Origin of the sequence: Streptomyces sp. NPDC127068 (assembly GCF_042724695.1) — a bacterium.
GTDB lineage: Bacteria > Actinomycetota > Actinomycetes > Streptomycetales > Streptomycetaceae > Streptomyces.
Genome location: NZ_JBHXEN010000047.1, coordinates 1 through 57,671 on the forward strand (window position 1 = coordinate 1; position 57,671 = coordinate 57,671).

Annotated in this window: 43 protein-coding genes and 1 pseudogene (1 of these 44 running past the window's edge); 14 read left to right on the plus strand and 30 right to left on the minus strand. The window is 73.8% G+C overall.

Annotation, left to right across the window (positions count from 1 at the left end; translation table 11 throughout):
* Positions 1–189 precede the first annotated feature (189 nt).
* Positions 190–819 carry a class I SAM-dependent methyltransferase gene (locus ACFWIA_RS26065; protein ID WP_387009088.1) on the minus strand — a complete coding sequence of 210 codons (630 nt, stop codon included), beginning with the start codon at positions 817–819 and terminating at the stop codon, positions 190–192.
* A gap of 36 nt (positions 820–855) precedes the next feature.
* On the opposite strand from ACFWIA_RS26065, the pseudogene ACFWIA_RS26070 reads away from it, so the two are divergent.
* A pseudogene (locus ACFWIA_RS26070) lies at positions 856–1,767 on the plus strand (IS5 family transposase).
* Here ACFWIA_RS26070 and ACFWIA_RS26075 read toward each other — a convergent pair.
* Positions 1,764–2,999: a GNAT family N-acetyltransferase gene (locus tag ACFWIA_RS26075; RefSeq protein WP_387009089.1), complete on the minus strand. Its 1,236-nt coding sequence runs from the start codon at positions 2,997–2,999 to the stop codon at positions 1,764–1,766. The pseudogene ACFWIA_RS26070 and the gene ACFWIA_RS26075 overlap by 4 nt on opposite strands.
* Before the next feature lie 254 nt (positions 3,000–3,253).
* On the opposite strand from ACFWIA_RS26075, the gene ACFWIA_RS26080 reads away from it, so the two are divergent.
* Positions 3,254–3,847, plus strand: coding sequence for a GNAT family N-acetyltransferase (locus tag ACFWIA_RS26080; protein WP_387009091.1), 594 nt, complete (start codon positions 3,254–3,256; stop codon positions 3,845–3,847).
* 57 nt (positions 3,848–3,904) lie between these two features.
* Here the strand turns inward: ACFWIA_RS26080 and ACFWIA_RS26085 are convergent, their stop codons facing one another.
* The 6 genes from ACFWIA_RS26085 to ACFWIA_RS26110 all read right to left on the minus strand — a co-directional run bounded on the left by ACFWIA_RS26085 (position 3,905) and on the right by ACFWIA_RS26110 (position 13,040).
* The gene (locus ACFWIA_RS26085) at positions 3,905–4,672 is read right to left on the minus strand and encodes a thioesterase II family protein (RefSeq protein ID WP_387009093.1); all 768 of its coding nucleotides are present in this window, start codon (positions 4,670–4,672) and stop codon (positions 3,905–3,907) included.
* 217 nt (positions 4,673–4,889) lie between these two features.
* Positions 4,890–5,639: an alpha/beta fold hydrolase gene (locus ACFWIA_RS26090; protein ID WP_387009095.1), complete on the minus strand. Its 750-nt coding sequence runs from the start codon at positions 5,637–5,639 to the stop codon at positions 4,890–4,892.
* An 87-nt stretch (positions 5,640–5,726) separates the two neighbouring features.
* The gene (locus tag ACFWIA_RS26095) at positions 5,727–7,877 is read right to left on the minus strand and encodes a permease (protein WP_387009097.1); all 2,151 of its coding nucleotides are present in this window, start codon (positions 7,875–7,877) and stop codon (positions 5,727–5,729) included.
* Complete coding sequence (locus ACFWIA_RS26100) at positions 7,874–8,560, minus strand: ABC transporter ATP-binding protein (protein WP_387009098.1); 687 nt, start codon at positions 8,558–8,560, stop codon at positions 7,874–7,876. The genes ACFWIA_RS26095 and ACFWIA_RS26100 overlap by 4 nt, the downstream gene beginning before the upstream one ends.
* A 93-nt stretch (positions 8,561–8,653) precedes the next feature.
* Positions 8,654–8,998, minus strand: a complete 345-nt coding sequence (locus tag ACFWIA_RS26105) for a hypothetical protein (protein WP_387009100.1) — start codon at positions 8,996–8,998, stop codon at positions 8,654–8,656.
* Between the two features lie 142 nt (positions 8,999–9,140).
* Positions 9,141–13,040, minus strand: coding sequence for a CHAT domain-containing protein (locus ACFWIA_RS26110; protein ID WP_387009102.1), 3,900 nt, complete (start codon positions 13,038–13,040; stop codon positions 9,141–9,143).
* Between the two features lie 89 nt (positions 13,041–13,129).
* On the opposite strand from ACFWIA_RS26110, the gene ACFWIA_RS26115 reads away from it, so the two are divergent.
* Positions 13,130–13,546 (plus strand): hypothetical protein, encoded by a 417-nt coding sequence (locus ACFWIA_RS26115; RefSeq protein WP_387009103.1) that lies wholly within the window; start codon positions 13,130–13,132, stop codon positions 13,544–13,546.
* A gap of 18 nt (positions 13,547–13,564) precedes the next feature.
* The gene (locus ACFWIA_RS26120; protein WP_387009105.1) at positions 13,565–14,458 is read left to right on the plus strand and encodes a hypothetical protein; all 894 of its coding nucleotides are present in this window, start codon (positions 13,565–13,567) and stop codon (positions 14,456–14,458) included.
* Positions 14,459–14,539: 81 nt separating this feature from the next.
* On the opposite strand, the gene ACFWIA_RS26125 is transcribed toward ACFWIA_RS26120, so the two are convergent.
* Together ACFWIA_RS26125 and ACFWIA_RS26130 are read right to left on the minus strand one after the other, a co-directional pair.
* Positions 14,540–15,754: a S8 family peptidase gene (locus ACFWIA_RS26125; protein WP_387009107.1), complete on the minus strand. Its 1,215-nt coding sequence runs from the start codon at positions 15,752–15,754 to the stop codon at positions 14,540–14,542.
* A gap of 111 nt (positions 15,755–15,865) precedes the next feature.
* Entirely contained in the window at positions 15,866–16,492 is a 627-nt protein-coding gene (locus tag ACFWIA_RS26130; protein ID WP_387009109.1) for a TetR/AcrR family transcriptional regulator, read from the minus strand.
* Positions 16,493–16,611: 119 nt separating this feature from the next.
* Between ACFWIA_RS26130 and ACFWIA_RS26135 the strand changes: the two genes are divergently transcribed.
* Together ACFWIA_RS26135 and ACFWIA_RS26140 are read left to right on the plus strand one after the other, a co-directional pair.
* Complete coding sequence (locus ACFWIA_RS26135; protein ID WP_387009111.1) at positions 16,612–17,652, plus strand: saccharopine dehydrogenase family protein; 1,041 nt, start codon at positions 16,612–16,614, stop codon at positions 17,650–17,652.
* A complete protein-coding gene (locus ACFWIA_RS26140; protein WP_387009113.1) occupies positions 17,649–18,485 on the plus strand; it encodes a class I SAM-dependent methyltransferase in 837 nt (278 codons plus the stop codon). Before ACFWIA_RS26135 ends, ACFWIA_RS26140 begins: the two co-directional genes overlap by 4 nt.
* Before the next feature lie 78 nt (positions 18,486–18,563).
* Here ACFWIA_RS26140 and ACFWIA_RS26145 read toward each other — a convergent pair whose 3' ends face one another.
* Positions 18,564–20,498 carry an ABC transporter ATP-binding protein gene (locus ACFWIA_RS26145; protein ID WP_387009115.1) on the minus strand — a complete coding sequence of 645 codons (1,935 nt, stop codon included), beginning with the start codon at positions 20,496–20,498 and terminating at the stop codon, positions 18,564–18,566.
* A 242-nt stretch (positions 20,499–20,740) separates the two neighbouring features.
* Between ACFWIA_RS26145 and ACFWIA_RS26150 the strand changes: the two genes are divergently transcribed.
* The gene (locus ACFWIA_RS26150) at positions 20,741–21,796 is read left to right on the plus strand and encodes a Gfo/Idh/MocA family protein (RefSeq protein ID WP_387009116.1); all 1,056 of its coding nucleotides are present in this window, start codon (positions 20,741–20,743) and stop codon (positions 21,794–21,796) included.
* A gap of 59 nt (positions 21,797–21,855) precedes the next feature.
* Here the strand turns inward: ACFWIA_RS26150 and ACFWIA_RS26155 are convergent, their stop codons facing one another.
* Together ACFWIA_RS26155 and ACFWIA_RS26160 are read right to left on the minus strand one after the other, a co-directional pair.
* Positions 21,856–22,176, minus strand: coding sequence for a DUF3040 domain-containing protein (locus ACFWIA_RS26155; RefSeq protein ID WP_387009118.1), 321 nt, complete (start codon positions 22,174–22,176; stop codon positions 21,856–21,858).
* Between the two features lie 202 nt (positions 22,177–22,378).
* Complete coding sequence (locus tag ACFWIA_RS26160) at positions 22,379–24,898, minus strand: SpaA isopeptide-forming pilin-related protein (RefSeq protein WP_387009120.1); 2,520 nt, start codon at positions 24,896–24,898, stop codon at positions 22,379–22,381.
* Positions 24,899–25,145: 247 nt separating this feature from the next.
* Here ACFWIA_RS26160 and ACFWIA_RS26165 point away from each other — a divergent pair, with 247 nt between their 5' ends.
* Positions 25,146–26,222 carry an alpha/beta fold hydrolase gene (locus ACFWIA_RS26165; RefSeq protein WP_387009122.1) on the plus strand — a complete coding sequence of 359 codons (1,077 nt, stop codon included), beginning with the start codon at positions 25,146–25,148 and terminating at the stop codon, positions 26,220–26,222.
* A gap of 30 nt (positions 26,223–26,252) precedes the next feature.
* Here ACFWIA_RS26165 and ACFWIA_RS26170 read toward each other — a convergent pair whose 3' ends face one another.
* The gene (locus ACFWIA_RS26170) at positions 26,253–27,173 is read right to left on the minus strand and encodes a hypothetical protein (protein WP_387009124.1); all 921 of its coding nucleotides are present in this window, start codon (positions 27,171–27,173) and stop codon (positions 26,253–26,255) included.
* 186 nt (positions 27,174–27,359) lie between these two features.
* Here ACFWIA_RS26170 and ACFWIA_RS26175 point away from each other — a divergent pair, with 186 nt between their 5' ends.
* Positions 27,360–28,142, plus strand: coding sequence for a TSUP family transporter (locus ACFWIA_RS26175; RefSeq protein ID WP_387009126.1), 783 nt, complete (start codon positions 27,360–27,362; stop codon positions 28,140–28,142).
* A gap of 108 nt (positions 28,143–28,250) precedes the next feature.
* Positions 28,251–29,768: an immunity 49 family protein gene (locus ACFWIA_RS26180; protein WP_387009128.1), complete on the plus strand. Its 1,518-nt coding sequence runs from the start codon at positions 28,251–28,253 to the stop codon at positions 29,766–29,768.
* A gap of 45 nt (positions 29,769–29,813) precedes the next feature.
* On the opposite strand, the gene ACFWIA_RS26185 is transcribed toward ACFWIA_RS26180, so the two are convergent.
* A complete protein-coding gene (locus ACFWIA_RS26185) occupies positions 29,814–30,035 on the minus strand; it encodes a DUF6059 family protein (protein ID WP_387009130.1) in 222 nt (73 codons plus the stop codon).
* A 192-nt stretch (positions 30,036–30,227) separates the two neighbouring features.
* Between ACFWIA_RS26185 and ACFWIA_RS26190 the strand changes: the two genes are divergently transcribed.
* Positions 30,228–31,001: a BTAD domain-containing putative transcriptional regulator gene (locus ACFWIA_RS26190; RefSeq protein ID WP_387009132.1), complete on the plus strand. Its 774-nt coding sequence runs from the start codon at positions 30,228–30,230 to the stop codon at positions 30,999–31,001.
* 30 nt (positions 31,002–31,031) lie between these two features.
* Here ACFWIA_RS26190 and ACFWIA_RS26195 read toward each other — a convergent pair whose 3' ends face one another.
* Positions 31,032–33,842 (minus strand): AAA family ATPase, encoded by a 2,811-nt coding sequence (locus ACFWIA_RS26195; RefSeq protein WP_387009134.1) that lies wholly within the window; start codon positions 33,840–33,842, stop codon positions 31,032–31,034.
* A 255-nt stretch (positions 33,843–34,097) separates the two neighbouring features.
* Positions 34,098–35,528, minus strand: coding sequence for an MFS transporter (locus tag ACFWIA_RS26200; RefSeq protein ID WP_387009136.1), 1,431 nt, complete (start codon positions 35,526–35,528; stop codon positions 34,098–34,100).
* Positions 35,529–35,629: 101 nt separating this feature from the next.
* Here ACFWIA_RS26200 and ACFWIA_RS26205 point away from each other — a divergent pair, with 101 nt between their 5' ends.
* The 3 genes from ACFWIA_RS26205 to ACFWIA_RS26215 all read left to right on the plus strand — a co-directional run bounded on the left by ACFWIA_RS26205 (position 35,630) and on the right by ACFWIA_RS26215 (position 37,864).
* Positions 35,630–36,244, plus strand: coding sequence for a TetR/AcrR family transcriptional regulator (locus ACFWIA_RS26205; protein ID WP_387009138.1), 615 nt, complete (start codon positions 35,630–35,632; stop codon positions 36,242–36,244).
* An 81-nt stretch (positions 36,245–36,325) separates the two neighbouring features.
* Positions 36,326–36,841, plus strand: a complete 516-nt coding sequence (locus ACFWIA_RS26210; RefSeq protein ID WP_387009140.1) for a hypothetical protein — start codon at positions 36,326–36,328, stop codon at positions 36,839–36,841.
* A gap of 12 nt (positions 36,842–36,853) precedes the next feature.
* A complete protein-coding gene (locus tag ACFWIA_RS26215) occupies positions 36,854–37,864 on the plus strand; it encodes an aldo/keto reductase (protein ID WP_387009142.1) in 1,011 nt (336 codons plus the stop codon).
* Positions 37,865–37,934: 70 nt separating this feature from the next.
* Here ACFWIA_RS26215 and ACFWIA_RS26220 read toward each other — a convergent pair whose 3' ends face one another.
* From ACFWIA_RS26220 to ACFWIA_RS26280, 13 genes are all read right to left on the minus strand, one after another.
* Complete coding sequence (locus tag ACFWIA_RS26220; RefSeq protein ID WP_387009144.1) at positions 37,935–38,129, minus strand: ferredoxin; 195 nt, start codon at positions 38,127–38,129, stop codon at positions 37,935–37,937.
* Positions 38,126–39,355 (minus strand): cytochrome P450, encoded by a 1,230-nt coding sequence (locus ACFWIA_RS26225; protein WP_387009146.1) that lies wholly within the window; start codon positions 39,353–39,355, stop codon positions 38,126–38,128. The genes ACFWIA_RS26220 and ACFWIA_RS26225 overlap by 4 nt, the downstream gene beginning before the upstream one ends.
* A 32-nt stretch (positions 39,356–39,387) precedes the next feature.
* On the minus strand, positions 39,388–40,578 hold the full coding sequence (locus ACFWIA_RS26230) for an acyltransferase family protein (protein ID WP_387009148.1): 1,191 nt from the start codon (positions 40,576–40,578) through the stop codon (positions 39,388–39,390).
* Positions 40,579–40,631: 53 nt separating this feature from the next.
* The gene (locus ACFWIA_RS26235) at positions 40,632–40,838 is read right to left on the minus strand and encodes a ferredoxin (RefSeq protein WP_387009149.1); all 207 of its coding nucleotides are present in this window, start codon (positions 40,836–40,838) and stop codon (positions 40,632–40,634) included.
* Positions 40,839–40,845: 7 nt separating this feature from the next.
* Positions 40,846–42,033 carry a cytochrome P450 gene (locus tag ACFWIA_RS26240; protein ID WP_387009151.1) on the minus strand — a complete coding sequence of 396 codons (1,188 nt, stop codon included), beginning with the start codon at positions 42,031–42,033 and terminating at the stop codon, positions 40,846–40,848.
* Positions 42,034–42,219: 186 nt separating this feature from the next.
* Positions 42,220–43,860: a dipeptide ABC transporter ATP-binding protein gene (locus tag ACFWIA_RS26245; RefSeq protein WP_387009153.1), complete on the minus strand. Its 1,641-nt coding sequence runs from the start codon at positions 43,858–43,860 to the stop codon at positions 42,220–42,222.
* Entirely contained in the window at positions 43,857–44,666 is an 810-nt protein-coding gene (locus ACFWIA_RS26250) for an ABC transporter permease (protein ID WP_387009155.1), read from the minus strand. Before ACFWIA_RS26250 ends, ACFWIA_RS26245 begins: the two co-directional genes overlap by 4 nt.
* Positions 44,663–45,664, minus strand: a complete 1,002-nt coding sequence (locus tag ACFWIA_RS26255) for an ABC transporter permease (RefSeq protein ID WP_387009157.1) — start codon at positions 45,662–45,664, stop codon at positions 44,663–44,665. Before ACFWIA_RS26255 ends, ACFWIA_RS26250 begins: the two co-directional genes overlap by 4 nt.
* A complete protein-coding gene (locus ACFWIA_RS26260; RefSeq protein WP_387009158.1) occupies positions 45,649–47,301 on the minus strand; it encodes an ABC transporter substrate-binding protein in 1,653 nt (550 codons plus the stop codon). Before ACFWIA_RS26260 ends, ACFWIA_RS26255 begins: the two co-directional genes overlap by 16 nt.
* Before the next feature lie 109 nt (positions 47,302–47,410).
* Positions 47,411–48,397, minus strand: coding sequence for an LLM class flavin-dependent oxidoreductase (locus tag ACFWIA_RS26265; protein WP_387009159.1), 987 nt, complete (start codon positions 48,395–48,397; stop codon positions 47,411–47,413).
* Positions 48,398–48,504: 107 nt separating this feature from the next.
* A complete protein-coding gene (locus ACFWIA_RS26270) occupies positions 48,505–50,433 on the minus strand; it encodes an HAD-IIIC family phosphatase (RefSeq protein ID WP_387009161.1) in 1,929 nt (642 codons plus the stop codon).
* Positions 50,430–53,576, minus strand: a complete 3,147-nt coding sequence (locus tag ACFWIA_RS26275) for a type I polyketide synthase (protein WP_387009162.1) — start codon at positions 53,574–53,576, stop codon at positions 50,430–50,432. Before ACFWIA_RS26275 ends, ACFWIA_RS26270 begins: the two co-directional genes overlap by 4 nt.
* 25 nt (positions 53,577–53,601) lie before the next feature.
* On the minus strand, positions 53,602–57,671 hold the end of the coding sequence (locus ACFWIA_RS26280) for an SDR family NAD(P)-dependent oxidoreductase (RefSeq protein ID WP_387009164.1). 6,256 nt of this gene lie beyond the right edge of the window; 4,070 of the gene's 10,326 nt are visible here — the last part of the coding sequence; its start codon lies beyond the right edge, outside the window — the gene reads right to left on this strand; it ends in the stop codon at positions 53,602–53,604.

A 57,671-nucleotide genomic window follows, 5' to 3' on the forward strand; every position in this document is an offset into this window, starting at 1 on the left:
GAAAGCTACGAGGCAGGACTCCACCTCCGAGGATCGATCATGTGGCTGAAGCACCTCGCCTCAGCCACATGATCCGAACTTCGAACAGCCCCTAGGGCCTGTCTGACAATTCCCGTCGGACCAGCGAGCGTCCGTCGAGCTGGCAGCCCGGATATGCGCCGACATCTGGCGGGTGTTGCCGGGCAGGACCTACGAGCGGCGGGCCAGCAGGTGGGCGTCGAGGAAACCCCGTTCAGAGGCCGGATCGTGGAGCAGCCGGGCGAAGGGATCGAGACCGGCATCGGCCAGCAGTTCGGCGAGGCTATCTGCCGGCCAGCTGTAGGCGGGCGCCACTTTGTGGTTGAAGCGAACCGGTTCTTGTCCGTCGGTCCCGAAGAAGGAGACCAGGAGCAGGCCATCCGGCGCCAGGACGCGTACCTGTTCGGAGAGTAGCTCCGGCAGCTCCCCCGGAGGGGTGTGGATCATCGAGTAGTGGGCCAGCACGCCGCCGAGCGCGCCGTCCTCGATCGGCAGGGATTCCATCCGCGCCTCTTGGAAGCGCAGCGCCGGATGGGCCTGCCGGGCGTGGTCGACCATGCCGGGGGCAAGGTCGAGTCCGAAGGCGTCCAGGCCCAGTTCGTGCAGCATGGCTGTCATATGTCCGGGCCCGCACCCGACGTCCGCTGCCCGCGGGTTGCCCGTCGCGCGCACCAGTTCGGCGAAGGTGCCGATCATGGCCCGGGAGAAAGGTTGTGTCTCCAGCCGGTTTGCGAACAGCGATGCGTACAGCTCGACGACACCGTCGTAGGCCGTCCTGGTGTCGTCCTGATGATTTGCCACGGGCAGGACTCTATAGCCGGTCTGATAATTGATCTTGTGGCGGGTCGAGGTGAGTTGACGGATGAGGCATGGGGGCGAATAGAGCCCCTGTTGCCGCAGGTGGACGGACGCGGCCGTCCGTGGCGTGATCACCGGCAGGTGGTCAACGGGGTGCTGTGGCGGCTGCGGACCGGGGCCCCGTGGCGCGACCTACCCGAGCGGTATGGGCCGTGGCAGACCGTCTACGAGCGGTTCGCCCGCTGGGAGGCCGATGGCACATGGGCGAAGCTGCTGGAGCACGTCCAGGTCCGTGACGATGCGGCGGGCCGGGTGGAGTGGACCGTCGCCGTCGACTCCACGGTCAACCGGGCCCATCAGCATGCCGCAGGCGCCCGTAAAAGGGGGACGTGGACGGGGACGAACTGGAAGATCCGGGCCGCTCGCAGGCGTGCCAGGCACTCGGTCGGTCTCGGGGCGGGTTGACCACCAAGGTCCATCTCGCCGTCGACGGCCGGGGGCTGCCGCTGTCGATTGTGCTCACACCCGGAAACGTCAACGACGCCACAGCGTTCGCCGATGTCCTCAATGGGGTGCGCACTCCTCGGGCCGGCACGGGCCGTCCGCGCACGACACCGGACCGTGTGCTGGGTGATAAGGCGTGTTCCAGCAGGGTTATCCGTCATCTGCTGAGGCGTCGGGGTATCGCTGCCACGATCCCCGAGCGCCGCGACCAGGTGGCCAACCGTCGGCGCCGGGGGCGCCGCGGTGGTCGGCCACCCGTCTTCGACACGGAGATCTATCGCGACCGCAACGTGGTCGAACGATGCTTCGCTCGCCTCAAACAGTTCCGCGCGATCGCAACCAGGTTCGACAAGCTCGCGAACCGGTACCGCGCGGGAGTCGTCCTGGCCTCCCTGATCCTCTGGCTCCGTGAAGCGGCCAGGTGATCATTTGTCAGACAGGCCCTAGTACGGCAGGTAGTAGCTGAGGAGGTCGGCGGTGAGGGGCGGGAAGAGCGCTCGGAACCGTTCCTCGTCGGCGGAGTAGACATCGGGTCGGATCCGGGTCAGGCCCTCCATTCCCCGCGGGCCGAACAGCAGTGCGGGCAGGTGGTCGGGGGCCACTCCGGCGCCCCGCACGGCCCGGGGGCCCTGCATCGCCCCTCCGGTGACGACCTCGCCGAGGCCGTCGGCCCGGACGGGAATCCGGTAGTGGGCCCCGAAGGTGGAGAGGACGATGTCCCGGCCGCCGCGCTCCAGCCCGACCGCGGTGAGGCGCTGCCAGAGCAACGGGCGCAACCGGTCGAGCAGCAGGGCGACGTCCGGGATGCGGACGTAGTACTGCTCCGCTGCGGCCGGCGGCTCGTGGACCAGCAGGTCCTGCCAGGCGCGCGCGGTGACCGTGCCGGCCCGGTGGACGACGCGGAGCGGCTCCTCGGGGAACCGTGCCGCGACCGTCCGGAGCAGGTCCAGCGCCGCCGCCGCGTCCACCGCGGCGGCCTCGGCCAACAGCACCCCGCCGTCGGGGGGCGTGGTGCGTCCGGTGGCGACCGCGGTGCCGTCGCGCTCCAGGACCCACAGGGTGCTCGCCCCGTGCTCCAGTAGCCACCGCCAGCGCTCGGTCGAGTGCCCCATGGCCACGTCGAACCCTGCCTGGGCCGACTGCTGGAGGGCTGCCAGGGCAGGAACGTCGGCGGGCCGGGCCGGGCGGAGCACGGCGTCGCTCCCGCCGGACGGTGGGGTGTGCACACGCAGCGCCGGGGGGATGTCGATGGCGTATTCGTAGCCGAACAACCGGTAGAAGTACGGGATTCCGATCATCGTCTGGAGGACGTGGCCCCGGGCGGCGGAGCACTGGTGAGCCCATCGCATGAGCGCCCGCACCAGTCCGCGCCCCTCGTACGCCCGGTCGGTGGCGACCAGCTCTACCTGGCCGGCGGGGAGGCGGAGGTCACCGAGGCGCACCTCCTCGTCCAGGAGCGTCGCGGTGGACACCACCCGATCGCCGTCCACGACCACGGCGCAGGCGGACCAGCCGGCCTCGGGGTCCGTGACGACCAGCCGGTGATCCAGGGCGTCGTTCGGATCACCGCGCTCGGACAGGAGGGCGCCGATCTGGTCGAGGTCCGCGGGGGTCGCCGTGCGCAGGGTGAGCCCGTCGGCCAGGGCGAGGGGCTCCGGGGATGCTGGATGTGTGGCCATGACGGGACCATCGCACCGCTCTGACCTGGGTGTCCACCGAAATATCCGGAGTATCGGCCGCTCGCCTCCGGTTCCGCTACGGCTCGGGGGCGACGGCACCGGTGTCGAACCCGACGGGAACGACTCGCCACGACTGATCGTTACGGGATCGTCCGGCTGTTCGGGGGGCGAACCTCCGGCCGGACTTCCGACATGAGCGGCCGGTTCGGCCGGCCGCGGCAGCCCGGGGAAACCCGGCGAGGAAGGGAGCGACGATGGACACCGGGGCGCAGGTACGGCCGGCAGGGGTCGCAGACGTACCGGGTGCGGTGGGAACCCTCGCCCAAGCCTTCTCCGACTACCCGTACATCCGGCACGTGGTCGCCGAGAACGACCACGAGGAGCGGGTCCGCCGCTTCCAGGAACTGTTCCTGACCGAGGTGGGCATGGCGTACGGGCGGGTCTGGGTCACGGAGGACCGTCTGGCCGTCGCCGCCTGGACGACCCCCGACCGCGATCCGTCCCCCGGGTTCGCCGCGGTGGGTCCCCACATCGCGGAGTTGGCCGGAGACCGCATCGACGCCTTCACGGCCGCCGAGGCCGCGGTGGAGCCGTACCGGCCGACGGAGCCGGTCTGGTTCCTGGCGACGGTAGGCGTCGCGCCGAGCGCACAGGGCCGTGGACTCGGCAGCGCGGTGCTCCGCCCGGGCATCGAGGCCGCCGAACGGGCCGGGTACCCGGCGTTCCTGGAAACGGCGACGGAGCGGAACGTACGCCTGTACGAGCGTCTGGGGTTCCACGTCACGGCCAAGGTCGAACTGCCTGACGGCGGACCGCAGTTGTGGTGCATGCGACGCGACCCCTCTTGAGTCCGGCCGTCGTGTGCCGCCCCGGGCATCTCCTCGGGGCGGCACCGCGGGCGGGCACTAGACCCGTACGAGTTCCCTCAGCCGGTCGGCCATGGTCCGGATGACGTCCTTCTGCTGGGCGGCCAGGTAGAAGTGTCCGCCGGGGAAGACCTTCAACTCGAAGGGGCCGCCGGCGTGCCGCTCCCAGGCGGCGGCCTCGTCCAGCGTCACCTTCGGGTCGCTGTCGCCGACCATGGCGAGCATCGGGGCGCGCACCGACTCGCCGGCCGCGCAGGTGTAGGTCTCGGCCGCGCGGTAGTCGGCGCGCATCGCCGGCAGCACCATGCGCAACACTTCCTCGTCCCCGAGGAGTTGACTGCTGGTGCCGTCGAGGCTGCGCACCTCGGCGAGGATGCCCTCGTCGTCGAGGAGGTGCACCGTCTCGTGGCGGTGGGTGGACGGGGCGCGGCGACCGGACGCGAACAGGGCGGTGGCGACCACGTCCTTGTCGCGCTCCAGACGTCGGGCGACCTCGAAGGCCACCGAGGCGCCCATGCTGTGCCCGAAGAAGGCCAACGGCCGGTCCACCCAGGGCAGCAGGGCGTTGTACACCCGGTCGGCGAGGCCGGCGACGTTGTCGATGAGGGGTTCCGTGCGACGGTCCTGGCGGCCGGGGTACTGGATGCACAGCACGTCGGCGAAGTCCGGCATGTCGCGGGAGAGGGGGAAGTAGAAGCTCGCGGAGCCTCCCGCGTGCGGCAGGCAGACCAGCCGGACGGCGGCGTCGGGGCGGGGGTGGAACCTACGGACCCAGAGGCTGCTTTCCTCGGTGGGCTGGGTGTTCACGGTGATCGTTCCTTTCGGAGGTGCCGGACGTGTCGGGGGCCGCCGGGCCAGGGGCCACAGCTACGCGAGGACCCGTCCTGGTGACGCCCCCTGCGGCGAGCCCCCGTACCGTTACCCCAACTATGCCCTGGTGACACGGCATTGGGGTGCAGCGTCCGAGCCTAGCCGGGCGCCCGCGGTCAGGGCCTCGGCGGCGCGGTCGGGCGTCGACTCGCCCTCATGGACGGCCGGTGCGGATGTGTCGCGCCGTGGGGGTCGGCCGGTCTTCGGCGGCCCCGACGGCATCCACCGTGAGGAACCGGTCCACCGCCTCCGTGAACTCCGCGGGTGCCCCGCGGTGGATCAGGTGTCCCACGGGGATCGTCACCAGGCGCCCGCCGGGAATGCGCCGCGCCAACTCCGCCACGCCGTCCTGGGGTACGTGGCTGCGCGGGCCGCCGGCGATGACGAGGGTCTCGGCGGTGATCCGGTCGAGCCGTCGCCCCCAGCGGGGGTCGGGCCCGTCGAGTTGCCGTCTGACGTCGAGGACCATCTGCCAGTCGAAGGACAGGTCGCCGTCCGGTCGGGTCGGAGGGGTCGGCTCGCGGGGCCGGGGAACCGGGACGTCCTCCAGGACCAGTCGGTGCACCCGCGCCGGGCGGTCGGCGGCGACCAGGTACGCCACGATCCCGCCGAGGGAGTGCCCGAGCAGGTCCACCCGGTGCAGACCCAACGCGTCCAGGAATCCGCTGACATCGGCTCGCATGCGATCGACCGCGTACGCCCCGGGCCAGTCGCTCCGGCCGTGCCCGCGCAGGTCGAGCGCGTACACCCGGCGGTGGAGCGCCAGCAGGGACGCCACCGGTTCCCAGTCGCCCGCGGTCTCCCCCAAGGCGTGCAGGAGGACCAGCGGCGGAGCGTCCTCGGGACCCGCCACCCGGTAGGCCAGCCGGACCCCGTCCACGTACGCCGAGCAGTGATCGACCATGTCCCGGAGGGTACGCGGCGGTTCCCCGCGACGCGCCCCGCGTTCACCAGCGGCGGAACCCGTGGCCCTCGACCCGCAGCAGGCGACCTAGTCGGCGGTGGGGCGCCACGAGCGGGTCGCGCGGATCGCGGAGCGCGCCCCCAAGGCACCGACGAGGAACGCGACCAGGACACAGCCCAGCGCCCCCGCCCCGAGGACCGTCCAGGAGACGCTGCCCTCCCCCGCGGCGGCGATGAAGAACAGGGAGTGCCACGCGGTGACGGCCGTCGCGACGACGGTGGCCACCAACAGCGGCAGGGTCAGGTGCCAGAACGCGACGGACCGGAAGACGGACCGGGTGCCGGTGAGCACCGTGAGGGGGGCGAGGACACCGCGGATCCGCACGAACTCGGCCGCCGCGCCCAGGCCCCCCGTGAGGGCGAGGACGGCCAGGCCCGTCACCCCGTACAGCAGGACCCAGTTGTTGGCGCGGGCCTTACTCGCCGCCCCGCTCGCCCAGGTGTCGCCCAGTGGCTCGGCGGTCGCCAGCACCGCGAAGGCGGCCCGTTTCACCTCGGACAGTCGCCCGCGTTCGGCGACGACGAGGGCGGAGTCCCGTGCCGTCAACCCGAAGGGTGCCGCCACCGCCCGGACCCGGATGTCCGGGGTCGACCAGCGTCGGATCTCCTCGATCCGCCGGTCGCCGCCGGTCGCCGGGCTCAGTTGCGCGGGGCATCCCAGGTCCAGGGAGCGCAGCGCCCGGCAGGAGCCCTGCAACGAGGTGCTGCCCCGGCCCCGGTCGTCGTACGTGGTGTTCCGCTTCAGGAGGAAGGCACCGTCGGGGAGGGTGCGGGCGAACGCGTCCACCGCCCGCGGTGCCATGGGCCTCACCTGTACGGCGAGCACGCCGTCCCCGATGCGGGCCTGGGTGAGTCGGGCCAGCTCCGCCTGTTCGCCGAGTCGGCTGTTCCACACCTGGAGTTGTGCCACGATGCCCAGGCCGATGACCATGGCCAGGGCCAAGCGTACGACCACGCCGGGGTGGGCGGCGGTCCATCGGCCGCCGATGAGTTGGCCGGCCCGTCCGGTGCGCGCGCCGCGCGCGGCGAGCCCGGCTCCGACCCGGCGGGTGACCAGTGCCGCGACCGAGGGCAGGAACCCCCACATGAGGACGGTGCCGAGGGCGAAGGGGGCGAGGGCGTTGCGCTCCGGGAGGTACTGGCTGGTGACCACCAGGGCCACGCCGAGGCCGCAGCACGCCGGTCGCCAGTGGGGAACGGAGGACGAGCCCCCGCCGGGTCGGGTGGAGCGGCGGTCGCCCGGCGCGCGGTGGGTGAGGACCACGACGGCGAGCAGGAACAGGACGGACAGCAGCAGGCCGGCGGACGCGGTCGGCCATGCCGCGCGGATGTCGCGGCTGTCCAGGACGTAGCCGGTCGGGGGCAGCCGCAGGTCCCAGCGGGACGCGGCGAGTTGGGGCAGCAGCATGAGGAGGGTACCGAGGGCCAGGGGGGCCGCGGCCTCGCCCACCTGGACCAGGGCGCGGTGCCGCCGCCCGGCGCCCAGGGCGTGCAGCAGACCGCTGCGCCGGTCCCGGGTGCGTGAACCCACGCGGGCCGCGATCACGGACAGTGCCAGGGCCGGGACTCCGGTGAGGGTCCAGAAGGTGAGCAGCGGATCGGTGACGGGCCGTTGGTCCACCATCTCGCCGATCGGGAGGGCCTTGCCGAAGCCCTCGGCGTACCACCAGCCCTCGGCTCCCCGCCCGGGGGCGCGTGCGGGGCGCACGTAGGCCAGCCGCTCCGAGGGCGCGGCCAGGCCGTCCTTGCCGATGGTTCCGGTGGACTCGCCGTACCGGTCGTGGATGCCCAGGTGTCGTCCCCGTGCGGCGAGTTCGGGGGAGAGCACCGCCTGTCCGGGTTCGGGCCAGGCGCGCAGCCCGGGGGGCAGCGGGGCGTCGTCGGTGAGCGGGACCAGGTAGAGGACGCTGTGCTGCACCTCGTCGACGGTGTCGAGGACTTCGCGGTACATCAGCGCGGCGTCGTGCCGTGCTTCGGTGAGGATCGGTCCCCGTGCCTCGTTGCGTTGTTCGCGTCCCTGGTGGGTGGCGACCGCGGCGACGGTGCCGAGGACGACGAGGGCGACCGTGGCCGCGGCGGCGAACAGGGCCCACCAGCGCAGCCGGTCGCCGGGGGTGCCCCGTCCTGCGGCGAGCCCGATGTGCAGGAGGCGGGTCCACAGCCGCCGGTCCCGCGTCACGCGGACGCCCCTGTTCCGGTCAGGGCTCCGTGGTCCAGGCGTCGGCGGTGGTCGGCGCGGGCGGCGACGGCGGGGTCGTGGGTGACGACCAGCAGGGCGCAGTCGCGCCGGCGGGCGGCGGTGAAGAGCAGGTCGGCGACACCGTCCTTGGTGTCGGGGTCCAGGGCGCCGGTGGGTTCGTCGGCGAGCAGTACGGCGGGGTCGGTGATCAGTGCCCGGGCGACGGCGGTGCGTTGGCGTTCGCCGCCGGACAGCGCGCCGGTCGGGGTGGTGCCGTGCGGGACGCCCAGGTCGTCGAGGAGTCGGGCGGCCCGTCGGTAGGCGGTGTGGTGGTCGCCGCCGTCGAGGAGTACGGGGAGCGCGACGTTCTCCACGGGGGTCAGTTCGGGGAGCAGTTCACCGAACTGGAAGACCATGCCCATGGTGTCGCGTCGGATGCGTGCCAGCCGGGCGGACCGCTGCCCGGTGATCTCCCGTCCGGCCACGGTGACCCGGCCGGCGTCCGGTGTGATGAGCCCGAGGATGCACATGAGGAGGGTGGACTTCCCCGATCCGCTCGGTCCGGTGATCGCCGTCGACTCCCCGGGGCGGACGGTCAGTTCGAGGTCGTCGAGGAGTACGCGGCCCGCGACCTCGTAGCGGAGGCCGCTGATGCGGAGGCCGGACGCGTCTGCCTGGGTCACCGGGGTGCTCTTCCTCTGGGATGCGGGGTTCCGCCGTGCGGGCGCGGGCCGGCACGGCGGAGTGCGCCCGTGCGTGACGGTGTGGTGGATCGGTCAGTTGTACGCCCAACCGGAGCAGTCGTCCCTGCTTCCGAAGTTCTCGTCGCACGCCTTGAACTTGAAGATCTTGGAGCCGTCACCCGAGTAGACGGTCGTGTGGGTGCCGTTGTGGTTCCACAGCGTGCGCTTGCGGTCCGAGCTGGCGGCGCGGAAGTACTCGGCCTTCGCCGGGTCGCTGTCCCGGCTGCCGTCCTTGACCGCGATCCTCCCGGAGTCCCCCCGTGCGGGGGACCAGGCGGTGGCGCCGCCGCCGGTCACGCTGGTCGCCGTCGCGGTGACGGTGGGCAGGGCGAGACCGACGGCGAGGAGCAGCCCGGCCAGGGTCGTCGATGTGCGCATGGCGGATTCCCTCCCTGGTGCAGGTAGGCGTCCTGGAGCACGGGCAGCACGCTGCCAGCACCGTGGAGGCGGTGCAATCGAAGGGCCGGATGACGCTCAACTTCGGCTGGTTCCCGGTTCACCGGTGGGCGGCCCCGGGGCTTCAGGGTCCCGCGTGGACCTGGCAGGCCCAGAGGCTGGGCGTGCGCGGGTAGTCCGCGCGCAGGGCGCACACCGCCTGGTGGAGGGCGTGTGCCGTGCCCGCCACGGCGGGTGGTCCGCCGTCGGCGACGAGCCGTTCGTAGACCGCGTGGGCGACGCGCGCGCCGATGGTGTCGTCCACGTTCCACAGCGAGCCGACGACGTGCGGGAAGCCCGCCATCTGGAGGGCGCTGACGATGTGGACCGACTCGTCGGCGAGTGCGGGGCTGGTGCGCAGGGTGTCGCAGGCCGACAGGTAGGCGAGCCGGGCGTGGGGGAGCCGCCAGCGGGCCAGGTCGCGGACCGTGGGTGAGTCGCGGGCCGGTCCGTGGAGGGCCAGTCGGGTGTGTGAGGGCCGCTGCGGGTCGCTCACCGCGTGGCAGGCGAAGTGTGCGTACGGGTGGTCCGGCAGGTGTGCGCGGACGGCGGCCCCGGTCGCCGCTTCGCCGTCCAGGACCGTCGCGTCCCGCAGCAGGGCGGCCAGTCGCTGCGTTTCCCCGCGTGCTCCGGGCAGCGGGGGCAGGCCCTCGGCTTCGGGCACGGACACGAGCAGCGGGCGGCCCGGGGCCGTGCGGCGTCCCCGTTCCCGGGTGCGGGCGTGGTGCAGGGCGCGCAGGGTGGGGACGTACGACGAGACCGCCCGGTCGAGGGCTCCGGGGCCGGTGCCGTCCGGGGCGGCGGCGTGCAGCGGGAGTGCGGCGAGGGCGCCGCCCGGCGACCACCAGATCCGGGGCGGGAGCTGCCCGGGTCCCGTCGGGTGGGTCCGGTCCAGCTGGCGCAGGACGGGACCGGTGACGGCCGACCACAGCCAGTCGAGGGTGTCCCGTACGGCCGCCTGGGCGCTCAGCGCCCGGTCCCGCGGGCAGTTGGGGTCGGCCAGCAGGCTCAGCGCCTCCTGGAAGTGTCGGGTGCGTCCTTCGGCCTCCCGTGCGGTGAGGCCGGGCAGGGGTACCGCCTCGATGCGCTCCGTGGTGACGATCAGTGCGCCGCCGTCGGGGGCGGTGGGCACCGGGCCGGGGAGTTCCGGGGCCGGGGGGACGTACAGCAGCACCACGGGGCCTTCGGCGGCGGTGGCACGCAGTTCGCTCTCGTCCCACTCGCGCACCGGTCGGAACAGCCGTAGTGCGGGGTGTTCGGCGCGGATGCGTCCGATGAGTTCGTTCCACTCGGCCGCGGCCCGCCCGCGCAGTTCGGCGCCGCCGGGTGCGGTGTCCGTGATCGTGCCGCTGGCCGTGTCGGTGGGCGTGTCCCAGGCGTCGGGGTCCGTGCGGCGCTCGTCGGTGGTGGCGTCGACGTGGTCGCGCAGCCGGGCGAAGCGCGCGGCCAGGTCCGGTGCCCGAGCGGCCAGTTCGGTGAGATCGCTGTCCGCGTCGAACGCCTGGGCGAGCAGCACCCCGCGGGCCTGCTCCAACAGCCGCACCGCGAGCCCGGGGTCACCGTGGTGCACGGCGCAGGCCGCGGCCTCGGCGCCGAGCCCGACGGCCTGGCTCAACCTGAACTCCTGGTCCTCGCGCACCAGGTGGCGGGGGGACACCGCGGGCAGCAGGTCCACCGCTGCCGTGAAGCCCTCCACGGCCCGGTCGGGTCGGCCCAGCGCCAGCCAGGCGCGGCCCCAGCCGCGGGCGGCCTCCAACCGGGTCGCGGGGGCGCCGTGCGGGTCGAGGGCGGCGGCGCGCAGGGCGTCCGCGGCCTCCCGCAGGTCGGGGCGGGCCCGGGTGTGGACGTACAGCACGGTGAGCGCCGCCCCGAGGCTCGCCAGTCTGCCCGCCCGTCGGGGGTTGCCTTCCGGGGTGGCGCGCACCGCCTGCCGCATCAGTGCGACCGCGTCCCGCCGCACGGTGGAGGACCAGGCCACCCGCTCCCCCGCGAGCCGGAGCGTCGCCGCCGCCATCAGGGCGTTGCTCCGGTCGGGGGCGCCTTCGGGCAGGGCCGCGAGCACCGCGTCGATGAGGGTGCGGGCTTCCTTCAGTCGGGTGCGACGGCCCGTCAGGTGGAAGGCGGTGAGCAGGGCGAGCGCCAGGTTCATCCGTCGTCGGTGCCACTTCGGGTCGGTGGGCGGGGTCAGGGCGATGCCTGCCCTGATCTGTTCAATCGCCTGCTCCACGGTGTGCGGGTCCTGGGTGCGCTCCACGGCGTGCAGCGCACCCGTGCCGGACGCCACCAAGACCGCGGCCCGTTGTTCCCCGGGCAGGCCGGGCAGTTCGGCGGCCCGGCGGCGGCACTCCATGGCTTCCCGCAGGTCCCCCGAGTCGTCGGAGGTCGCGTGCCTCAGGCCCAGCGCGGTGCCCAGGGTCATCAACCGCCCGCCGAGTTCGGCGTGTCCCCGGGGGGTGCGGCGCACCGACTCCCGGAGGGCGGCGACGGCTTCCGGGAGCGCCGTGGTGTCCGTGCCCGACTGGTGGGCGGTGATCAGGACGCTGCCCAGGTCGTGCAGCGCCGCCGGACGTCGTACGTGCTCGGCGGGGAACAGCGCCACCGCGTCGCGGAGCTGCTGGACCGCTTCCCGCAGCACCTCGGGGCCGCTGGTTCCGGCGGTGTAGCGGGCCCGTAGCTCCAGTGCGGTGTTGATGAGGCGCCCGGCGGTGCGGGGAGCGGGTTCCGGGCCGGTCGCCCGGGCGGCGTCCATCAGGTGCCGGGCGGTGGCCAGGTCTTCCGGGCGACCGGTGTGGGCGTGGTGGGCCCTCAGGACCGAGGCGAGCACTTCGCCCACCTGGGACCGGAGCGCCGGGTGTCCGCCGCTCTCCTCGCGGGCCTCGGTCAGCACGGTGACGGCTTCCTCCAGGTCGGCCGGCCGGCCCGCCCTGCGGGATCTGCGCAGCAGGGCGACCCCCAGGTTCAGCAGTGCCGCGCCGCGGCCGTTCGGGTCGCCGGGGACCGCCCGGCGCAGCAGGTCCACGATCTCGTCGTGCTGGTCCGGTGTCCCGCCGTCGCGTTCGGTGCACAGGGAGAGCGCGCGGGCCAGGCTGCTGGCGTACCGGGCGCGGTCGGCGTGGTCGGGTGGGGTCCCGTCCAGTACGTCACGGGCGATGCCGGTCGCCTCGTACAGGTCCTCGGGGTCGGAGGTCATCTCGTAGCGCTGGACCAGGACGAGTCCGTGGTTGTTCAGTCGGACCGGGCGGTCGGGGTCGTCGGTCCGACTGGCCTTCACCGCCCGGTGTCCGAGGTCCGCCGCTTCGTCCAGGGGCGCCGCCTCGCCGGTGACCCGGCTCAGGGTGGACAGGGCCGCCGCCAGGGTGTCCATCCGGAGCGCGTGCTCCGGGGCGCCCCGCTGGGTGGCGAGCACGGCGAGCGTTCCGGAGGCGACGCCCGTCCACAGCAGTTGCTCCAGGTCGATGCCCACCAGTGCGCGCACCTGCTCGGCCAGGTCCTTCAGCCGGTCGACGTACGAGGGGCCATCGTCCGGTCGGGGCCCCTGCGGCGGCAGTTGCTCCTGGGCGGCGGCCACCGAGGACTCGCAGACCACGTGCCACTGCACGGGGCCGTCCGCCGGGCCCGGTCCCGGTCGCTGGTCGGGCGGGAGGTCGGCGAACGCCGTCGCCAACTCCTCCGGTACGGCCCCGGGGTCGACGGCCCACACCGGGAACAGCAGGGTTCCCGCGCAACTGCCCTCCCGGGTTCCCCGGCCCGCGCCGAGCTCCGCGCACCGGGCCCAGTAGAACCAGCCGACGGCCCAGCGGACCTCCAGGTCGGTGGTGAGGTCGCACACCCGCAGCAGCGCGGCCACGTCCGCGTCGGCCGCCGGGCCGAACAGGCCGTGGACGTCGTCGTCCGCGTCGGTGGGCCGCTCCTCCCTGCCCGTGCTCCGGGCCTCGGCGTGCACGAGTCGTTCCCGCACCGCCCGCAGTCGGTGACTCCGTTCCATCTGCTGCGCCTCCGCCCCACTGGTCCCGCACGGCGCCCGGTTCTTCGGGCGTGCGCCGCTCGTCCGTCGCGTACGGCACAATCGGGATCATGACGGCAACGGACAGGGAGCGCCAACGCGCCGACTCCGTGGGAGCGTTGTGCGCACTCCTGGGGGAATCGGGCGGCGGTGGCGATCCGCAGGTGGCCGAAACCGCGGCTCGGGCCGGGGCGTTGATCGCCGCGGACGGTGACCGCCAGCAGGTGGACGAGGCGCTGCACGCGGTGGACGAGGCGCTGCGCAGGGCGGGCGATCCGCGGGGACTGCTCGGCCGGTCCCGGGGTGCGGCGGACCTCCGGCCGTCCGGTTCCGTCGTGCCGGGCGTCCGGGCGCAGATCAAGGTGGCGCTCTGTCCCGGCGAGCCGCGGTGCCCCCGCCGGGAACCGGCGAGGGACCTGTGGCCGGCGCCGATGTGCACGGTCACGGGCGTCCGGATGCGCAAGGAGCGGCTCCGCCGGGAGCCCTGACGTGAGGGGCCTGCGACGGTGAACCCGCTCCTCGCGACGCTCAGCGGCAAGCTGACCGAGCGTTGGCTGAATCTGTTGGTGTTGCCCGGGGCACTGTTCCTGGGCGTCCTGGCCACGGGCGTGACGCTCGGCCACGGCCACTGGCAGGACCTGGGCCGGTTGCGCGCCGCACTCGACGGACTCGCCGGGCGGCCCGCGCTGGAGCGCACCGGCACGGCCGCCCTGGTGGTGGCGATCCTGCTGTTGCTGTCCTCGGCCCTGTCGTTGGGCGCCCAGTTCCTGGGCGCGGGCGTGGAACGGTACTGGCTCCGGGAGGCGCGCTTCGCGCCCTCGCGCGTCCTGGTGCGACGGCGGGCGGCCCGGTACCGCCGTGCGGACCGGGCACGCACCGCGGCCATCCGCGACCCGGCGACGGCGGAGCCGGAGATCGCGCGGCTCACCCTGGTCCGGGACCGGATCGGGCTGGTTCCGCCGAGCCGTCCGACCTGGTACGGCGATCGGCTCCAGGCCGCCGCGGAACGGGTGGACGCGGCCTACGGCGTCGATCTGGCCGCGTGGTGGCCGCGGCTGTGGCTGGTCCTCCAGGAGCCCGCCCAGCGGCAGATCGAGTCCGCGCGTGCTTCGGTCGCGGCGGCTGCGCGCCTGGCGGCCTGGGCCGTCGGCTACCTCGTGGTGGGTCTGTGGTGGTGGCCGGCCGTGGTGATCGCCGCCGGCTGCGCCCTGGTCGCCCGTACCCGGGCCCGCGATGCGGTGGAGGCGCTCGCTTCGCTGGTGGAGGCGGCGGTGGACGTGCACGGGCGCGAGCTGGCCGTCCGGGTGGGCGTGGCGGTCGCGGAACCGGAGCGGGCCCCGGGTCTCCTCGGGCACGAGTCCGGTGACCTGATGTCCGAGGCGTTCCGCAAGGGCGGCTAAACCCCCTTGTCAGGGGTCGGGGGTCGGGTGCGGGATGGTGGCCCCGGGCTCCGTTCGGGCGGCGTCCGGGGCACGGTCGGTTCAGAGGCCGGCGGTGTACAGCAGGCGGTTGGGGGACGACTTGCTGACGGTGAGGGCGTCCCTGGTCGCCTGGCTGATGATCCAGTTGCCGACCTCCTGCGCGGTCGCCGTCGGGTTCACGGCCTTGTAGAGCGCCGCGACGCCCGCGACGTGCGGGCTGGCCATCGAGGTCCCGTCGAGGGCGGTGCTGCCGCCGCCCACGCGGGCCGAAACGATCGCCCGGCCGGGTGCGTAGAGGGCCAGACAGGGGCCGAAGTTGCTGAAGTCGGTCTCGATGTCGTAGTGGTCGGTGGCGCCGACGGTGAGGGCCCAGTTGGCGCTGGCCGGGGAGACGTCGCAGGCGTCCTTGCCGTCGTTGCCCGCCGCGACCACCGGCAGCACGTTGCGCGTGGTGAGGTTGTTGATCGCCTGGTTGACGGCCTCGTTGCGGTCACCTCCGAGGGAACCGTTCAGCACGGCGGGTTGCCGGGCGTTGCGGGCGACCCAGTCGAAGCCCGCGATGATCCCGGACCACTCGCCCCGCCCCGCGCAGTTGAGGACCCGTACGCTCACCAACGAGGTCTGGCGGGCCACCCCGAAGGTGGCGCCGCCGACCGTGCCCGCGACATGGGTGCCGTGTCCGTTGCAGTCGGCCCCGTTGCGGCCGTCACCGATCGCGTCGAAGCCGGGCACGGCCCGTCCGCCGAACTCGGCGTGCTGGTAGTCGATGCCCGTGTCGACCACGTAGGCCGTCACTCCGGAACCGGTGCCGTGGACGTTGAACTCCTGGTTCAGCGGCAGATAGGGCTGGTCGATCCGGTCCAGGCCCCAGCTCGGGGCCGCGGCCCGCGCGGCGCGGGTCGGGGTGGGGGTCGCCGTGACGGTGCCGTCCTCGTCCACGGCGTCGACCGCGGGCAGTGCGCGCACCGCGGTGAGTTGCGCGGGGGTCAGCTTCGCGGCGAACCCGTTGAGGACCGAGGTGTAGGTGAAGAGGGCGGTCGCCGACGGTGCCGCCTTCTTCAGCACGGACGCCGGCGAGACGCCCTTCGCGACGGTGACGATGTACTGGCCCGCGACGGGCACGGGTGTGGGCCGCAGCGGCGCGGGCTCGGCTCGGGCTCCGGTGAGGGCGGCGGTCGGGTCGGGGGCGGTCGAGGTGGCGAGGGCGGGCGCCGTCGTGGAGAGCAGGGCGGTGACGGCTGCGGCGAGCGCGAACAGTCTGGGGTGCGTGGGCATGCCCGTGACCCAACCAAATCGCCTCTCACAAATCCATCACCCTGAGTAGCCCTGCGCTACTTTTCGTACGCACGGGGGGAGGGTGCGCGGCCGGTCGGTCGCAGGACGCGTTCAGGGCAGGAGTTGACGGACCAGCGTGTCGGTGGCCCAGCGTTCCCAGCGGGCCGGGGACCAGCCGCGGACGGCGACCAGGAGACCGTACGTCTCGGGGCCGAGGACGGTGAACGCGATGTCGGCGGCGGACGCGGCGTCGTGCCCGTCCCGGAGCGTGCCCCCCGTCTTGACCAGCAGGGCGCGGGCGAAGTGCAGCTGCACGGTGTGCCGTTGCTCCATGCTCGTCCGCCACAGCGCGGCGAGTTCGGGATCGGAGGCCGCGGCCGTACGGACCACTTCCAGGACGGGTGTCGCCCGGTGCAACACGCCGCGGGCCCCCGCGGCCTGCCGGGCGAGTTGCCGGGCGGGGTCGGGGGTGGCGAGGACGGCGCGGGCCCAGGGGCGGTCGAGGGTGGCCGCCGAGTCGGTGTCGCCGGCGATCGCGGTGTCCAGGACCTCCTTCAGCAGGGCGCGCTTGGTGCCGAAGGTGAAGTAGACGGTCTGCACGCCGACCTCGGCGGCCCGGGCGATGTCCTCGACGGTGGTGCCGGTCCAGCCGCGCTCGACGAAGAGCCCCGCGGCGGCGGCGAGCATCCGGTGCCGGGTGCGACGGGTCTTCTCGGCACGGGTGAGGGGTGGGGTCACGGGCGGACTCCTCGACGGGCGCGGACTGCGGGCCTGGGTGCCGCCGGCTCCACGACCTCCACGGGTGAATGCCACCGACCCTTTGACTGTAGTGAGACTACAGCGTGTTTCACTGGAGTATGACTACAGCGAATTCTCCTACCGCCGACGGACGCATCCTGGTTCCCGGTGGCTACGGAGCCGTCGGCACGGCGGTGACCGCGACCCTCGGGCAGTGGTTCCCCGGGCGGGTGGTGCCCGGCGGTCGGAGCGCGGAGCGGGCCCGACAGCACGGCGGGGTCCGGGTGGACGTGAACGATCCGCAGGGCTTCGGCGCGGTCCTCGACCGGCTCGGCGACGTGAGCGCCGTGGTGCTGTGCGTGGAGCCGCCGGACGAGTCGGTGGCACGTGTATGTCTGGAGCGGGGCGTCCACCTGGTCGACATCGGGGCGGACGCGCGCCTGCTCCGCGCGGTCACCGCGCTCCACGACACGGCGCTCGACACGGGCGCATCGGCGGTGCTCAGCGTCGGAGTCGCGCCGGGGCTGAGCAACCTGCTCGCCCGGCGCGCCCACGAGGAGGTCGGGGGCGCGCAGCGGATCGACCTGACCGTGCTGCTCGGATCGGGCGAACGGCACGGCGCCGACGCGGTGCGCTGGACCGTGGCGGGGCTCGCCGCGCCCACGGCGGCCCGTCCCCGGCGCGTCGAACTGCCCGGTCACGGGTTCAGAACCGCGCACCCCTTCCCGTTCTCCGACCAGCACACGCTGACCGGCACCCTCGGCGTGCCCCGGGTGACCACCCGGCTGTGTCTGGACTCACGGGCGGCCACGGCGCTGCTGTTCGGGCTGCGCCGCACCGGACTGCTGCGGGCCGCCGACCGTCCGGTGCCCCGGCGGCTGCTCACCGGCGCCCTGGGTCGGGTGCACCTCGGCGGTGATGCCTTCGTGGTGCGCGCCGACGCGTACCGGGACGGACTGCACGTCGCCCGGGTCGCCCGGGGACTGCGGCAGAGCCGGTTCACCGCCCTGGTGGCCGCGCACGTCGCACGGCACCTGCTGACCGGCGGCCCGGCGCCCGGGGTCCGGCACGTCGAGGAGGTGCCCGCACTGGCGGACCTGCCCGAGCGGCTGGCCGGTGACGGACTGACCGTGCTGCGACTGACGGACGGACCGGCGTGAGGGACGACTGGTCGGGCGGCGGGCGGAACGGGTACGCGCAGGCCGGGGACGCCTGGGCGCACGCGGCGGACGACGTGGTGGCGCTGGCCCTCGCCCGGGCCGACCGGGAACACCGCGGGCCGGTCCCCGAAGTGCTGGACGTGGGCACCGGATCGGGTCCCGCGCTGCTCGCGGCGGCCCGGGCGGGTGCCCTCGCGGTGGGTGTGGACCGGGCGGCCGACCTGGTGCGGGTGGCGGCGGCCCGGGCCGCCGCGGCGGGGCTCGGCGGTCGGACCCGGTTGCTCGTGGGGGACGCGGGGGCGCTGCCGTTCCCCACCGGACGCTTCGACGTGGCCCTGTCCACGTTCGGGGTGATGTTCGCGCCCGATCCGTGGCGCTCGGCCGCCGAACTCGTACGGGTCTGTCGTCCGGGCGGGTGGCTGGCCGTCGCGTCCTGGACCCCGGACGGGGTGTTCGGCCGGATCGCCCCGACCGTCGCCCGGGCACTCCCCCGCCCTCCGGGTTCCGTCGACGCCCCCACCCGCTGGGGCGAGCCCGGTCACGTACGGCGGTGGTTCGCCCCGCTGCCGGTGACCGTGGAGACCCTGGTGTGCGAGGTCCGCGTCACGTACCCGTCCGTCGAGCGGGCGGTGCGGGTGTTCGCCGACAAGCCCGGCCCGTTGCGGCAGTACCGGACGGCCCTGGAGGCGGCCGGGCGCTGGGAGGTCGCGCGGGACGCCTTGAGCGAGCTGTTCACGGCACACGGCCGGGCCACTGACGGAAGCCTCCAGATGCACGTTCCGTACCTCGTGGCGCTCGGCCGGGTCGATCGGGGAACCGGAAAGTCCCGGTAGCGGAGTGGCGGCGGCCCGGGGTGCCGTCCCCGAGCCGCCGTCCGTTCCCGGCCCTTCCGTCGGCGCGGGCAGCGACCGTCACCGCAGTTCCTTCGCCCGCTCGCCGAGGATCCGCGCCGCGGGCAACACCCGCTGGAGTGCACCGCCCTCGTCGGCGCCGTCGAACTGGGTCCGGTGCAGTTCCGCGTACCGTCCGTCACGGGCGAGCAGGGTGTCGTGGGTGCCGCGCTCGACGATTCGACCGTCTTCCACCACCAGGATCTGGTCGGCGGCCCGGACGGTGGACAGCCGGTGGGCGATCACGACGGCGGTCCGGTCCGCCAGTGCCTCGGTGAGCGCCTCCTGCACGGCGGCCTCGGAGGTGTTGTCGAGGTGGGCGGTGGCCTCGTCCAGGATCACCACGCGCTGCCGGGCGAGCAGCAGCCGGGCGATGGTCATCCGCTGGCGCTCCCCGCCGGACAGCCGGTAGCCGCGTTCGCCGACGACCGTGTCGAGGTCGTCGGGCAGGGAGCGGACCAGGCCGTCGAGGCGGGCGCGGCGCAGGGCGTCCCACAGTTCCTCGTCGGTGGCGTCGGGACGGGCGAGCAGCAGGTTGGCGCGGACCGACTCGTGGAAGAGGTGGCCGTCCTGGGTGACCATGCCGACGGTGGCGCGCAGCGAGTCGGTCGACAGGTCGCGCACGTCGACGCCGCCCACGCTGACCGTCCCGGAGTCGGTGTCGTACAGCCGGGGCAGCAGGGAGGCGATGGTGGACTTGCCCGCCCCGGAGGATCCGACGAGGGCGACCGTCTGGCCGGGTTCGGCGCGGAACGACAGGCCCTTGAGCACCTCGCCGCCCTCGCGGGTGTCGAGTGAGGCGACCTCCTCCAGCGAGGCGAGGGAGACCCGGTCGGCCGCGGGGTAGCCGAAGCGCACGTCGGTGAACTCCACGGCCACCGGGCCCTCGGGGACCTCGCGGGCGTCCGGCCGCTCGGCGATCAGCGGCTTCAGGTCCAGCACCTCGAAGACGCGCTCGAAGCTGACCAGGGCGCTCATCACCTCCACGCGGGCCCCGGCGAGTGCGGTGAGCGGGGCGTACAGCCGGGTCAGCAGGAGGGCCAGGGCGACGACGGCACCGGGCTCCAGGGTGCCGCGCAGGGCGAACCAGCCGCCGAGTCCGTACACGAGGGCGAGGGCGAGGGCGGAGACCAGGGTCAGTGCGGTCATGAACGTGTACTGGGACATCGCCGTGCGGACCCCGATGTCCCGGACCCGGGTGGCGCGGACGGCGAACTCGGCGGACTCCTCGGCGGGCCGCCCGAAGAGCTTGACGAGGGTCGCCCCGGGTGCGGAGAAGCGTTCGGTCATCCGGGTGCCCATGGCGGCGTTGAGTTGTGTGGCCTCGCGTTGGAGTCCGGCCATCCGGGTGCCCATCCGGCGGGCGGGCACGACGAAGACGGGCAGCAGCGCCAGCGCGAGGAGGGTGATCTCCCAGGACAGGGTGAGCATCACGGCAAGGGTGAGCAGCAGGGTGACCACATGGCCGACGACTCCGGACAGGGTGGTGCTGAAGGCGCGTTGGGCACCGATGACGTCATTGTTGAGGCGGCTGACCAGGGCACCGGTGCGGGTGCGGGTGAAGAAGGCGACGGGCATCTGCTGGACGTGGTCGAAGACGGCGCGCCGCAGGTCCAGGATCAGGTTCTCGCCGAGCCGGGACGACAGACCGCGTTCGATCAGGCCGAGGCCGGCCTCGACGACGGCGATCACGGCGATCAGCAGGGCGATCCGGACCACCGTCCCCGGCGGGCCGCCGCTCACGATGGCGTCCACCACCCGTCCGGCGAGCAGGGGGGTGGCGACGGCGAGGAGCGAGGTGACGATGCTGAGCAGGAGGAAGCGGACGATCGGCTTGCGGTGGGGGCGGGCGAAGGCGGCGATGCGGCGCAGGGTCGCGCGGCGGAAGGGGCGGCGGTCCTGTTGGGCGTGGATGAGGCCGTTGAGCTGCGTCCATGCCGTGGTCTCCATGTTCATGCCGCTGACGGTAGAACCTCAATCATCCTTGAGGTCAAGTGTGTCGTGCGGGAGGTTCTGAGGAGCCGTCACGGGCACGGGCGGGGAGCCGCCACCTCGGCTTCTTCCCGGCTGCCGGAGGTTCTCAGGAGGCGGGAGGTGTGCGAGAGTCCTCGGCATCCCCGTCAGCCGGGGAGAGGGAAGGCCGGGCATCCGGGCGGGAGTCGGTGCCGGTCCGGGCGGCCGGGGACGGGAAGGGCACGATGAAGGTGACGGGGAAGCCGCAGCCGGTGGGAGTTGCCGGGTCGGGGCCGCGGGGGCTCGCCGTGGGGCTGGTCGGGGCGGGCACCATGGCCCGCGCCCATCTACCGGCCTGGCTCGCCCTCGGCGCCCGGGTCGCCGTGTGGTCCGCCGGCGGTGGCGCCGCCCGACTGGCCGAGGAGTACCGGGCCGAGGGGGTCACGGTGGCGCCGGACCTGGACGGTCTGATCGGTCGCAGCACGGTCGTCGACATCTGCACCCCGACCCCGAGTCACCCGGCCCTCGCGCTGGCCGCGATCGCCGAGGGCCGGTCCGTGGTGTGCGAGAAGCCGTTGGCGCTCACCCCGCGGGACGCGGCGGAGATCGCAGGGGCTGCGGAGGCGGCCGGAGTGCTGCTCTTCCCGGCGCACGTCGTGCGCTACTTCCCCGCGTACGAGGCCGCCGCCGCATCGGTCGCCCGGGGCGAACTCGGGGAGCCCACCGAGCTGCGGTTCACCCGGGGCGGGGCCTATCCGGTGTGGTCACCGTGGTTCGCCGACCCGGCACTGTCGGGCGGCATCCTGATGGACCTGATGATCCACGACATGGACTACGCCCGGCTGTTGGCGGGCGAGGTGGTGAGCGTCCGGGCCGAGGCGCAGACCACCCCGAACACCGCGCCGGGCGGCGCGCGGGCCGAGGGCACCGCCGTGCTCACCCATGCGTCGGGCGCGGTCAGCCGGTTGTCCGCCACCTGGGGCCCGGCCGACGTGCCGTTCCGCACGACCTTCCGGGTCACGGGGACCCGCGGGATCGTGGCGCACGACTCCACCGCCCCGACGGGCCTACGGGCTGGCTCCGGCACCGGGGACGCGCCGGATGCGGCGACGCCCGCCGGACCTGCGGCGGAGAGTCCCTACCTCACTCAACTACGCGAGTTCACCGCCGCGTTCGCGGGCGGTCCGTCCCCCAGGGTCAGCGCCCGGGACGCAGTGGCCGCGGTCCGGATCGCGGCAGCCGCCGTGCTGTCCGCCCGCACCGGAGAGGCCGTGGACCTCACCGGTGACGCGGAGGTCTGACAACCGCGTCGACCAGGGCGCTGCGGGCCTCGCGGGGCCCGCCAGGTCGACGGCGGCCCTCACACGAACGGCCGGGGCGGACCGGGGTGGTCGCGCACGGCCCGGCGCAGGATCAGGACGGCCACGGCGACCGTGAGCGGCCAGCACACCACGAACGCCCAGATCGCGACCGGGTTGGCGGTGACACCGCCGAGCACCAGCAGGGCCAGGGAGAGCACGGCGCACAGCGCCAGTGCGCGACCGCGGACGAGCTGGGCCGCCAGCCGCTGCCGTACCGCGAGCAGCCCCAGGCGGTGACGCAGCGCACGGTCGCCGTTCAGGCGGTCCTCGATGTCCTGGAGGGTCCGTCGCTCGCGTTCGGTCAGTCGGTCGGCGGCCATGGTGCGCGCTCCAGCGCTCTGGAGGGGTGCACCGCGCGGGGTCTGCGGCCCGTGTGCGCCGGGGTGCGGACGGTCACCGCCCGGTGCTGCCTGCACTGACGAGTCTACGGACGCATGCGCCGTCCCGCTCCCGGTGCCCCGGAGCGCGCGGGGAGGGGCCCGCCCTCAGGTGGGCGGGCCCCTCCCGGTCGTGCGCGGTGCGCTAGGCCCGCTGTCGGGGGCTCGGGTGGATGGTCAGCTTCTCGTGCTTGTCCTTGGGGCGTTCTCCTCGTTCGTTGGCGAGGTGAACGGTGACGGTCTCGTCCGCGTTCTGCGGGGTGATGGCGTAGGGGCCGGTGACCGGTTGGTCGGGCAGCACGTACCCCTCGGGGACGTCGGTCTCCCGGAGGTAGTACTCCCCGACGGCCAGGTCGTCGAAGAGGCACACGCCCGCGTCGTCGGTCGAGCAGCCGGGGCCGCGCCGGGTGTCCGCCGCGACGGAACCCGACGCCGTGGTCTGCAAGCCGGTGACCCCGTTGGTCTCCTCCCAGAGCTCGAACACGGCGCCGGTGAGTGCCCTGCCGTTCTTCTCGTCGGTCTTGAGGACCTTGATGCTGCCCCGGGCCCGGGTGATCGGGACGGTCACGGTCACGGGGTCGCTGGGGACGGTGTTCCCGGCGGGGTCCTCGCCCGCGGCCCGGGCGCGGTTGGTGACCTCACCGGCCTCGCCGTCCGCTGCGGTGACGACGTAGCTGCCGCGGCAGACCGTGCTCGCGCCGGCGGCCAGGGAGGTGTCCTCGCAGGTGATCTCGGTGACGTGGTCGTCGACCACCCGTACCCCGGTCAGGGGTTGGCTGCCGCTGTTGGTCACCGTGTACGCGTACGCGACGGTGTCCCCGACCTGGTAGGGGCCGGGGCTCGCCACCTCCTTGCTGACGGAGATCGCGGGGCCTCCGGTGATCGGCAGGGTCGCTTGGGCCGGCGGCGAGGTGACGGTCCGGTTGGGTGCGGTGCCCGTCGCGGTGGCGGTGTTGGTGACCGAGCCGGCCTCGGCGTCGGCCTCCGTCACCGTGTAGGAACCCCGGCAGGTGGTGCTGTCGCCCGTCTCGCCCTCCGGTTCCAAGGTGGTCGCTTCGCAGGTGATGCCGGTGACGCGGTCGTCGGTGACCGTCACCCCGGTGAGCTGCTGGCCCCCGGTGTTGCGCACCGTGTAGACGTAGTCCACCTCGGTGCCGGCGGTGTACGGCCCCTCGGTGTCGACGCTCTTCTCGATGCTGATCCCGGGCGGCCGGACGAGGGGCACCGTCTCGCTGGACGGCGGCGAGGTGACCGGGGTCCCCCCTGACGTGCCGCCGGCGGTCGCGGTGTTGGCGACGGAGCCCGCCGCCACGTCCTGGGCCGTGACCACGTAGGTCGCCGTGCAGGTGACCGTGTCTCCCGCGGCCAGGGTGGTGACCGGACAGGTCACCGCCCCGATCTTCGGGTCGGTCACGACGAGTTCGGTGATCGACGCGTTGCCCGAGTTGGTGACGACGAAGTCGTAGGGGACCTCGGTGCCCTCCTCGATGACTCCGGGCAGCGGCTGGTGGACCTGCTTCACCAGGTTGAGCGCCGGCAGCGGCTGGTCCGAGTGGACCGCGACGTTGCGGATCAGATGGACGTCGGTGAACAGACCGGTGGAGGCGGCGAAACCGAACTTGTAGGTGTCGGGCACCGCCGTCGGCGCCGGAGTCGCGATCACCTGCTGGAAGCCCGCGCCGTCGTTGAAGTCCACCGCCACCGTGAGCACCGGGTTCGGCGCCGGGGTGAGGTGGACGTTGACCCGACGCCTGGACGGCTCCAGCGCGGCTTCCGCCTCGGCGGGCGTGGCGTCCGGCGGCAGGGAGGTCAGCGGCCCCTGAAGCTCGCCGGGCAGGGTGGAGGGCCACGGACCCGTGGTGGAGAAGTTGCTGGTGGACGCCGTGAGGAAGCAGTAGCCCTCGATGCCGTCGCCCGGGCCCCGCACGGTCACCATGTTGGCTCCCGGTGCCGGGATCCTGAACTCCGTGCCGGCCGGGGAACGCTGCGCACAGCCGTTGCCGCGCTGCTCCCAGTCGCCGAAGTAGTTGCCCAGGACGTCCAGCCCGACCCCGAGGTAGCCCCGGTCGACACCGGGCAGGAAGGGGTTGACCGGGTTGTCGTCGGGCAGTTTCTGCGCATATCCCAGGCTGCCGCCGAACGCTCCCGGGTGGGTGAGCGAGGTGGCGCCGTCAACGAGGAAGAACGAGATCCCGTCCGCCGGGGTCGCCGGGGTCGTGCTGCCGTACTGCCACTGGTCGAAGGTGACGTCGAGCCCCTGGCCGGCGGGGATGGCCTGGTCGTACAGGACGGCCCCCGCCTGGTCGTTCGACGCGTCGGTGAGCTGGAGGTATCCGTTGGGGGCGCCGCCCGTGGGCGGCACCGGGCCGGTCTGCGTCGTGGGACAGCCGCCGAGGGGGTGGTTCCCCGGACCCGGTGGCGCAGCCGCGGCGGCACCGGTGAGGCAGGCCGATCCCACTGCGGTGAACCCGGGGTCGGCCGTGGCGCCGGTGAAGGTCTCCTGGACCAGGGGGGTGGAGACCGCTCGGGGCGCTCGGGGAGCCGACGGGGGTGACGCCTGGGCGCTGCTCCCGACGGTGCCCCCCAGGAGGCCGATCACGAGTGCGGCGGCCAGGCTCGGGGTTCTTCGGCGACGGGGGCGGGCGGTCCCGCTGTCTCTGCTCATGACCACGAGGGGTACCCGCCGTGCGGGGCGTCCCGGCGGGACACCCTGCGCCGGCGACGAACATCAGCCGGGTGCCCCACAGTCCTTCGCCCGGACAGCCCCCCGTCGGAACCCGCGGTCGGACCGCGCCGGGCCCGCTGGCGGGAGGCTCCGGCCCTGCACCCCGCCCGGATCGGCAATTCCTTTGACATCCGGGGGAGTTGGGGCACGATGAGCCCATTCGGGTACCGGACGGGCAGGGGGACGCATGGGAACGCGCAGGGGATTCCTCTCGGCGGGGGCGGCGACCGCGGCAGCGGTGGGCACGGGGTGGCCGGCCGGGTCGGCGAGCGCGGCCGGTTCCGCCGGTTCCCCCTCCGGTCGGCAGGACGGCGTTCCGCAGTACGACGTTCCCTTGGGCATCGCGATGGAGGGTTACCCGAGCGCGTTTCCGGTGCGCTTCCTGCGACTGGTCAACCAGGGCGAGACGGTCGACATGGCCTACCTCGACCTCGCTCCCGCGGGCGGCGCCGCGTCCGGGCGCACGGTGCTGCTGCTCCACGGGAAGAACTTCGACGGCGGTGCCTGGACGCCCACCGCGCGGGCCCTGGCGGCGGCGGGCCACCGGGTCGTCGTACCGGACCAGATCGGGTTCGGCCGCTCCTCGAAGCCCGCCCTGGACTACCGTTTCACGCTGTTGGCGCAGAACACGGTGGCCCTCCTCGACCACCTCGGCATCGCGGAGGTCGACGTCATCGGCCACTCGATGGGCGGCATGCTGGGCGTGCGCTTCGCGCTGGACCACCCGACCAGGGTCGGCAAGCTGGTCCTGGCCAACCCGGTGGGGTTGGAGGACTACCGCGAGCTCGTGCACGCCCACAGCACCGAGCGCCTGTTCGCCGACGAGTTGGCGAACACCTCGCTCGCCGGCATCCGCGCCTTCTACGCGTCCTACGTGGTGACCTGGCGGCGCGCCTACGAACGCAACGTGGAGTTGCGCTACCGGATCACGCTCAGTGCGGAGTACCCGCGCTGGGCGCAGGCGTCGGCCCGTACGTACCAGATGGCCTACCACCAGCCCGTGGTGCAGGAACTGCCGCGGCTGCGGCTCCCGGTGCAGCTGGTCATCGGGCAGGAGGACCGGGCGGCGGTCGGCAAGTCGTACGCGACGCCGGAGAACCGTGCGAAGCTGGGGAACTTCCCGGTGCTGGGCAGGCGGGCCGCCGCTGCCGTGCCCGGTGCCCAATTGGTGGAGCTGCCCGGTGTCGGACACCTCCCGCACCTGGAGGCCGGTCGGCGGTTCACCCGTGAGGTGCTGGCCTTCCTCGCCGCCGGCGGCAGCTGAGGCGTTCCGACCGGCGCCGCGTCCTGCGGTTCAGCGCGGGCAGAGCGGTGTCACCCGCCAGGAGCCGCCGGCGTTCTCGTCGTCCGTCCCGAGGACGGCCCGCCCGGCGGAGGCACAGGCCAACGCCTCGATCTTGTGGCCGGGGAACACCGCGAGCCGCAGGGGACGTGCCCGGGGAGCGGGGCGGGGGCCGTCGAGCCCACCGGTGACGACCCGGCCGACGTCGTACACGGCGGAGTCGAAGGGCCCGTCGTCGCCGGGGTCGGACGCCGAGGTCACGGTCACCCGTCCCGACGGGGACACCGCCAGGTCGCTGATGTGCCGCACGTGCGTCGCGGGGAACGGGACCCGGATCTCGGCGGAGCGGCGGGTGCCGAAGGTGAGGCTGCGCCAGTCGAGCGCGGCGGTGTACAGCACCGCCGGGTCCTCGTCCTGGCCGCGGTGCGCCCACACCGCGGTCAGCCGGCCGGGTGTCCCGGTGAGGTGGAACGCCTCGTGGTTGCGGCCGGAGCCGGCTTCGACGCCGGGAACGGTGAACTCCCGCAGGACCCGTACCGCGTCACCCGCCAGGCGTAGGTGGTAGCCGCGTCCGGAGCTCTCCAGGGCGACCAACTCCCCCGGCACACCGGGGACGGCGCTCAGCGCCTCCAGGTCGACGGGTTCCCGCTCGCCGTCCCAGCGCAGCACGTCGACCCGCGGGGTCCCGCCGGGGGCGGATCGGATGCGGGAGACCCTGGGTTGCCCGGTGCGCTTGTTGTCGTGCACCACCACCGTCTCGGTGACGGCGGTCCCGTCCTGGCCGGTCACGGCGATGCCGCTGATGCCCGCGGTGATGCCCGTCCCGGTCTGCGCCCAGCCGTCCTCGGGGGGTGCGGCGGTGGCGGGGGCGGCCAGGACGAGACCGCTGAGCAGGGCGGCGACGAGGGGGCGGCGTGCGCGAGGTCGGTTCACCCCGCGCACGCTAGGACGGTCGCGGGCGCCGCCCGGAACGCGTCGCCGGCGGCTGCTCCGTTCGGCCCCGGGCGTTCACTCCGAGCGAGGTGCCGGCCCGGGGCCTTACGGTCCTCCCGTACACCAGGAAGCCGCGGAGGACCGTGAGTTGCACGGCCGTCCGCCGGAACGGGGGGCAGGAACGGCGTGGAGTGGCAGACGGGGGCCGCGGGCTTCGCGGTGGGACTGTTGATAGCCGTCGTCACCACACCGGTGGGGGTGTCCGGTGCGGTGTTCCTGCTGCCCGTGCAGTTGAGCCTGCTCGGGGTGCCCAGCCCGGCGGTCACCCCCACGAACCTCCTCTACAACGTGGTCGCCGGTCCGGGTGCCCTGGTGCGTTACCACCAGGACGGGCTGCTGTACGGCTCGCTGACCCGGCTGTTGGTCGCGGGGACCCTGCCCGGGGTGGTCTGCGGCGCCGTCATCCGGGTCTTCGCCGTGCCCGGCCCCGCCGTGTTCCGGCTACTCGTGGCCGCGCTGTTGCTGCCCCTCGGCCTGTGGCTGACCGTCCGGACGCTGCGCCCGGCACCCGTGCGTCCCGCGGCGGAGCCGTCACCGCGGACCGTCCGCCTCCTGGCGCTGGTCGTGGGCACGGTCGGCGGGATCTACGGCATCGGAGGCGGCTCCCTCATCGGCCCGTTCCTGGTCGGCCGGGGGATGCCCGTCGCGAAGGTCGCGCCGGCCGCGCTCGCCGCCACGTTCCTCACCTCCGTGGTCGGCGCCGGCACCTTCGGGTTGTTGGCCCTCGGCGGAAGCGACGACATCGCGCCGCTGTGGTTCCTCGGACTGGCCTGCGGACTGGGCGGGCTCGCCGGTGGCTACCTCGGCGCCCGGCTCCGCACCCGGCTGCCCGAACGGGCCCTGCGCGCCCTGCTCGGCGTCCTGGTCACCGCGGTGGGCGCCCTGTACGCGGTCCAGTCCGTGCGCTGACGGGAGCCCGGACGCGGCCCCGCGCAGGAGAGGGCACCGGGGCGCTGTCGGTGCCGGGGAATAGGGTGACGGCCAGGTACCGGACCTGTACACGGGGAGTGTTGAGCAGTGCGGATAGAACGACACCAGGTGGGCGAGAGCGCGATCTCGGCGACGCTGAACGACGCGACCGACCGCATCACCCGCCTGGTGATCTCCAGCTCGAAGGCCGACCGCATGACGACCGGGGTGTGGTCGTTCATCGCGGAGGAGTTCCTCGACTACCTGGGCGCGCTGTCCGCGGCGGAACCGGAGTTGAGTTCTCCGGAGGCGCAGGCCGTGCTGGAGGCCGCCGCCGAATCCGCCGCGGGCGCGGTCCAGTTCGCCGCGTACTGGCCGCACGTCTCCTTCAGCGTCTTCCTGGACTACGTGAACTTCGGGATGAGCTACGAGCCGGACGAGGGCCCGTCGGAGAGCGTGAGCGTCGGGCAGTGGCTGGACGGCTTCTGCCTGGCGGTCCTCGTCGACAAGGCCGAGCGTCACAGCGAGGCGTTCCACTTCGCGCGGGAGGTTCCGCAGCGGGGCAAGGAGGGACAGCCGTCGGTCGAGTTGATGCACGGTCTGATGGTGTACGTCCTGGGTGACCTCGACGATGACGACGCCCCCTACCCGCCGGGGGCGGAGCACAAGCTCGCCGCCCTGGACGAGGCCCTGGCCCGGGTCCGCGCCCAGGCGCCGGCGGGGGCGGCGGAGCATCCGCACACCACTGCGCTCGCCGCCCTGCGCGCCCTGGCCGCCGATGACCGGGCGGGCTTCGACGCGTGCCTGACGTCACTGCTGGTGGCGCAGAGCGCCCGGCCCGGGTACCACGCCGCTCCCCACACCCTGCTGCCCCTGGAGCCGTTGACGCTGGCGGCGCTCGCCTACCGGCGTGCGGGGTGGTGGCCACCGCTGTCGACGGACTACCTGCCCCGCACCCTGGTCACCGGGTTCGAGGGCGCCGGGCCCCGGGTCGGCGGCTACGGTGCGGACCGCCGCCCGGACGCCGTGGCGGAACTCGCCGCGCGCTCCCTGGTGGTGGACCGGCCCGACGGTGCGGGTGAAGCCGCGTCCGACGCGGAGTACCTGCTGAACGACGTGCGGCAGCGCACGGCACGGGGCTGGGCAGGGGCCGGGGGCTGGCAGAGCGCGGTGGCCCTGGCCCTGATCGGCGGACGGCGCGAGGAACTGGCCCCGCTGGTGGTCGGCGGCGCCGAAGCCCTGAGTCAGGACACCTCCGCCTTCGCCGCGTACCGCAGGGCCCTGTTGGACTACCTGCACGCCGAGGACCCCCGCCCCGCGGCGGACGAGGCGTTGAAGACCCAGGAGCGGTCCCGGGACTGGGGGTTCCGGATGCCTCCGGCGGTGCTGTTGTCGCAGCTGGTCGACGGTGACGAGGAGAGCTTCAACCTGGCCCTGGCCGACGCCCTGGAGCAGCACCGGGACCACTACCGGGTCGCGGACCGCGCCCGGCACGTCGATTCCGCGCTCGACCTCGACGTGCTGGGCCTGGCCTGCCACGCACGAAGGCGTGGCTGGGCCATCCGGGTGAGCTCCCCCTACCTGCCGTCCCACGTGCTCGACGGGGCGAGGCCGCTGGCCGGCTGAACGACCGATGTTGTCGCCCGATCCGGCGGGGTCGCACCGGCCGGATCAGCGGGATCGTGGGGTGAGGTCGTCCCAGATGGCCTGTTCCTGCTCCGTGGCGGGAACCCAGGGGCACAGCCGTTCCGGGTGGCCCGGGGCGGGAGCGTGCCCCGGGACGAGTGGTGTCTCCGGGATGTGGACCCAGAGGTGACCGTAGGCGATCAACGCCGCCCAGATGCGTGCCAGACAGCGCCGGACCAGGAGTGACATCCCGTCACGGTCGGGCATGACGCCAAAGTGCCGCCAAAGCCGTCAGGCCACTGACCTGCTCGCCCCCTCCCCCGCCCCCGTCAACAACCACGAGATCAAGCCAATACGTCTACGTACGTACTTTCCCCGATGCGCGGACTCGACGCCGGAGATGACAGTGATGCACCACGTGAGACCCACACATGTGTTCCCTGACTGGACGAGGATGCGATGCGCTACGAACTCCTTGGGCCCCTCCGCATTCGCCACGCGGAGCAGAGCTTCTCGCTGTCCGCCCCGAAGGTGGAGACGACGCTGGCCACGCTGCTGATCGGCAACGGCCGGGTCATCACCAAGGAACACCTCGTGACGGAGCTCTGGGGCGGCCGACCACCGCGCCGGGCCTCGGCCGCGGTGCACGTGTACGTCTCGCAGTCCCGCAAGTTCCTGGCCGCGGCGGGCGGTGATCCGGGGCGCGCCCTCGTCACCCGGCCCCTCGGGTACGAGCTGTGCCTCAACGGTGCGAGCTGGGACGTGGACGACTTCAAGGCCGCGATGCGGGCGGGGCGCGAACTGCGGTCGGCCGGTCGGCACGAGGAGGCGCTGGCGAGGTTCGAGGACGCCTTGTCACTGATGCGCGGTCCCGTTCTGGAGGGGGTCACGGAGGGGCCCGTCCTGACCTCGTTCGCGACCTGGGCGGAGGAGGAGCGGTTGCAGTGCCTGGAGCTGTCGGTGGAGTCGCGCACGGCCCTCGGACGGCACCGCGAGGTGGTCGGCCTGCTCAGCACGCTCACCGCCCAGTACCCGTTGCGGGAGTCGTTCTACCGGCAGTTGATGCTGGTGCTGTACCGCTCCGAGAGACAGGCCGAAGCGCTCCAGGTGTACCGCTCGGCGCAGCGGGTGCTGCGCACCGAGCTCGGCCTCGAACCGCACCGGTCGCTGCGGCTGTTGCACCAGGCCATCCTCACCTCCGACCGGTTGCTCGACCTGCCCACGGCGGGTTGAACGGACCCGCGGCCCGTCCCGTCGGCACCTTCAGGCGGCCCGGGCCAACAGCCGCACCAGGGCGGCCCGGCTGTGCACGCCGAGCTTGCTGTAGATGCGGGTGAGGTGCACGTCGACGGTGCGCGGACTGACCAGGAGGCGTTCGGCGATGTCACGGGTCTTCAGGCCCTGGCCCGCGAGGTCGGCCACCTGCCGCTCCCGGAGGGTCAGTTCCGCGAGGCCGTCCGCGGCGGCGGCGGTCTCGCCGTTGCCGCAGGCCAGATGGGCGATGCGGGCGAGGTCACGGGCGCGCATGCCGGCGGTGGTCTCGCCCAGCAGGGCGTGTGCCTCGTGGTAGCAGTGGGCGGCGTCCGTCGGCAGGGAACGGGCGAGGAGGACGTGGCCCCGGGCGAGGAGTGCGTACCCGCGTTGCTCCGTCACCTGGGCCTCGGCGGCTGCCGTTTCGGCGCGTTCCGCCCAGCAGGTCGCGTCGACGCCGGTGACCACGGACGCGGCGGCCAGGAGTTCGTACACCCGGGCGGCGAGGATGCGGGCCGGTTGGGGCACGCGCCGGGCGTCCCGGGCGGGCAGCAGCAGGGCGAGCGCGGTGTGGCCGTCGCCCGCTGCGAGGGCCGCCTCGGCGTGCAGCAGGGCGATGACCGAGGTGCGGGGGACCTCTCCGGTCACCGCCCCGTGGCTGTCCGGGCGGGTCGGGTGCGGTCCGGCGTCCCCGAGCCACGCCCAGGCCGCGGCGGTGACGGCGTCGGCGAGGGCCACGTGGTGGTCGCTGCCCGTCGCCCGGGCGAGCGACCGTGCTTCCTGGGCGGACTCCAGCGCCTCGGACATCCGCCCGTCCTGGTAGCCCACGTAGGCCAGGACGTTCAGGAGCATCGGCAGCAGATGGGCGTCGCCGCGCAGTCGGGCCGTGGCGAGGGCGCGCTCGGCGTGCGCCTGCGCGGGACCGTACCAACCCATCGCCGCTTCGCCGCAGGCCAGCACCGCGAGGTAGCCGGCGAAGACGTCGGCGCCGCCCAGTTCCGCCGGGGTGCCGGGGCCGTGGGGCTCCAGACCGTCGAGGATCTGGGCGCAGGTGTCCAGATCGGTTTCGGCGGCGCTCAGGTCTCCGGCGAAGACGGTGCTCAGTCCGCGCAGCGCGAGCGCGCCGGCGGCGGTGATCGGTGGGGCGGCCTCGGTGTGCCGGGCGAGGACTTCCACATCGGCGCGGGAGGGGAGTTGCCCGGCGAGCACCAGCACGAGTTGGGACTGCACCTGGAGGGCCGCCTCGGGTCTGCCCGTGCCGCGCAGGGCCGCGAGCAGCGGGGCGAGGAGCGCCCCGGCCTCGTCGGGGAGGCCCAGCGTCGCCTGGACCAGGGCGATCGTGGCGACGGCTGGGATGCGGTCGGCGGGCGGCAGGTCGGCGAGGGTCGCGAGGATCTCGCGGGTCAGGGTCCGCAGGTGGGTGACGTCGCCCTCGGCCGCCAGGGCCTGGACCACGGGGAGCCACAGCTCGCAGCCCGGTGAGCAGGTGGCGTCGGGGCCGGTGGGCGGATCCGCCGCGAGCGCCGGTTCGCGTGCTGCGCGGTGCAGGCGCAGGGCCGCGGCGGTCCACTGGGCTGCGAGGGCGGTGCGTCCCGCGGGCAGCGCCTCCTTCACCGCGGCGCCGAGCACCGCCCGGTCCCGGGGGGCGGCGAGGGAACCGGAGAGGACCACGTGCGGGGCGAGGTCGAACGGGAGGGCCCCCAGGGCCGTGAGGTGGGTCAGTGCCCTGCGGTGGGCGGCGAGCCGCCAGCAGGAGTCGGCCTCGCCGTACAGGAAGTCGCGCAGCAGGGGGTCGCGGAACGCCAGGGCGCTGCTGCGGGGTGCGGTGCGGACGAGGTCGCGGGTGCGCAGCGAGCCGAGTGCCCGGCACGCCTCGTCCTGGGCCATCTGGGCAACGACCGCGACGGATTCGACGTCGAAGGATTCGCCGAGCACGGCTGCTGCGTGTGCGGCGAGCCGTTCGTCGGGGTCGAGGGGTGCGCATTCGGTGAGCAGTCGGGTCTCCAGGCCGCGGCGCACGGCCAGGTGTCCGGGGTCGTCGGGCGGGCCCTCCTCGGCGGCGAGTGCGGTGAGGTGCAGGGGGTTGCCGCCGCTGCGTTCGTGGAGTCGGTCGAGGTCGGGGGTGTCGATCCGGACGTCGAGCAGTTCCGCGCTCTGGGCGAGGGTCAGCGGGGCCAGGTTCACCTCTTCGACGGTGCCCAGTTCGACGCCGTGGCGGACCGCCAGGCGCAGACCGACCGGGGCCTGGCGCGGCCGGTGGGCCACGACGATTCCCAGGCCGCCGCCGATGGGCCGGCGCATCAGGGCGTCCACGAGTTGCACCGAGCAGGGGTCGGCCCAGTGGAAGTCGTCGAGGACGAGCAGCAGGCCGTGGGGCACGGCGGCGACGCAGTCCGCGATCATGCGGCGCAGTTCGGCGAAGTAGTGGCAGCCGTGGGTGAGTCCGCCGCCGGACGGGACGAGTGCGGTGGGGTCCCGGGGCGGGCGGGCGAGGCTGTGCACCAGGGCGGCGGTGCCGAGGGTCAACGCGGGGCCGCCGGCTCCGGTGGTGTCGAGGCCGCCGAACGCCTGGGCGAAGGGGCGGAGCGGCACCGGTTCCCGTTCGGTTCCGGTGCACAGTCCGCGTAACACCACCACGCCCTGGGCCCGGGCTTCGGCGGCGAGTGCGGCGAGCAGCGCGGTCTTGCCGGAGCCCGGGTCGCCGGTGAGTTCCACGGTGGCGTCCCGGCGGGCGGTCGCCGAGCGGACGAGGTCGCGGAGCGTCTCCAGTTCCGTGCGGCGGACGGCGGTGCGCGTCTTCGTCCCTGCGAGAGCGGTGACCATGTCGGCCGGTCTCCTTCCGCGGTCTGCTGCAACGGCGGTCGGGACGCCTCTCGGGTCCCGGGCACCGCTGAGGGCTCCGCCAGCATAGGAGAGCACCGAGAGAGCGGTTTATCACGCAACATAACGTTCACGGAACCGCTCGTACGCTTCTGCGGGATCCGCCGGTGGAAGCGCGGATCCCGGTCCTGGTGGAGGGTCGGCCGTCGGCCGTCGGGTCGTTCCGTGCGGCGTCCCGGCCGCCGGGCGGGGGTCAGGTCAGTCCTGTGCGGCGGGCTCCGGTGTGCGGGCGCCGGGGCCGTACCAGAACGACACCGCGACGGCGATGGCGAGGGCGGTGAGTGCCGAGGCCCAGACGAACACGTCGGAGATCGTGTCGGCGACGGAGCCGCCGTCGGCGGTGAAGGGGATCAGGAGGACGGCGAGGCCCACGGAACCGCCGATGGTCAGGGCGGTCTGGAGCACTCCGGCGGTGACTCCGGCGTACTCGGGCGGAGCCGTCGACAGGATGATGATGTTGAAGGGGACGATGGCGACGCCCACTCCGACGCCGATGAGCACGATCTGCGGCAGGACCCCGGTGGCGTAGGAGCTGTTCCCGTCGAGCAGGGTCAGCCAGGCCACGCCGGCCAGCACGACGACCAGTCCGCCGATGGCGCGCAGCTTGAGGTCGATCGGTGCCAGGTGCTTGGTGAGGACCTGGGTGGTGACCAGCAGGGCGAGGCCGAAGGGCAGGATGGCGAGGCCGCTCTGGAGGGCGTTGAGGTCGAGCACTCCTTGGAGGTACTGGACGAGGTAGATGAGGAAGCTGGTGAGGACGGCGGCGAGGAGCAGCAGGTTCAGGAAGGACCCGGCGCGCACCCGGTCGGCGAAGATGCGTCCCGGTAGCAGTGGTTCCGCGCTGCGGGAGTCGACGACGAAGAGGGCGGTCCACAGCACGGCGGACGCGGCCAGCGCGGCGATGGTCCAGGTGTCGCCCCAGCCCTGCTCGGCGGCGTGCACGAGGCCGTAGACGCCGGCGGTGACGGCTCCGCTGACCAGGGCCGCGCTGGGCAGGCCGAGTGAACGGGGGCGGGTGGGGCCGTCCTTGAGGCCCAGGGTCTTGGCGGCGAGGAGCAGCAGGGCCAGGCCCACGGGAACGTTGACCAGCAGGCTCCAGCGCCAGTCCCCGGCCCAGGTCAGCAGGCCGCCGAGGACCATGCCCCCGGAGGCGCCGAGGCCGGCGACGGTGGAGTAGAGGCCGAAGGCGCGCTGTTGGCGTTCCCCTTCGAAGACGAGGGCGAGCAGGGCGAGGCCGGTGGGGCCGGCGATGGCGGCGCCGATGCCCTGGAGGGCACGTCCGAAGAGCAGGACCTCCAGGTTGGGGGCGAGGCCGGCGACGAGGGAGGCCACGACGACCAGGGAGATCCCGCCGAGGAAGACCTTGCGGTGGCCGAGGGCGTCGCCGAGTCGGCCGGCGAAGAGCAGCAGTCCGCCGAAGGCGAGGAGGAAGGCGTTGGGCACCCAGGAGGCCGAGGCGACGGAGGCGCCGAGGTCCTCCTGGAGGGCCGGCAGGGCCACGTTCACGATGGTGCCGTCGAGTTGGAGCATGAACTCCGCGCCCACGATCGCGGTGAGCGCCAGGGCCCAGGAGGTCTGTGGTGGCGCGGCGCCCTTCGGGAGCTCGCCGGGGGCGGTGTCTGCGGTCATGGGTCCTCCACGGTAGGCGCGGGATACTATGGTGAGACAGCCTCAGGTTAGGCGGATGCAGTTAACCTGAGGCACCCTCAGGTAGTCAAGTGGAGGTACCCGTGGCAGACGCCCCGCCCTACATCGCCCAGCGCCCGAAACGGGCCGACGGCGCCCGCAACTACGACGCGATCCTCGCCGCGGCCCGCAAGGCGTTCGAGGCCGAGGGCTCCGATGCGGCCCTGGAGGACATCGCCGCCCGCGCCGGGGTCGCGATCGGCACCCTCTACCGCCACTTCCCGACCCGCGCCGCGCTGGTCGAGGCGGCCACCCGGGACGGTCTCGCCCACCTCATCGCCCGCGCCGAGGGCCTGGCCGACCAGGACGACCCGCTGGCCGCGCTGACGGAGTGGATGGACTGCGCCGTCCACCACATCAGCACGTTCCGCGGGCTGGTCGGCATCCTCACCCAGAGCATGTACGACGAGGGCACGCCCTCGCACGCCGCGTGCGCCGCGATGCACAGCAGCGGGGCGGACCTGCTGCGCGCCGCCCAGCGGGCCGACCTGATCCGCCCCGACCTCACCGCCGACGAACTGTTCGACCTGCTCAGCGGGGCGGCCTGGGTCCGCGAGAACGCACGGCCGGGGCAGGACGACGGCAGCGAACGGTTCCTGCGCCTGGTGCTGGAGGGGATCGTCGTGCACGCCCCGGCGGCCGGACCGCCCGGTCGGTGAGTCCACGTCCTTTAGAACCGGTTGAGCGGGTCCTCCTAGCGTCTACGGGAATCGGCGCATCCCGCATCAGGAGGGCTCATCGTGGTGTTGCAGGTCCTGTACGACCGGCTGCTGCCGCTGGTCGCCACGCCCCCGAAGACCGACGCGACGGAGGTGGGCGCCCTGCGTGACACCAGCCGGTCGCTCATCCTGCGCGACCTCACCGAGAAGGTGGTCGCCTACCGGTCGAACAACCCCGACCCCACGGGGACCAGCCCCACCGAGAACGACTTCGCGACCGTGTCCCTGGAGATCTTCGGCCCGGACGGCGAACCGCTCGGGCGCACCGAGGGCGCGGGCCGGATGCTCTACCGCCAGCCGGGCGACGGGCACTTCGTCGCCTACTTCGGCGAAGAGATCACCCTCCGCGACGGGAACGTCATCAGGGCGGGCGGACTGGTCGACGACGCCCGGCTCACGGCGGGCGAACACGCGACCTTCCCGGCCGTCGTGGTCGGCGGGCCCCTGCGCGGCGCGATCGGCTTCCGGCAGTTCCGGCCGCTGGTCAAGGAATCGCACAGCACGTACGAGTCGTCGATCGTCGTCTACAAGAAGTGAGGGGACCGACCGATGACCCGCACCGCCCCGCTGCCCACCCGCACGATCGGCTCGCTCACCGTGGGGGCCCAGGGCCTGGGCTGTCTCGGACTGTCCGAGTTCTACGGGTCTCACGGCCCCGTGGAACCGCAGCGGGCGATCGCCACCGTCCGGCACGCCCTCGACCTGGGCGTCACGCTCCTGGACACGGCGGACGTCTACGGCCACGGAGCCAATGAGGAACTGATCGGCAAGGCGATCGCCGGGCGACGCGAACAAGCGGTGATCTCCACCAAGTTCGGGGTCGTCCGGCCGGGCCCGGGCGTCGGTACGGGCATCCGCGGGGACGCGGCCCACGTCCGGGCGAGCTGCGAGGCCTCGCTGAGGCGCCTCGGGGTCGACCACATCGACCTGTTCACGCTCACCCGGATCGACCGGAACGTGCCCGTGGAGGAAACCGTCGAGGCACTCGCGGAACTCCGCACGGCGGGGAAGATCCGCGAGTTCGGACTGAGCGAGGTCGGCCCGAAGACACTGGCCCGGGCCCATGCGGTCGCCCCGGTGGCCGCCCTCCAGACCGAGTGGTCCCTGTGGTCGCGGGACATCGAGCAGGAGCTGGTGGCGACGTGCCGACGGCTCGGCGTGGCGATCGTCCCGTACGCGCCGCTCGGCCGGGGGTTCCTCGCCGGCGCCGTCCGCTCGGTGGACCAGCTGGCCGAGGGCGACTTCCGCCGGTTCGGCCTCCCCCGCTTCGCCCCGGAGCACCTCGCGGCGAACCTGCCCCTGGTCGACCGTCTCGCGGCCGTCGCCGACCGGCTCGGCGCCTCACCGGCCCAACTGTCGCTGGCCTGGCTCCACCAGCGCGGCCCCGACGTCGTCCCCATTCCCGGGACCGGTGACGTGGCGCACCTGGAGGAGAACGCGGCGGCGGTGCGACTCGCCCTGGGCGCGGAGGACCTCGCCGCCGTCACCGCCGCGGTGCCCCCGGCCGAGGTCCGGGGCGCCCGCTGGAACGAGCAGAGCCTGGCCTACATCGGCCTCTGAGCGCCCGGCGGGCGCACCGGTGGGGGGAGGGGGACGGGGGCTCGCCCTCGTCCCCCTCCCCCCACCCACGTCACTCCGTGGCCAGCGACAACGCCCGGGACGGGCACAGGTCCACCGCCAGTTCGACCTCCTCGCGGACGCCTTCGTCGGGCTTGGGGTCGAGGACCACCACCAGCCCGTCGTCCCCGTGGTCGAAGACCGCGGGCACCGTGACCGCGCAGTGGCCCGCGGCCATGCACCGCTCCCGGTCGGCGTTCACCCTCATCGGCGTGCCTCCCCCGACCAGGTGACGGGCAGTCGGTGCACGCCCTGCATGGTGCCGCCGGTGCGTACCGGCAGTTCGTCGACGGGCACCGCGAGCCGCAGGTCCGGAATCCGCTCGAAGAGCGTCGAGAACGCCACCTCCAGCTCCATCCGGGCCAGGTTCTGCCCGAGGCACTGGTGGATGCCGAAGCCGAAGGTGAGGTGCTGCCGACCGGACGGCACGCCACCGCGGCCCGCACCGCGGTGGACGTCGAAGGCGTACGGGTCGTCGTAGACCCCGGGGTCCCGGTTGGTCATCGAGGAGGAGACGAGCACGCCCTCCCCGGCCCGGATGACGACTCCGTCGACCGCGATGTCCGAGGTCGCGACCCGTACCCCCGACACATCGGTGACGGACACGATCCGCAGCAGTTCGTCGATCGCCGCGGGCAGCTCCTCCGGCGAAGCGGCGCGCAGCGCGGCCAACTGGTCCGGGTGTTCCAGCAGGGTGACCACACCGAGCGCGATCATCTGGGAGGTCGTGTCGTGACCGCCGATCAGCAGGGCCAGGGCGATCCGCAACAGGTCGTCGCGGGTGAGGTCCCGGCCGTCCACCTGGCGGGCCAGCCGGGCCAACACCCCCTCGCCCGGCTCGGATCGGCCCTCCGTCGCGGTGATCAGGTCGTCCAGGTAGTCCCACAGGGCCCGCCCGGCCGCCTCGGCGCCCTCCGCGTCCTTCGCCTGGAGCAGGTTCATCGTCTTGGTCTCGAAGAACTCGTGGTCCTCGTAGGGAACACCGAGCAGTTCGGAGATCACCATGGACGGGATCGGCAGCGCGAAGTCCTGCACCAGGTCGGCGGACGGCCCCGCGCGCAGCATGTCGTCGATGAGGCGACCCGCCAGTTCCTCGACCTCGCCCCGTAGGTCCCGCACCCGTTTGAGGCTGAAGTGCGGGGCCAGCATCCTGCGGTGCACGTCGTGGACCGGCGGATCGAATCCGATGAGGGCGAGGGGCTTGAAGATGGGCGCCTCGAAACGGGGCAGCACCACCGGGAAGTCGTCCCGGGAACGGTCCGCGGAAAGCCGTGGATCAGCGAGGAGCTTCCGTGCGGTGGCGTGTCCGGTGACCATCCAGATCGCCCGGCCGTCCCACAACGCCACCTGGTGCAGCGGTCCGCTCCGCCCGATGTCCTGGTATCCGGGGGACGGTTGGTAGGGACAGGTCCGGTCCTGCGGGTAGGAGAACAAGGGGCGCGTTCCTTTCCGTTCCGTGGTTCGGGTCAGTCGGAGAGGGCGGGTGCCGACGGCGCCTCCCGTACGTCCCGGCGGTGTGCGGCGGGGGCGGGCGTGTCCCGGGACCGGCCCAGACGGCGCATCCCCGGGTCCTCGACGAACCGGTGCAGTGCCCAGGCCAGCAGCGTCGTCACGGCGAACAGCGCGGCGAGCAGCCCCGTCGCCGGCAGCACGTCCCAGGTGCGCCCCGCGCCGAGCAGCCGGTGTCCGGCGATCAGCACGAGGTAGTGCACCAGGTACGAGGCGTAGGACACCGTGCCCAACCAGAGGGCGACCCGACCGCGCAGCGCCGAACGGCCTCCGGTCACGTCGGCCGCGGCGATCGCCGGGACGAGCAGGGCGATCGGCACCACGATCGGTGCCGTCAGGCTGTACACACCGGGGAACTGCCAGATCTGTGCCGCGAAGCCGACGGAGAGGAGGGCGAACGGGGCCAACGGACCGAGACGGATCCACCGGCCCTCACGGAGGATGCGCGCCATGATCATGCCGAGCACGAAGTCCAGCATCCGGACCGGGGGGAACGACACCAGGAACCAGTTCTGGACGAGCGACATGTCCTGGCCCGGCAGCCGCGGGGCACCGGTCAGCCAGGCGGAGGCCAGGGCGGGCAACACCATGACCGCTGCGGCGACGGCCCCGGCCGCCCCCCACAGTCCCCGGGCGGGGATGCGCCGGACGACGGCGTACAGCAGGGGGAAGGCGAGGTAGAAGAACAGGTCGCAGGCGAGCGACCAGGTGACCACGTTGACCGAGAGGATGACGTCGAGCTGCGGGTACCAGGTGTGCACCAGGAACAGCCCCGGCAGGGCCTTCAGCACGTCCAGGTCCTGCCCCCACCAGACCGCTACCCCCACCGCGGCGGCGAAGGCCACGAGGTGGTTCGGGTAGACCTTCGCCAACCGACGGCGCCAGAAACGGCGTGCCGGCTGCCCCGCCCGCACCGACCAGGTGAGGACGAACCCGCTCAGGACGAAGAAGAACTCCACCCCGAGCCAGCCGATCGCGAAGGCGAAGGGCCGCAGCGCGCGCTCGGTCTCCGGGTGGAAGTAGCCGAGCACGAAGGCGTGGCAGAGGAAGACCAGGAACGCCGCGACGAACCGCGTTCCGGTGAGTGAGGGGAGTCTGGACGGCTCGTCGGCGGGGCGGACGTCCGGCGTCCGGGGGTGGGGTGGCATGTTCGCTGCTCGCTTCTCTCTTCCGCTCGCGACGGTGGCGTCCGGGCGGTGCTTCAGTTCGCGGACGGACCCTCGGTCACGTCGATGGCCCGCGCCGGGCACAGGTAGGCGGCCTTCCGGGTCTTGGCGTGGTGCTCCGGCGCGGGGCGGGAGGTGAGCACCACGACGAGGCCCTCGTCGTCCTGGTCGAACACCTCGGGGAGGGTGGCCATGCAACGGCCGCCGCTGATGCAGGACTCGCGGTCCGCGTACACGCGCACGGCGCGGTCACCACTCCACCGGGAGGGACAGCACCCGCTGCACCGTGCCCGCGCCGAGGATGGGCAGTTCGGACACGTCGACGGCGAGCCGGATGCCCGGGAGACGGGTGAACAGCTCCCGGAACGCCACTTCGAGTTCGAGGCGGGCGAGGTTCTGGCCCAGGCACTGGTGGATGCCGAACCCGAACGTCACGTGGTGGGTGTCCGCGCGCAGCACGTCGAACTCGTCGGGGCGCTCGTGGGTGTTCTCGTCCCGGTTGGCGAGGGTGCCGGACACCAGGACGCCCTCGCCCGCCCGGATGAGGTGACCGCCGATCTCGATGTCGCCCTTGGCGATCCGGGTGGCGACCAGGTCGGTGGTGGCGATGAAGCGCAGCAGTTCCTCGACGGCTCCGGGCAGTCGGTCGTCGTCCTCCAGCACCTTGGCCAGCTGCCCGGGGTGTTCGAGCAGGGTGATGACGCCGAGCGCCAGCGAGGAGGAGGTGGTCTCGTGCGCGGCGATGAGCAGGACGAGGGCGATGGAGACGAGTTCGTCGTGCCCGATGTCCCCGGTGAGGACGCGTTCGGTGACGAGTTGCCCGAGCAGGCCCTCCGTCGGCGACTTGATCTGTTCGGTCACCAGTCCGTCGATGTAGTCGACGAGGTTCTGGGCCGCGGTCGCCGACTCCTCCTCCGTGCCGAGCATCACCTTGCCGCTGGCGTCCTGGAAGAACTCGTGGTCCGCGTACGGCACTCCGAGGTGGCGGCAGATCACCAGGGACGGCAGCGGCACGGCGAGCAGCGGGATCAGGTCGGCCGGCGGGCCCTGGTCGACGATGCGGTCGACGAATCCGGAGACGATCTGCTCGATCTCCGGCTTCATCCGACGCACCTGCTTGAGGCTGAAGTGCGGGTTCAGATAGCGCCGGTAGACGTCGTGCACCGGCGGGTCCATCGCGATCAGCGCGAGGCTGCGGGCGATCTGGGAGCGGAACCGCGGGGCGACGATGGGGAAGTCGGGGTGGGTGCGCAGCGAGGAGAGGTTGGGGTGGGTGAGGATGTCCCGGGACTCCTTGTACCCGGTGATCATCCATGCCTCGCGGCCGTCGAAGAGGGTCACCTTGAGGACCGGCCCCGCCGCCCCGATCTCGCGGTATCCGGCGGGCGGCTGGTAGGGGCAGGTGCGCGGCTGGGGGTACGGCGGGGATGCGGTCATGGGGCTACGTCCTTCACACGGGAGGCGAACATCGGAGAACGCAGGGAAGAAGGGCGGGGCGGGGGCGGGGAAGACGGAGAGCGCAGGGAACGCGGGTCGTTCAGGAATCGCGGAGAGCGCGGAAACCTGCGGAAACCCGACGCTATGCAGCCCGGGCACCGCGGGCAAGAGCGGTTAAGCGGGGCTTCAGAACCGCTTTCGTCCGGTCGCGCCCAGCCGGGGGACGGCTGCGAGCAGGGCCTTGGTGTAGGGGTCCCGCGGGCCGCCGAACACGTCCCGGGCGGAGCCGGTCTCCACGATCCGGCCGTCCTTCATCACCGCGACCCGGTGGCTGAGCCTGCGGACCACCCCCAGGTCGTGCGAGATGAACACGTAGGCCACGCCGAGGCGTTGCTGCACCCGCACCAGGACGTCGAGGACCTGGGCCTGGACGGAGGCGTCCAGGGCCGACACCGGTTCGTCGCAGACGACGACGTCGGGGTCCGGGGCGAGCGCCCGGGCGATCGCGACCCGTTGGCGCTGTCCCCCGGACAGGTCCCGGGCCCGGCGGTCGAGCACCGTCTCGGGCAGGTCGACGTACGTCAGGAGTTCCGCCACCCGCGCCGCGCGGGCGCCGCGCGCCGTGCGCACCGCCTTCAGCGGTTCCTCCAGCAGCTGCCGGGTGGTGTAGCGCGGGTCGAAGGAGCCCAGCGGGTACTGGTGGATCATCTGGACGCGTCGGCGGTCCGTACGGCGTTCGGCGGCGGAGCGTTCGGCCCAGGAACGGCCGTCGAGGGTGATCCGGCCGCTGTCGGGCGGCACGAGTCCCATCAGCATCCGGCCCACGGTCGTCTTCCCGGAGCCCGATTCGCCCACGATGCCGAGGGTCTCGCCGGCCCGCACGGTCAGCGACACCCCGTCGACGGCGGTGAGCGCGGGGCCGTGCGGCGACCGGTACCGTTTGACCACGTCCTCGGCGCGCAGCAGCACCGGTCCTGGCGCGGCGGGAACGGCCTGGGCGTCGCCCCCCGGGACCGCGGCCAGCAGGGCGCGGGTGTAGGGGTGGCGGGGGTCGGTGAGGACCTGCCGGGCGGGCCCCTCCTCGACGAAGACGCCGTCCTTCATGACGTGGATGTGGTCGGCGAGTTCCCCGACGACACCGAGGTCGTGGCTGATGAGCAGGACGGCCGTGCCGGCGCGGGCGTGCTCGCGCAGCAGGTGCAGGATCTGTTGCTGCACCGTGGCGTCCAGGGCCGTGGTGGGTTCGTCGGCGATCAGCAGGTCGGGGCGGGCGGCGAGGGCGGAGGCGATCAGGGCGCGCTGGCGCAGTCCGCCGGAGAGTTGGTGCGGGTACTGGGCGGCCCTGATCCGGGGTCGGGGCACTCCGGCGGCGGCGAGCAGCCGTTCGACCTCGGCGGGGATCCGGGCGGTGGGCACGGTGCGGTGTTCCCGCAGGGGTTCGGCCACTTCGGCGCCGACCCGGCGCAGCGGGTCGAGGGAGCCCAGCGCGTCCTGGAGGACGAAGCCGACCCGGCGGCCCCGTAGGGCGCGCCAGCGGCGGGGGTCCAGGCGGCGCAGGTCGATGCCGTCGAAGGTGAGGGTCCGGGCCTCGACGGTGGCACCGTCGCCGGCCAGGCCGACCAGGCTCCGGGCGGTGACGCTCTTGCCCGAGCCGGACTCGCCGACCACGGCGACGACCTGTCCGCGCCGGATGCTCAGCGACACCCCGCGGACGGCGTCCACCCGACGGCGACCGCGGCCGAAGCTCACCTTGAGGTCCTCCACCCGGACGAGTTCGGCGCCGCCCGCGGTGTGCACGGGGGATTCCGTGGTGGTCGCCTCGGTCATCGGTGTCTCCCGTCGAGGGTGTGTTGGAGGTGCCGGCCGAGCACGGTGACGGCGAGGACGGCGAGGGTGATGGCGGCGCCGGGGAAGGCGGCGGGCCACCAGGCGACGGCGAGGAACTCCCGGCTGTCGGCGAGCATCGCCCCCCATTCGGCGGTGGGGGGCCGTGGGCCGAGGCCGACGAAGCTGAGGCTGGAGCTGGCCACGACCATGGCGCCCAGGGAGACGGTGGCCAGGGCCAGGACGGGTCCGGCGGCGTTGGGCAGGACGTGCCGGACGACCACTTGGGTGCGGGTCCAGCCGAAGCCGTGGGCGGCTTCGACGTACGCCTTTGAGCGGAGCCCGATCACCTCGGCGCGGGCGACCCGGGCGAAGCCGGGCAGGGACACGACGGCGAGCCCCACGGTGGCCGTGGTGGCGCCCGGCCCGAGCACCGCGACCACCAGGAAGACCAGGAGCAGCCCGGGCACGGACAGGACGACGTCCAGCAGTCGGCTGATGATCTGGTCGGCGATCCGGCCGAGTTGCGCGGCGGCGACGCCGACGAGCGTGCCGCCGACGAGGGCGAGACCGACCGCGCCGGCGCCGATGAGCAGGGAGGGCCGGGCCCCGTACACGATCCGCGCGTACAGGTCGCGCCCGCTCTGGTCGGTGCCGAGCAGATGGCCTTCGCCGGGGGGTCGCAGGAGGGCGTTCACGTCGGTGGCGTTGGGGTCAGTGCCGGTGAAGAGCGCGGGCGCGGCGGCCATGGCGGCCAGGACGAGGAGTACCGCCACTCCCAGCCAGAGTCCGGTGCGGGGGCGGTTCACGTCGACCTCCCCGTGTCGCGGGTGCGGGGGTCGATCAGCCATTGCAGGGCGTCGACGGCGATGTTGACGAGGACGAAGACGGTGGCGGCGAGCAGGACCACGGCGATGACGACGGGCAGGTCCTTGTTCTGCACGGCGGAGAGCATCAGCCGTCCCACTCCCTGTCGGGAGAACACGATCTCGATGATGACGGCACCGCCGATGAGGGAGCCGGCGATCCAGCCCATCAGGGTGGTGGCGGGCAGCAGGGCGTGGCGCAGGACGTGCCGGACCCGTAGGGCCAGTTCTCCGATGCCGCGGGCCCGGGCGGTCACCGCGAAGGGCTCCTCCAGGGCCCGGAGCAGCCCTTCCCGCAGGACCTGGGCGACCACGGCGGTGGGCGCGGCGGCGAGGGCGACGGTGGGCAGGACCAGTCCGCTGACCCCGGCGGTGCCGACGGTGGGGAACCAGTGGAGGGTGAACGAGAAGACGGTGAGCAGGAGCAGTCCGAGGAAGAACGGGGGCAGTGCCACCACCAGGGACTCCACGGCGGCGAACAGGGCCGGGACCCAGCCGCGGCGGTGGGCACCGAGTACGGCGAGCAGCACGGAGCCCACCGCGGTGACGAGCAGGGTGGACAGGATCAGCAGCAGGGTGTCGGGCAGTTGGGAGCCGATGGCCTCCCAGACGGGCCGGCGCAGCACGTACGAGTCGCCGAAGTCGCCGCGGACGATCCGGCCGAGGTAGGTGGCGTACTGGATCGGCAGCGGGTCGTCGAGGCGGTACTGGGCGATGATCTCGGCACGGACCTGCGGGCTGACGCTGGAGCGGGCGAGCAGCACGTCGGCGGTGCTGCCGGGCATGATCTGGATGAGGAGGAAGGTCAGGGTCACGGCGCCCCACAGGACGCCGACGGAGCCGGCGGCGCGGACCAGGACGAGCCTGAGGAGGCGGGCCCGACGGGCCCGCTCCGGGGCGGTGTCTCCCGGCGCGGGCCCGACGGTCAGGAGGTCAGCCATGCGGCGTACAGGTCGGTGGAGCCGTCGGCGGTGAAGCCGGTGCCGCGTACCGCGTCGCGGGCGGCGAGGGTGGAGACCGGGGAGTAGATCGGGAGCACGGCAGCGTCCTCGGTGATCTTCCGCTGCACCTCGCCGTAGATCCGGAACTGTTCCGACTGGTCCTCGGCGCGTTGGGCGGCGAGGAAGAGCCGTTCCACCTCCGGGTCGTCGTAGCGGGCCATGTTGTTGCTGATGCCGCGCTTCGGGGTGGGGATGTTCTCCTTGCCGAACAGGACGCGCAGCACGTCGGGGCCCGGTGACGAGAAGCTGGTGTCGATGATGTCGTAGTCGGCGGCGAGCAGTCGTTTGACGAAGGTGCCGCCGTCGACGTTCTCCTCGACGAACTGGACGCCCAGCTTCTTGGCCGCGGCCTGCACCTGGACGGCGAGGTTGGTGATCGACGGGTCGGACCACAGGTGGCGGACCTTCAGGCGCTTGCCGTTCTTGGTGCGGTAGCCGTCCTGGTCGCGGGAGGTCCAGCCGGCGCGGTCCAGGAGGCGGCCGGCCTCGGCGGGGTCGTGGGCGTAGGCGACGCCCTGGTCGGCGCGGCCGGGGGTGCTGGCGGACAGCGGGCCGTCCGCAGCGGGGTACTGGCCGAAGTACACCTTCCGGGCGAGGTCGGCCCAGTCGATGCCGGCGCGCAGGGCCTTGCGGACGGCGACGTCGGCGAGCGGGCCGTTGGCGGTGTTGGGCCAGTAGCTGTAGTTGGCGCCGGGGAAGTCCTTCGTGTGGAGGGTGAAGCCGGGGGTCTTGCGCAGGCTCCGGGTGCTGGTGGGGTCGAGTCCGGTGGCCGCGTCGATCTGTCCGCTGGTGAGCGCGCCGTTGCGGGAGGCGTTGTCGGGGACGACCTGGATGGCGATGCCGTCGAGGTGGGCGGGGCCGGAGTGTTCCGCGGACTTCGGGGCCCACCGGTAGTCGGGGTTCTTGACGAGGTCGATGCCCTTCTGGGCGACGAGTCCGGTCTCGGTGCGGAAGGGGCCGGTGCCGACGATCTTCTTGCAGAGGGTGGCGGGCGAGCCCTTGAGGGTGGCCGGGGACTCGATGCCGAGGTTGGGGAGGGCGAGGGCGCCGAGCAGGCCGGAGTCGGGCCGTTTCAGGGTGATCTCCGCCGTGTGGGCGTTGACCGCGCGGGAGGACTCGTAGGCCGAGATCAGGCTGGAGGCGAGCAGGGACTTGGTGTCCGGGTCGGCCACGTGGTCGAGGTTGGCGACCACGGCGGCGGCGTCGAAGGCGGCGCCGTCGGTGAAGGTGACGTCGTCGCGCAGGACGAAGGTGTAGGTCAGCCCGTCGGGCGAGACCTTCCAGCTCTTGGCGAGCCAGGGCTCGAAGGTGCCCTTGGCGGTCTGGTGCACCAGGGAGTCGACGATCGGGCGGGTCAGCAGTCGGGCCGCCTCGGTGGGGCTCTGGTGCGGGTCCAGGCACTCGGGTTCCTTGGCGATGGCCAGGCGCAGGGTGCCGCCGTCGCGGGGCGGGCCGCCGGCCTTGCCGCCCCCTCCCCCGGTGTCCGCCGAGCACGCGGTCACCAGCGCCAGCAGCAGTGCGGTGGCGCCCGCCCCGGTGGCGGGTCTGTGGGTACGTATCCGTGTGCCCGAGTGCATCGGTGTCCTCATCGCTTGGTTCGTGACGATTGGTCAGCCACGGTGCACGGCTCGGCTAAAGCCGCTCTGAAAGCGTGGGGCGCGGGGGCGGGAGGGGCGGCCGGGGCGTTCAGAGGGAGGAGGCGATCTTCGCGAGGTGTTCGTACGAGCGGATGCGGGCCTCGTGGTCGGGCACCTGGGTCAGGACGAACAGTTCGTCGGCGCGGGTGCGGGCGACCAGGTCGGCCAGGCGGGGGGCGATCCGGTCGGGGGAGCCGACGAACTGCGGGTCGATGCGGGAGCGCAGGAACTGTCGCTCCGTGGGGGTGAAGCGGTGGGCGGCGGTCTCCTCCTCGGTCGGCAGGACGCCTTCGGGGTCGACGGTGCGCATCAGGATCTGGCCGTACACGAAGGCTTCGGCGAGCCGCTCGGCCCGGTCGTCGCTGTCCGCGGCGACCGCTATCACGGCGACGCAGGCGTGCGGCTCCGGTTGTGCGGGGGTGCCGCGGAACGCCTGGCGGTAGGCGTGCAGCGCCTCGGGGGCGCCGCCGCCGACGATGGCGTGGGCGTACACGTAGGGCAGTGCGGCCCGGCCCGCGTGGACAGCGCTGTTGACGCTGGATCCGACGAGCCAGAAGCGGGGCGGGGTCTCGGGCTCCGGAACGGCCCGCACCCCCGACTGCCCTTCGCTGAAGTACCCCTGGAGTTCCTGGAGCTGCGCATCGAAGCCGAGGCCACGGGGGTCACCGAGCCGGGCCGTGGAGGCCGGTGAACCGCCGGTCGCCCGGCCGAGCCCGAGGTCGACCCGCCCGGGGTAGAGGCTGGCGAGCACCCCGAACTGCTCGGCGACGGCGAGGGCGGAGTGGTTGGGCAGCAGGACCGCCCCGGAGCCGACGGTGAGGGTGCGGGTGGCCGCGAGGAGCGGGCCGGCCAGGACCGCGGGGCTGGAGGTGGCCAGGGCGGGGGTGCCGTGGTGCTCGGCCACCCAGTAGCGCCGGTAGCCGAAGCCCTCGACGGCTCGGGCGAGGTCGACGGTGCGGCGCAGCGCGTCACCGGGCGTGTCGCCCCGCCAGACGGGCACCGTGTCGTGCACCGAGATCGCGATTCCTTCGGCCAACGGGCTCTCCTCCTACCGTTCGGGTCGCCACCGCACACCGTGCGAAGTGATCCTGAGGCGACCTCATGTTGTCTGCGCCCCAGTTAAGTTGAGGGCTCCTCAGGTTGTCAATGCGGAAGCTCGCCACGCCCGGGCGGGCGCCCCGCGCCGGGGAGCAGGTCCTCGGCGGCGTCGAGAGTGAGGTGCCCGGGCACCTCGACGGGCTCGTCCAGCGCGTGCCGGAACTCCCGGCGCTCGGGCCCGTCCCGTACGACCTCGAACCCGTAGTGCACGTAGAAGTCCGCGACCTTCGCGTTCTTCGCGGTCGGCCGGTAGCTGCCGCACACGGACGGGAAACCGGCCGTGCGGGCCCGGTCGAGCAGTACGGCCAGGGCCGCCTGTTCGATGCCGCGGGCGAAGACCCGGCAGCTCAGCAGGATGTTCTCGATGTGCAGGACCTCGTCGTCGGACCGCAGGAACACCGCCCCCACCAGGCCGTTGCCACCGAACCGGTCACCGGAGGCGAGCGTCAGGACCCGGGTCGCGGGACCGGCGGCGAACTGCCGCACCTCATCGACCGAGAGGCGCCGGGTGGTGAGGTTGAACTGATTGGTGCGCAGGGTGAGTTGGCTGACCCGCGCGAGCTCCGACGGCCGCACGGGCGCCAGCGCGACCCGCACGTCGAGCCCGGCGAGGAAGTCCGCCGCGCTGCCCGCCGCCGCGAGGAAGTCCGAGCGGGCCGCCTCCTGCCGGTAGCGGTGGGTGCGGACCCGGTCCTCGGACGTCACCGCCGTGGTCGCGAACCAGCCGTCGGCGAGCAACCGCTGCACGTGCAGCGCCGGGTCACCGTCCAGGGCGACCACCACCGTCTCCGGCAGCTCCGCCGTGACCGCCGCGCACTCGCGGATGTTGTCGTCCGCGAACACCACGCTGTCGCCACCGAGGTTTAGTCCCGCGGTCAGCTCGCGCAGGGACACCGGCTTGGGCTGCCAGCCGGCCAGCACCCGCACGAAGTCCTCCTCCCGCACCCGCAGGTCCGGGTGGTCACGCAACGCCGACCGCACCGTGTCCGGATCGTTCTTGCTGACGGCGGCCAACAGCACGCCCTGGGACTGGAGTTGTTTGACGACGCCCTGGAACCGGTGGAACGCGTCCCCCCGACGGCCGTGGGCCACCTCGATGCCCTCCACCCCGTCGTCGCCCAGCACGCCGCCCCACAGCGTCTCGTCCAGGTCCACGGCGAGCACCTTCTTCGACCGGCCGGTCAGTGCGCGGACGAGATGGCCCAGTTCACGGGCGTACGCGCCGAGCAGGGGGTCGGAGAAACGGGCTCCCGCGTACACCTCGAAGCGCGGGTCGGCCAAGGGGATCGCCTCGCCCAGGAGCGGGTCGACGTCGACCACGAGGGTCCGTCCGGTCGCCGCACCGAGACCGAGGAGTTCCGCGTTGGCCGCCCGCCAGGCCGCGCCCAGCCGGGCCCGGGCCGGGTAGTCGAGCAGCTGGGCCTGCCAGTTCCCGGGCAACGGGAGGGTGTTGAGGACGAGGGTCCCCGGGGTCCGGGCGGTGTATCCGGTGGCGAGGTCCCGCCAGAGCGCGACCTTGGCCGCCAGGGTCGCGGTGACGTCCTCGGCCGTGAACGGTACGGGCACCTCGTCGCACACCGTGGCGTGGTCGAGTACGCACACGGTCACGTCCACCGGCCGGGCGTGCAGGGAACTCGTGGGGTCACCGAGTTCCCTGACGTACGCGCCGAAGTCGGTGAGCCGTACCGACGGGACGAACCCGTGGCGGGCGAGTTCGCCGACGAGCGCCGTGCGCAGGCCGTCCAGGGTGCCGCCGCCGGTGAGGGCCACCGTCACCGACGGCAGGTCCGGGTGATGGGCCCGGACGGGCGTCAGATCGGCGCGGGCCAACAGCCGGGCCGCCCGGGCGAGGTCTGCGCGCTCCATCGTCCTCAGCAGCGGGGCGACCCGGTCGAAGCGCCGTCCGAGTTCGCCGTCGCGGTGCAGGGCGCGCAGCCGGTCGAGCGGGGTCGTGCCGTCGGTGGGCGTGGTCATCGGACGGTCTCCTGGGGGCGGGGGGCGAGCGAGTCGACCAGGTGCACGGCCAGGGTGTGCGCGGTGCGGTGCTCCAGCACCACGCCGGGACGCACCTCCACCCCGGTGTCCCGGGTCAGTCGGGTGGCGATCTCCAGCGAACCGAAGGAGGTGATGCCGAGGTCGGTGAGGTCATCGGCGGGGTCCACCTCCCCGGGGGCGTGGCCGAGGGCCGCGGCGACCGCGGCCAGCACCCGCTCGACCACCGCGGCGAACCGTTCCTCCTCGGGCACGTCCCCGAGCGGTGGCACGCCCGGCACCTCCTCGTCGGATGCCGGCGGGGAGACGGAGGGCAGCCGGGGGTCCGGCGCGGCGCCCGGCTGCGGCGCCGGGCGGGCGAGCCAGAACGCCCGGTGCTGGAACGGGTAGACGGGGACCGCGGCGGGGTCGGCGAGGGGCCCCGCACCGAGCAGCCCGGTCCAGTCGACCGGCACGCCGTGGCAGTGCGCCTCGGCGACGGCCCGCACCACGGAACGGGCCTCCGCGGACGGCCGCCGGACCAACGGGATCGTCGCCACCGCGTCCCGCCGGTCGGCGAGGCAGTCCGCGATCAGCCCGGTGACCGTCGGATCGGGACCGATCTCGACGAAGGTGTCGATGCCCAGGGCGTACAGGGACTCCACCCCGTCGTGGAAGCGGACCGTCCCGCGCGCCTGCGCCGACCAGTGGTCGGGCGCGGCCAGCCCGGCCCGATCGACGGGGGCCCCGGTGCGGTCGGTGACCAGCGGCACCCGTGGCTCGGACACCGTGATCCGGGCGGCCACCGCGTCGATCCCGGGCAGCGCCGGGTCCATGTGCGCCGAGTGGAACGCCTGGCTCACCCGCAGGGCCTTGGTGCGCACCCCCCGGGCGCGCCAGGCCGCGGCGAGGGCCCGCACCGCGCCGGCGTCCCCGGAGACCACCGTGGAGCGGGGCCCGTTGACGGCGGCCACGGACACCGCTCCCCCGCACTCGGCGAGTGAGGCGAGGACGTCCGCTTCGGGGGCCCGGATCGCCACCATGCTCCCGCCACCGGGCGCGGCCTGCATCGCCCGGGCCCGGGCCACGACCAGCGCTGCCGCATCCGCCAACTCCAGGGCGCCGCCGACGTACGCCGCCGTGAGCTCGCCGATGGAGTGGCCGAACAGTGCCGCCGGGACGATGCTGAACGACTCGGCGAGCCGGGCGAGCGCGGCCTGGGTGGCGAACAGCGCGGGTTGGGTGAACTCGGTGCGCTCCAGCAGCGCCGCCCGCGGACCGCCCGGGGCGGCGAGGACGAGATCGCGCAGGGCCGGCCCGTCGGCCGACGGGTCGCGCGCCGCGTCCAGGGCGGCGCACACGGTGTCGAAGGTCTGCGCGTACACCGGGAAACGGGCGTGGAGTTCGGCGCCCATGCCCGGCCGTTGGGTGCCCTGGCCGCTGAACACGAAGCCGACCCGCCGGCCGGGCTTGGCGGTGCTGACCGTGCTCGACGGCCCGGCCAGGGCGTCGAGTTGGCGTTCCAGTTCGCTCGCGTCGGCCCCGGTGACGGCGGCCCGGTGGCGGAACGCGGTGCGCCGGGTGGCCAGGGTGCGCGCCACGGCGGCGAGGTCGTGGTCCGGCCGCTGCCGCAGCAGCTCCCGCAGCCGTTCCGCTTGGGCGCGCACCGCCCCGGGCGCCTTGCCGGACAGGACCCAGACGACCTCGGCGCCGGGTGCTCCGGGACCTTCGTCGGGCGGGGCAGCAGGTAGCGCGCGGACCGTGGGGGGCACGGTGGTGTCCGGCTGGTGTTCCGCCACGATCAGATGGGCGTTGGTGCCGCTGATGCCGAAGGACGAGACCCCGGCCCGACGCGGTCGGCCGGGCTCGGCGGGCCAGGGGCGGGGGGTGCTGAGGACCCGTACGCGGTCGGCGGGCCAGTCGACGAACTCGGACCACTCGTCGGCGTGCAGGGTCGCCGGCAGCACCCCGTGCCGCAGCGCCTGCAACGTCTTGATCACTCCGGCCACGCCCGCGGCGGCCTGGGTGTGGCCCAGGTTGGACTTCACCGAACCCAGGTGCAGCGGCCGGTCCCGCCCCGGGGCGCCGTAGGCGGCGATCAACGCTCCCGCCTCGATCGGGTCGCCGAGGGCCGTACCGGTCCCATGGGCCTCCACCGCGTCGACGGCGTCGGCCGGAACGCCGGCGGCCCGCAGCGCGGCTTCGATCACCTTGCGCTGGGCGGCTCCGCTGGGCGCGGTCAGTCCGTTGCTCGCGCCGTCGGAGTTGATCGCCGAGCCGGGCAGCAGCGCCAGCACGGGGTGACCGGCGCGGACGGCGTCCGAGAGCCGTTCCAGGACGAGCAGGCCCGCGCCCTCCCCGAAGCCGGTGCCGTCGGCTCCCTTGCCGAACGCCTTGCACCGGCCGTCGGCGGCGAGGCCGCCCTGGGCCGCGAAGTCCGTGAAGACCCGGGGCGTCGCCATCACCGTCACGCCGCCGGCGAGCGCCAGATCGCATTCGGACCTGCGCAGGGACTCGACGGCCAGGTGCACCGCGACCAGGGACGAGGAGCAGGCGGTGTCCACGGTCAGGGCGGGGCCTTCGAACCCGAAGGTGTGGGCGAGCCGGCCGGACACGATGCTGGCGGCGTTGCCGGTCATCAGGTGTCCCTCGATGTCGGCGGGGACGGTGCCGGCGGGCGGTGCGTACTCCTGCTGGATGGCGCCGGCGAAGACCCCGGTGCGGCTGCCCCGCAGCTCGGCGGGGAGCAGACCGGCGCGTTCCAGGGCCTCCCAGGACAGTTCGAGGAGCTGACGGTGCTGCGGGTCCATCGCCAGGGCCTCCTTCGGCCCGATGCCGAAGAACCCGGGGTCGAAGCCGGCCGCGTCGTCGAGGAAACCGCCGGTGTGCGCGTGGCGCAGCGCGTCCGGCGTCCAGCCGCGGTCCCCCGGTGGTCCGCCGACGGTGTCGACGCCCTGGTCGACCACCCTCCACAGGTCCTCGGGCGAACGCACTCCACCGGGGTAGCGGCAGGCCATGGCGACGATGGCCACCGGTTCGGCGCGCGCCTGCGCCAGGGCTTCGTGGCGCGCCAACTCCTCTTTGGTGCGGGCGAGTTCTGAGGTCGTCCACTGGAGGTACTCGACCAGTTTCGCTTCGTCGGCCATGGGGCGGCCACCTCTCGGGCTCGGATCAGGAACGGAATTCGGAGTCGATGAAGCGGAAGAGCTCCTCGGCGGTCGAGGGCGCCGACACCGGTCCCGCCCCGGAGCCGCTCCCGCTCCCGTTCCCGGAGTTCCCCGGCTGTCCGTCCGGGTGGGCGGACGGGTGGTGCGCGGACGGTTCGGGAGCCAGCCGGTCCAGCAGGTGGTCGGCGAGCGCGGTGGGGGTCGGGTGGTCGAAGACGAGGGTCGCGGGGAGCCGGAGCCCGGTCGCCCGGCCCAGTCGGTTGCGCAGTTCGACCGCGGTCAACGAGTCGAAGCCGAGCTCCTTGAAGCTCCGGCCGTCGGTACCGGCCTCGTCGCCCGGCGGGCGCCCCAGCACGGCGGTGACGTACTGGAGCACGGTGTCCGCCACGAGTTCCCGTCGTCGTGGCGGATCGACCGCGGCGATCCGCTCGGCGAGACCGCCCGCCGCGGGGCCGGACCCGGGCGCGCCGGTCCCGGGCCGCCCTCGGACCAGGGACCGCAGTACGGGGGCGAGGTCCGGGGTGTCGGCGAGGCGACCGGCGTCGATCCGGACGGCGACCGGTGCCGGGTCGCCCGCGGACAGCGCCGCGTCCAGCAGGGCGAGACCGCGGTCCGGGGTCAGCGGGAGGAGTCCCCCGCGGGCCAGGCGCGCCCGGTCAGTGCCGGACAGCGAGCCGGTCATGGCGCTGTCGGAGTGCCACAGTCCCCAGGCCACCGAGGTCGCCGGAAGACCGGCCCGGACCCGGGCGACGGCCAGGGCGTCCAGCTGGACGTTCGCCGCGGCGTACGCGCCCTGGCCGGCGCTGCCGACCAGGCCGGCGGCGGAGGAGAACAGGACGAACGCGGCGAGGTCGGCGTGTCGGGTCAGCCGGTGGAGGTTCCGGGCGCCGTCGGTCTTGGGGCGCAGCACCGCGTCGAGCCGCTGCGGGGTGAGGGTGCCGAGCGTGGCGTCGTCGAGGACGCCGGCGGCGTGCATCACCGCGGTGAGGGGGTGCCGCGGGGACACCTCGGCGAGGAGCCCGGCGACCGCGTCCGGGTCCGCGACGTCCACGGCGGCGGAGGTCACCTCGGCGCCCAGTGCGGCGAGTTCCCGGTGCAGCTGCCGGTCGGCTTCGGTGTGGGCGCCCCGGCGTCCGACGAGCAGCAGGTGGCGCGCGCCGTGCCGGTCGGCGAGGTGGCGGGCGACGAGGCGCCCGAGGCCGCCGTACGCCCCGGTGACGAGGACGGTGCCGTCCGGGTCCAGCGCCCGGGGGATGGTCAGGGCGACCTTGCCGGTGTGCCGGGCGAGGCTGAGGTGACGGAGGGCCTCCGGGGCCCGGGCGACGTCCCAGGCGGTGACCGGCAGCGGGGTGAGGACACCGGTCCGCAGCAGCTCGACGATCTCCGTGAGCATCTCCTGGATGCGGTCGGGGCCGGCGTCCAGCAGGTCGAAGGACTGGTATCCGACGCCGTGTTCGGCGCGGACCCGGAAGGCGCTGCGCAGGTCCGTCTTGCCCATTTCGACGAACTGTCCGTCGGGGACGAGCAGGGCGAGGGAGGCGTCCACGAACTCGCCGGCGAGGGAGTTCAGCACGATGTCCACGCCCCGGCCGTCGGTGGCCGCGCGCACCGCGGGGACGAACGACAGGTCACGGGAGTTCGCGAGGCGTTCCGGCGGGAGGCCCGCCTCGGTCGCGGCCTCCCATTTGCCGGGGCTCGCGGTGCCGAACACGTGCAGCCCCCAGTGGTGGGCGAGTTGGATCGCCGCGCCGCCGACGCCGCCGGCGGCCGAGTGCACCAGCAGCCATTGGCCGGGCCGGGCGTCGGCGAGGTCGCGCAGGGCGTAGTAGGCGGTGAGGAAGACGGCGGGCACGGTGGCGGCCTGCGCGAAGTCCAGCCCCTCGGGGACGGGCGCGAGCAGCCGCCGGTCGGTGACGGCGATCGGTCCGATGCCGCCGGGGACGAGCCCCGTCACCCGGTCGCCGGGCCGGAGGTCGGCCACCGAGTCGCCGGTGGCGAGCACGACGCCGGCCGCCTCGGTCCCGAGCTCGGCCTCGCCCGGGTACATGCCGAGGGCGAGCATGGCGTCACGGAAGTTCAGTCCGGCCGCCCGAACGGCGATCCGCACCTCGGTGGGCCCGAGGGGTTCCGGTGCCAGCGGACGGTGGACGAGGTCGTCGGCGACGCCGCTGCCGCCGGGGGCCAGTCGCCAGGGGCCGGCGGGGGCGGCGCCGAGTTCCGGACGGTAGGGGCGGAGCCGGGGCACCAGGACCTCGCCCTCGCGCAGGGCCAGTTGGGTTTCGCCGGTGGCGAGGGCAGTGGAGAGTTCGTCCGTGGAGGGGGCCCCGTCGAGCAGCACGACCCGCCCCGGTTCTTCGGCCTGCACGCTGCGGACCAGCCCCCACACCGCACCGCCGGCCGTCGCGGCCACCCCTTCCCCGGGGACCGCCTCGACGGCGTGCCGGGTGCGCACCACCAGTCGGGTCCCGTCCAGGCGGGGTTCGGCGAGGAGGGCGCGCAGGGTCTCGATCACCTCGCCGAGCGTGGCGCGCAGGCCCGCCGGGTCGTCGGTGCCGGCCACGGGCACCACCAGCGCCCGCGGGGACGGGTGCCCGTCGTCGAGTGCGGTGCGGACGGCGGTCAGCTCCGGGTGTGCCGCGGAACCCAGCTCCCAGTCGACCGTCGCCTCCGCGGGGCGGGGGTCGTCGTGCGCTTCCGGGGCGGCCGGACGCTCCCAGCGGACGGTGTGCAGCGGGTCCGCCCGCACGGGCTCGGCGGTGCGGAACACCACCGCGTCGACGTCCGCCACGGGCCTGCCGTCGACGGTCCGCAGGGACACCGACACGGTGTCCTCGCCCCCGCTCCGCAGGACGGCCCGTACCGCTTCCCCGTCCCCCACCTGGTGGTGGCGCCGGAAGCCGCGCCAGGTGAACGGGAGCCGCACCGCACCGTCGTCGGGGAACAGTCCGGCGACGGAGGCGGTGTGGAGGGCGGCGTCCAGCAGGGTCGGCGGGGTCCGGAAGGCGGGGCGCCCACCGGTGGGCAGCGGATCGAGGGACAGTTCGGCGTGCACCTCGGCGCCGGACCGGCGGGCGGCCCGCACCCCGCGGAACGCCGGCCCGTACTGGTAGCCGCGCAGGGCGAGGCCGTCGTACAGCTCCGTGACGTCGACGGCGACGCCGTCCGCCGCCGGCCACGGGGCGACCGCCGGCTGCGGCTCCCCGAGGGCGGTGGTCAGGGTGCCGACGGCGTGCGGGATCCAGGGGGCGCCGAGCGGGTCGTCGTCCGCGGGCACCGGGCGGGCGTGCACGGTGAGGGCGCGTGCTCCGTCGCGCTCCGGAGGTCCGACGCCCACCTGGATCTCCACGGCGCCGTCCGCGCCCCCGGCCGGGGAGTCCGGGGACAGCGTCAGGGGCTGTTGCAGGACCAGCTCCTCCAACGTGGTCGCGCCGACCAGTTCCCCCGCGAAGAGCGCGAGTTCCGCGAACACCGCACCGGGTACCAGGACGGTGCCGTCCACGGCGTGGTCGGCGAGCCAGGGCTGTGCGTCCGTGGCGAGCCGGCCGAGCAGCAGCACGGCGTCGGTGTCCGCGGTCCGGACGGCGCCGGTCAGCAGGGGGTGCCCCACCGGGCGGGCGCCGTCGCCGGGCACCGCCGGGGCAGCGTGCACGACCGGGTCGAGCCAGTGCCGTTGACGGTCGAAGGCGTAGGTGGGCAGCGGTGCCAGGCCCAGGGTGCGGGGCCCGGTGTGCGCGGTCCAGTCGACCGGGACGCCGTGCACCCACGCCTCGGCGACGGAGTGCAGCACCCGGTCGGGTCCGCCCTCGTCGCGGCGCAGGGTGCCGAGCACCGCCGGGGTGCCGCCGCTCCCTGGCGCGGCGTCGAGCACGTCCTGGACGCCGACGCCGACCACCGGGTGCGGGCTGATCTCGATGAAGACCTCGTGTCCGGCGTCCAGGGCGCTCTCGACGGCGGTGCGCAGCCGCACGGTCTCGCGGAGGTTGCGGTACCAGTACGCGGGCTGCCCGAAGTCCGGTGCGCCCGGCGGCACGGCGGCCCCGGTGACCGTCGAGTAGATGTCCGCGGCGAATCCGT

Coding starts and splice junctions, on each gene's coding strand:
- ACFWIA_RS26075 (WP_387009089.1), bottom strand. CDS start 2,999: ATGGCCACACATCCAGCATCCCCGGAGCCCCTCGCCCTGGCCGACGGG.
- ACFWIA_RS26080 (WP_387009091.1), top strand. CDS start 3,254: ATGGACACCGGGGCGCAGGTACGGCCGGCAGGGGTCGCAGACGTACCG.
- ACFWIA_RS26090 (WP_387009095.1), bottom strand. CDS start 5,639: ATGGTCGATCACTGCTCGGCGTACGTGGACGGGGTCCGGCTGGCCTAC.
- ACFWIA_RS26105 (WP_387009100.1), bottom strand. CDS start 8,998: ATGCGCACATCGACGACCCTGGCCGGGCTGCTCCTCGCCGTCGGTCTC.
- ACFWIA_RS26110 (WP_387009102.1), bottom strand. CDS start 13,040: ATGGAACGGAGTCACCGACTGCGGGCGGTGCGGGAACGACTCGTGCAC.
- ACFWIA_RS26115 (WP_387009103.1), top strand. CDS start 13,130: ATGACGGCAACGGACAGGGAGCGCCAACGCGCCGACTCCGTGGGAGCG.
- ACFWIA_RS26125 (WP_387009107.1), bottom strand. CDS start 15,754: ATGCCCACGCACCCCAGACTGTTCGCGCTCGCCGCAGCCGTCACCGCC.
- ACFWIA_RS26135 (WP_387009111.1), top strand. CDS start 16,612: ATGACTACAGCGAATTCTCCTACCGCCGACGGACGCATCCTGGTTCCC.
- ACFWIA_RS26145 (WP_387009115.1), bottom strand. CDS start 20,498: ATGAACATGGAGACCACGGCATGGACGCAGCTCAACGGCCTCATCCAC.
- ACFWIA_RS26150 (WP_387009116.1), top strand. CDS start 20,741: ATGAAGGTGACGGGGAAGCCGCAGCCGGTGGGAGTTGCCGGGTCGGGG.
- ACFWIA_RS26155 (WP_387009118.1), bottom strand. CDS start 22,176: ATGGCCGCCGACCGACTGACCGAACGCGAGCGACGGACCCTCCAGGAC.
- ACFWIA_RS26160 (WP_387009120.1), bottom strand. CDS start 24,898: ATGAGCAGAGACAGCGGGACCGCCCGCCCCCGTCGCCGAAGAACCCCG.
- ACFWIA_RS26165 (WP_387009122.1), top strand. CDS start 25,146: ATGGGAACGCGCAGGGGATTCCTCTCGGCGGGGGCGGCGACCGCGGCA.
- ACFWIA_RS26185 (WP_387009130.1), bottom strand. CDS start 30,035: ATGCCCGACCGTGACGGGATGTCACTCCTGGTCCGGCGCTGTCTGGCA.
- ACFWIA_RS26190 (WP_387009132.1), top strand. CDS start 30,228: ATGCGCTACGAACTCCTTGGGCCCCTCCGCATTCGCCACGCGGAGCAG.
- ACFWIA_RS26195 (WP_387009134.1), bottom strand. CDS start 33,842: ATGGTCACCGCTCTCGCAGGGACGAAGACGCGCACCGCCGTCCGCCGC.
- ACFWIA_RS26200 (WP_387009136.1), bottom strand. CDS start 35,528: ATGACCGCAGACACCGCCCCCGGCGAGCTCCCGAAGGGCGCCGCGCCA.
- ACFWIA_RS26215 (WP_387009142.1), top strand. CDS start 36,854: ATGACCCGCACCGCCCCGCTGCCCACCCGCACGATCGGCTCGCTCACC.
- ACFWIA_RS26220 (WP_387009144.1), bottom strand. CDS start 38,129: ATGAGGGTGAACGCCGACCGGGAGCGGTGCATGGCCGCGGGCCACTGC.
- ACFWIA_RS26230 (WP_387009148.1), bottom strand. CDS start 40,578: ATGCCACCCCACCCCCGGACGCCGGACGTCCGCCCCGCCGACGAGCCG.
- ACFWIA_RS26240 (WP_387009151.1), bottom strand. CDS start 42,033: ATGACCGCATCCCCGCCGTACCCCCAGCCGCGCACCTGCCCCTACCAG.
- ACFWIA_RS26245 (WP_387009153.1), bottom strand. CDS start 43,860: ATGACCGAGGCGACCACCACGGAATCCCCCGTGCACACCGCGGGCGGC.
- ACFWIA_RS26255 (WP_387009157.1), bottom strand. CDS start 45,664: ATGGCTGACCTCCTGACCGTCGGGCCCGCGCCGGGAGACACCGCCCCG.
- ACFWIA_RS26260 (WP_387009158.1), bottom strand. CDS start 47,301: ATGCACTCGGGCACACGGATACGTACCCACAGACCCGCCACCGGGGCG.
- ACFWIA_RS26270 (WP_387009161.1), bottom strand. CDS start 50,433: ATGACCACGCCCACCGACGGCACGACCCCGCTCGACCGGCTGCGCGCC.
- ACFWIA_RS26275 (WP_387009162.1), bottom strand. CDS start 53,576: ATGGCCGACGAAGCGAAACTGGTCGAGTACCTCCAGTGGACGACCTCA.